60 protein-coding genes (1 of these 60 cut by a window edge) are annotated in these 57,671 nt (G+C 40.0%); 16 read left to right on the top strand and 44 right to left on the bottom strand.

The window, feature by feature from the left end:
• Window positions 1-386: 386 nt before the first annotated feature.
• Window positions 387-1,031 (bottom strand): hypothetical protein, encoded by a 645-nt coding sequence (locus MKZ26_RS16470; RefSeq protein WP_340766831.1) that lies wholly within the window; start codon window positions 1,029-1,031, stop codon window positions 387-389.
• Window positions 1,032-1,076: 45 nt separating this feature from the next.
• On the bottom strand, window positions 1,077-1,481 hold the full coding sequence (locus tag MKZ26_RS16465) for a hypothetical protein (RefSeq protein ID WP_340766830.1): 405 nt from the start codon (window positions 1,479-1,481) through the stop codon (window positions 1,077-1,079).
• A gap of 791 nt (window positions 1,482-2,272) precedes the next feature.
• Here MKZ26_RS16465 and MKZ26_RS16460 point away from each other — a divergent pair.
• Window positions 2,273-2,749 (top strand): hypothetical protein, encoded by a 477-nt coding sequence (locus tag MKZ26_RS16460; RefSeq protein ID WP_340766829.1) that lies wholly within the window; start codon window positions 2,273-2,275, stop codon window positions 2,747-2,749.
• 165 nt (window positions 2,750-2,914) lie between these two features.
• Here the strand turns inward: MKZ26_RS16460 and MKZ26_RS16455 are convergent.
• Window positions 2,915-4,242 (bottom strand): IS3 family transposase gene (locus MKZ26_RS16455; RefSeq protein WP_445683419.1). Its coding sequence is split into 2 segments (ribosomal slippage): window positions 2,915-3,870 and window positions 3,870-4,242, totalling 1,329 coding nucleotides; the frame shifts between segments, so codons are not numbered across the junction.
• A 571-nt stretch (window positions 4,243-4,813) separates the two neighbouring features.
• On the opposite strand from MKZ26_RS16455, the gene MKZ26_RS16450 reads away from it, so the two are divergent.
• From MKZ26_RS16450 to MKZ26_RS16445, 3 genes are read left to right on the top strand one after another with little or no spacing between them, the layout of a single operon-like run.
• Window positions 4,814-5,200: a hypothetical protein gene (locus tag MKZ26_RS16450; protein WP_340766828.1), complete on the top strand. Its 387-nt coding sequence runs from the start codon at window positions 4,814-4,816 to the stop codon at window positions 5,198-5,200.
• Window positions 5,106-5,405, top strand: a complete 300-nt coding sequence (locus MKZ26_RS22380; RefSeq protein WP_445683430.1) for a matrixin family metalloprotease — start codon at window positions 5,106-5,108, stop codon at window positions 5,403-5,405. The genes MKZ26_RS16450 and MKZ26_RS22380 overlap by 95 nt, the downstream gene beginning before the upstream one ends.
• Before the next feature lie 21 nt (window positions 5,406-5,426).
• Entirely contained in the window at window positions 5,427-6,401 is a 975-nt protein-coding gene (locus tag MKZ26_RS16445; RefSeq protein WP_340766827.1) for a hypothetical protein, read from the top strand.
• Window positions 6,402-7,031: 630 nt separating this feature from the next.
• On the opposite strand, the gene MKZ26_RS16440 is transcribed toward MKZ26_RS16445, so the two are convergent.
• The 9 genes from MKZ26_RS16440 to MKZ26_RS16400 form a co-directional block, all read right to left on the bottom strand.
• Window positions 7,032-7,421 carry a hypothetical protein gene (locus tag MKZ26_RS16440; protein WP_340766825.1) on the bottom strand — a complete coding sequence of 130 codons (390 nt, stop codon included), beginning with the start codon at window positions 7,419-7,421 and terminating at the stop codon, window positions 7,032-7,034.
• Window positions 7,418-7,585 (bottom strand): hypothetical protein, encoded by a 168-nt coding sequence (locus MKZ26_RS16435; protein WP_340766824.1) that lies wholly within the window; start codon window positions 7,583-7,585, stop codon window positions 7,418-7,420. The genes MKZ26_RS16440 and MKZ26_RS16435 overlap by 4 nt, the downstream gene beginning before the upstream one ends.
• Window positions 7,586-8,353: 768 nt before the next feature.
• Window positions 8,354-8,710, bottom strand: a complete 357-nt coding sequence (locus tag MKZ26_RS16430) for a YxeA family protein (protein ID WP_340766823.1) — start codon at window positions 8,708-8,710, stop codon at window positions 8,354-8,356.
• An 11-nt stretch (window positions 8,711-8,721) separates the two neighbouring features.
• A complete protein-coding gene (locus MKZ26_RS16425) occupies window positions 8,722-9,765 on the bottom strand; it encodes a DUF418 domain-containing protein (protein WP_340766822.1) in 1,044 nt (347 codons plus the stop codon).
• A 48-nt stretch (window positions 9,766-9,813) separates the two neighbouring features.
• Window positions 9,814-10,953, bottom strand: coding sequence for a VanZ family protein (locus MKZ26_RS16420; protein ID WP_340766821.1), 1,140 nt, complete (start codon window positions 10,951-10,953; stop codon window positions 9,814-9,816).
• Window positions 10,954-11,089: 136 nt separating this feature from the next.
• Entirely contained in the window at window positions 11,090-13,069 is a 1,980-nt protein-coding gene (locus MKZ26_RS16415) for an ABC transporter permease (protein WP_340766820.1), read from the bottom strand.
• Window positions 13,047-13,835 carry an ABC transporter ATP-binding protein gene (locus tag MKZ26_RS16410; RefSeq protein WP_340766819.1) on the bottom strand — a complete coding sequence of 263 codons (789 nt, stop codon included), beginning with the start codon at window positions 13,833-13,835 and terminating at the stop codon, window positions 13,047-13,049. Before MKZ26_RS16410 ends, MKZ26_RS16415 begins: the two co-directional genes overlap by 23 nt.
• Before the next feature lie 102 nt (window positions 13,836-13,937).
• On the bottom strand, window positions 13,938-14,960 hold the full coding sequence (locus tag MKZ26_RS16405; protein WP_340766818.1) for a sensor histidine kinase: 1,023 nt from the start codon (window positions 14,958-14,960) through the stop codon (window positions 13,938-13,940).
• Window positions 14,961-14,975: 15 nt separating this feature from the next.
• Window positions 14,976-15,659: a response regulator transcription factor gene (locus tag MKZ26_RS16400; RefSeq protein ID WP_340766817.1), complete on the bottom strand. Its 684-nt coding sequence runs from the start codon at window positions 15,657-15,659 to the stop codon at window positions 14,976-14,978.
• A gap of 246 nt (window positions 15,660-15,905) precedes the next feature.
• Between MKZ26_RS16400 and MKZ26_RS16395 the strand changes: the two genes are divergently transcribed.
• From MKZ26_RS16395 to MKZ26_RS16360, 8 genes are all read left to right on the top strand, one after another.
• A complete protein-coding gene (locus MKZ26_RS16395; RefSeq protein WP_340766816.1) occupies window positions 15,906-17,036 on the top strand; it encodes a betaine/proline/choline family ABC transporter ATP-binding protein in 1,131 nt (376 codons plus the stop codon).
• Window positions 17,033-17,686, top strand: coding sequence for an ABC transporter permease (locus MKZ26_RS16390; protein ID WP_340766815.1), 654 nt, complete (start codon window positions 17,033-17,035; stop codon window positions 17,684-17,686). Before MKZ26_RS16395 ends, MKZ26_RS16390 begins: the two co-directional genes overlap by 4 nt.
• 2 nt (window positions 17,687-17,688) lie before the next feature.
• On the top strand, window positions 17,689-18,579 hold the full coding sequence (locus tag MKZ26_RS16385) for a glycine betaine ABC transporter substrate-binding protein (RefSeq protein ID WP_187046112.1): 891 nt from the start codon (window positions 17,689-17,691) through the stop codon (window positions 18,577-18,579).
• Between the two features lie 172 nt (window positions 18,580-18,751).
• A complete protein-coding gene (locus MKZ26_RS16380) occupies window positions 18,752-19,657 on the top strand; it encodes a hypothetical protein (protein WP_340766814.1) in 906 nt (301 codons plus the stop codon).
• 24 nt (window positions 19,658-19,681) lie between these two features.
• Complete coding sequence (locus MKZ26_RS16375; protein WP_340766813.1) at window positions 19,682-20,311, top strand: DUF4129 domain-containing protein; 630 nt, start codon at window positions 19,682-19,684, stop codon at window positions 20,309-20,311.
• Between the two features lie 36 nt (window positions 20,312-20,347).
• Window positions 20,348-21,481, top strand: a complete 1,134-nt coding sequence (locus MKZ26_RS16370) for a DUF4350 domain-containing protein (protein ID WP_340766812.1) — start codon at window positions 20,348-20,350, stop codon at window positions 21,479-21,481.
• Complete coding sequence (locus MKZ26_RS16365) at window positions 21,478-22,407, top strand: AAA family ATPase (protein ID WP_340766811.1); 930 nt, start codon at window positions 21,478-21,480, stop codon at window positions 22,405-22,407. The genes MKZ26_RS16370 and MKZ26_RS16365 overlap by 4 nt, the downstream gene beginning before the upstream one ends.
• The gene (locus tag MKZ26_RS16360; RefSeq protein WP_340766810.1) at window positions 22,358-23,719 is read left to right on the top strand and encodes a DUF58 domain-containing protein; all 1,362 of its coding nucleotides are present in this window, start codon (window positions 22,358-22,360) and stop codon (window positions 23,717-23,719) included. The genes MKZ26_RS16365 and MKZ26_RS16360 overlap by 50 nt, the downstream gene beginning before the upstream one ends.
• Here the strand turns inward: MKZ26_RS16360 and MKZ26_RS16355 are convergent.
• Window positions 23,697-24,677 (bottom strand): stage II sporulation protein M, encoded by a 981-nt coding sequence (locus tag MKZ26_RS16355; protein WP_340766809.1) that lies wholly within the window; start codon window positions 24,675-24,677, stop codon window positions 23,697-23,699. The genes MKZ26_RS16360 and MKZ26_RS16355 overlap by 23 nt on opposite strands.
• A 246-nt stretch (window positions 24,678-24,923) precedes the next feature.
• On the opposite strand from MKZ26_RS16355, the gene MKZ26_RS16350 reads away from it, so the two are divergent.
• Together MKZ26_RS16350 and MKZ26_RS16345 are read left to right on the top strand one after the other, a co-directional pair.
• Window positions 24,924-25,727 carry an RDD family protein gene (locus MKZ26_RS16350; protein WP_067213522.1) on the top strand — a complete coding sequence of 268 codons (804 nt, stop codon included), beginning with the start codon at window positions 24,924-24,926 and terminating at the stop codon, window positions 25,725-25,727.
• On the top strand, window positions 25,709-25,888 hold the full coding sequence (locus MKZ26_RS16345; RefSeq protein WP_340766808.1) for a hypothetical protein: 180 nt from the start codon (window positions 25,709-25,711) through the stop codon (window positions 25,886-25,888). The genes MKZ26_RS16350 and MKZ26_RS16345 overlap by 19 nt, the downstream gene beginning before the upstream one ends.
• On the opposite strand, the gene MKZ26_RS16340 is transcribed toward MKZ26_RS16345, so the two are convergent.
• The 16 genes from MKZ26_RS16340 to MKZ26_RS16265 all read right to left on the bottom strand — a co-directional run bounded on the left by MKZ26_RS16340 (window position 25,885) and on the right by MKZ26_RS16265 (window position 40,705).
• Entirely contained in the window at window positions 25,885-26,868 is a 984-nt protein-coding gene (locus MKZ26_RS16340; protein WP_340766807.1) for a nuclease-related domain-containing protein, read from the bottom strand. The genes MKZ26_RS16345 and MKZ26_RS16340 overlap by 4 nt on opposite strands.
• A 311-nt stretch (window positions 26,869-27,179) precedes the next feature.
• Window positions 27,180-28,121: a malate dehydrogenase gene (gene mdh, locus MKZ26_RS16335; RefSeq protein ID WP_340766806.1), complete on the bottom strand. Its 942-nt coding sequence runs from the start codon at window positions 28,119-28,121 to the stop codon at window positions 27,180-27,182.
• 23 nt (window positions 28,122-28,144) lie between these two features.
• Window positions 28,145-28,507 carry a BMC domain-containing protein gene (locus MKZ26_RS16330; RefSeq protein WP_067213526.1) on the bottom strand — a complete coding sequence of 121 codons (363 nt, stop codon included), beginning with the start codon at window positions 28,505-28,507 and terminating at the stop codon, window positions 28,145-28,147.
• A complete protein-coding gene (locus MKZ26_RS16325; protein WP_067213527.1) occupies window positions 28,482-28,784 on the bottom strand; it encodes a EutN/CcmL family microcompartment protein in 303 nt (100 codons plus the stop codon). The genes MKZ26_RS16330 and MKZ26_RS16325 overlap by 26 nt, the downstream gene beginning before the upstream one ends.
• Window positions 28,785-28,799: 15 nt before the next feature.
• Window positions 28,800-29,672 carry a phosphate propanoyltransferase gene (gene pduL, locus MKZ26_RS16320; protein WP_340766805.1) on the bottom strand — a complete coding sequence of 291 codons (873 nt, stop codon included), beginning with the start codon at window positions 29,670-29,672 and terminating at the stop codon, window positions 28,800-28,802.
• 35 nt (window positions 29,673-29,707) lie between these two features.
• Window positions 29,708-29,995, bottom strand: coding sequence for a BMC domain-containing protein (locus MKZ26_RS16315; RefSeq protein ID WP_067213529.1), 288 nt, complete (start codon window positions 29,993-29,995; stop codon window positions 29,708-29,710).
• Window positions 29,996-30,122: 127 nt separating this feature from the next.
• Window positions 30,123-31,589 carry an aldehyde dehydrogenase family protein gene (locus tag MKZ26_RS16310; protein ID WP_445683463.1) on the bottom strand — a complete coding sequence of 489 codons (1,467 nt, stop codon included), beginning with the start codon at window positions 31,587-31,589 and terminating at the stop codon, window positions 30,123-30,125.
• Between the two features lie 58 nt (window positions 31,590-31,647).
• Window positions 31,648-32,295, bottom strand: coding sequence for an ethanolamine utilization microcompartment protein EutL (gene eutL / locus MKZ26_RS16305; RefSeq protein WP_340766803.1), 648 nt, complete (start codon window positions 32,293-32,295; stop codon window positions 31,648-31,650).
• Window positions 32,296-32,311: 16 nt separating this feature from the next.
• Entirely contained in the window at window positions 32,312-33,292 is a 981-nt protein-coding gene (gene eutC / locus MKZ26_RS16300) for an ethanolamine ammonia-lyase subunit EutC (protein WP_340766802.1), read from the bottom strand.
• A gap of 12 nt (window positions 33,293-33,304) precedes the next feature.
• Window positions 33,305-34,669 carry an ethanolamine ammonia-lyase subunit EutB gene (locus tag MKZ26_RS16295; protein ID WP_067213533.1) on the bottom strand — a complete coding sequence of 455 codons (1,365 nt, stop codon included), beginning with the start codon at window positions 34,667-34,669 and terminating at the stop codon, window positions 33,305-33,307.
• A 16-nt stretch (window positions 34,670-34,685) separates the two neighbouring features.
• A complete protein-coding gene (locus MKZ26_RS16290; protein ID WP_340766801.1) occupies window positions 34,686-36,134 on the bottom strand; it encodes an ethanolamine ammonia-lyase reactivating factor EutA in 1,449 nt (482 codons plus the stop codon).
• A 145-nt stretch (window positions 36,135-36,279) separates the two neighbouring features.
• Entirely contained in the window at window positions 36,280-36,801 is a 522-nt protein-coding gene (locus tag MKZ26_RS16285; RefSeq protein WP_340766800.1) for a EutP/PduV family microcompartment system protein, read from the bottom strand.
• 16 nt (window positions 36,802-36,817) lie between these two features.
• Window positions 36,818-37,159: an ethanolamine utilization microcompartment protein EutS gene (gene eutS, locus MKZ26_RS16280; protein WP_067213536.1), complete on the bottom strand. Its 342-nt coding sequence runs from the start codon at window positions 37,157-37,159 to the stop codon at window positions 36,818-36,820.
• Between the two features lie 148 nt (window positions 37,160-37,307).
• The gene (gene eutH, locus MKZ26_RS16275) at window positions 37,308-38,558 is read right to left on the bottom strand and encodes an ethanolamine utilization protein EutH (RefSeq protein WP_067213537.1); all 1,251 of its coding nucleotides are present in this window, start codon (window positions 38,556-38,558) and stop codon (window positions 37,308-37,310) included.
• Between the two features lie 145 nt (window positions 38,559-38,703).
• Window positions 38,704-39,273 (bottom strand): ANTAR domain-containing response regulator, encoded by a 570-nt coding sequence (locus tag MKZ26_RS16270; protein ID WP_067213538.1) that lies wholly within the window; start codon window positions 39,271-39,273, stop codon window positions 38,704-38,706.
• Complete coding sequence (locus MKZ26_RS16265) at window positions 39,248-40,705, bottom strand: sensor histidine kinase (protein WP_340766798.1); 1,458 nt, start codon at window positions 40,703-40,705, stop codon at window positions 39,248-39,250. Before MKZ26_RS16265 ends, MKZ26_RS16270 begins: the two co-directional genes overlap by 26 nt.
• 152 nt (window positions 40,706-40,857) lie before the next feature.
• On the opposite strand from MKZ26_RS16265, the gene MKZ26_RS16260 reads away from it, so the two are divergent.
• A complete protein-coding gene (locus MKZ26_RS16260) occupies window positions 40,858-41,592 on the top strand; it encodes an MBL fold metallo-hydrolase (RefSeq protein WP_340766797.1) in 735 nt (244 codons plus the stop codon).
• Window positions 41,593-41,641: 49 nt separating this feature from the next.
• Here the strand turns inward: MKZ26_RS16260 and MKZ26_RS16255 are convergent, their stop codons facing one another.
• The 8 genes from MKZ26_RS16255 to MKZ26_RS16220 form a co-directional block, all read right to left on the bottom strand.
• On the bottom strand, window positions 41,642-42,199 hold the full coding sequence (locus tag MKZ26_RS16255; protein WP_340766796.1) for a PepSY domain-containing protein: 558 nt from the start codon (window positions 42,197-42,199) through the stop codon (window positions 41,642-41,644).
• Between the two features lie 87 nt (window positions 42,200-42,286).
• Entirely contained in the window at window positions 42,287-42,982 is a 696-nt protein-coding gene (locus MKZ26_RS16250; protein WP_340766795.1) for a PepSY domain-containing protein, read from the bottom strand.
• Between the two features lie 38 nt (window positions 42,983-43,020).
• Window positions 43,021-44,382, bottom strand: a complete 1,362-nt coding sequence (locus MKZ26_RS16245; RefSeq protein ID WP_340766794.1) for a sensor histidine kinase — start codon at window positions 44,380-44,382, stop codon at window positions 43,021-43,023.
• A complete protein-coding gene (locus tag MKZ26_RS16240; RefSeq protein ID WP_340766793.1) occupies window positions 44,372-45,082 on the bottom strand; it encodes a response regulator transcription factor in 711 nt (236 codons plus the stop codon). The genes MKZ26_RS16245 and MKZ26_RS16240 overlap by 11 nt, the downstream gene beginning before the upstream one ends.
• A gap of 94 nt (window positions 45,083-45,176) precedes the next feature.
• Entirely contained in the window at window positions 45,177-46,814 is a 1,638-nt protein-coding gene (locus tag MKZ26_RS16235; RefSeq protein WP_340766792.1) for a M20/M25/M40 family metallo-hydrolase, read from the bottom strand.
• Between the two features lie 12 nt (window positions 46,815-46,826).
• A complete protein-coding gene (locus tag MKZ26_RS16230) occupies window positions 46,827-48,245 on the bottom strand; it encodes an amino acid permease (protein ID WP_067213545.1) in 1,419 nt (472 codons plus the stop codon).
• A 43-nt stretch (window positions 48,246-48,288) separates the two neighbouring features.
• Window positions 48,289-49,050 carry a dimethylarginine dimethylaminohydrolase family protein gene (locus MKZ26_RS16225; protein ID WP_340766791.1) on the bottom strand — a complete coding sequence of 254 codons (762 nt, stop codon included), beginning with the start codon at window positions 49,048-49,050 and terminating at the stop codon, window positions 48,289-48,291.
• A gap of 20 nt (window positions 49,051-49,070) precedes the next feature.
• On the bottom strand, window positions 49,071-49,925 hold the full coding sequence (locus MKZ26_RS16220; RefSeq protein WP_340767672.1) for a dimethylarginine dimethylaminohydrolase family protein: 855 nt from the start codon (window positions 49,923-49,925) through the stop codon (window positions 49,071-49,073).
• A gap of 188 nt (window positions 49,926-50,113) precedes the next feature.
• Between MKZ26_RS16220 and MKZ26_RS16215 the strand changes: the two genes are divergently transcribed.
• On the top strand, window positions 50,114-50,854 hold the full coding sequence (locus tag MKZ26_RS16215) for an IclR family transcriptional regulator (RefSeq protein WP_340766790.1): 741 nt from the start codon (window positions 50,114-50,116) through the stop codon (window positions 50,852-50,854).
• A gap of 96 nt (window positions 50,855-50,950) precedes the next feature.
• Here MKZ26_RS16215 and MKZ26_RS16210 read toward each other — a convergent pair whose 3' ends face one another.
• From MKZ26_RS16210 to MKZ26_RS16180, 7 genes are all read right to left on the bottom strand, one after another.
• Window positions 50,951-51,778 (bottom strand): undecaprenyl-diphosphate phosphatase, encoded by an 828-nt coding sequence (locus tag MKZ26_RS16210; RefSeq protein ID WP_067213548.1) that lies wholly within the window; start codon window positions 51,776-51,778, stop codon window positions 50,951-50,953.
• A 7-nt stretch (window positions 51,779-51,785) separates the two neighbouring features.
• Window positions 51,786-52,397: a DedA family protein gene (locus tag MKZ26_RS16205; RefSeq protein WP_067213549.1), complete on the bottom strand. Its 612-nt coding sequence runs from the start codon at window positions 52,395-52,397 to the stop codon at window positions 51,786-51,788.
• A gap of 964 nt (window positions 52,398-53,361) precedes the next feature.
• Window positions 53,362-53,562, bottom strand: a complete 201-nt coding sequence (locus MKZ26_RS16200; RefSeq protein ID WP_340766789.1) for a hypothetical protein — start codon at window positions 53,560-53,562, stop codon at window positions 53,362-53,364.
• A gap of 106 nt (window positions 53,563-53,668) precedes the next feature.
• On the bottom strand, window positions 53,669-55,291 hold the full coding sequence (locus MKZ26_RS16195; protein WP_340766788.1) for a long-chain fatty acid--CoA ligase: 1,623 nt from the start codon (window positions 55,289-55,291) through the stop codon (window positions 53,669-53,671).
• 243 nt (window positions 55,292-55,534) lie between these two features.
• Window positions 55,535-56,683, bottom strand: coding sequence for an acyl-CoA dehydrogenase family protein (locus MKZ26_RS16190; RefSeq protein ID WP_340766787.1), 1,149 nt, complete (start codon window positions 56,681-56,683; stop codon window positions 55,535-55,537).
• A gap of 81 nt (window positions 56,684-56,764) precedes the next feature.
• Window positions 56,765-57,529 carry a 3-hydroxyacyl-CoA dehydrogenase gene (locus tag MKZ26_RS16185; protein ID WP_445683462.1) on the bottom strand — a complete coding sequence of 255 codons (765 nt, stop codon included), beginning with the start codon at window positions 57,527-57,529 and terminating at the stop codon, window positions 56,765-56,767.
• Window positions 57,530-57,604: 75 nt separating this feature from the next.
• Window positions 57,605-57,671, bottom strand: partial view of a thiolase family protein gene (locus tag MKZ26_RS16180; protein WP_340741051.1) — the 3' portion only. It continues 1,082 nt past the right edge of the window; the window shows 67 of its 1,149 coding nt (coding positions 1,083-1,149); the start codon falls outside the window, past its right edge; the stop codon is at window positions 57,605-57,607.

Raw genomic sequence — 57,671 nt, 5'->3', positions numbered from 1 at the left:
CCCTTAGATGCGAAAATGCCCTAAAACACATGTGCAGGATAAATCCTCTCGGTTTCGGACATTTAAATCTTTTTCCCACCTAAGTAAAATAAGGTGTAATTCCTACTTCTCTTTTTAGTATGTCGGCTTGTATTCATTTCGTTTCCTTTAGCGTTATTTTGCAAAAGTGGTTTATGAGAATGAAAAACAAGTTTTAATATTGGTTGATGTAAATTCGATACTTTATGAAAATTTGTTCAAGTTTTCATAGAAAAGATAAATCAGTTGAGGTCACACTGTGCTTAAAGGAGCAGTAAATATATTATTTAATAAAAGGAGAGTAGCGGATGCTACTCTCCTAAATATTTTTACATATAGAGTAATTTGATACCAATCTATATATAGATTCAAAGTGCTTTTAGTAAATAAGCCCAAGCTACATATTCATCTCCAGGAATAGGAGTAACTACTAGAGCTATTACTATAACTGAAATAGCTAACGATTTTATAAAAGGAATACTGTTAGCCCATTTTGGAGCGCTGGGATTATAAGCTATTATTCGTTCTTGAACTTTTTTATTTGCCATAACCCCTACTTTTACGGCTTCAGGCAAATCATCATACTTATGGACTTGATTTTTAAGTTTATCGCACTCTTCTAGATTGTCTAATCTCATGCAATAGTAATGAACTTGCTTTTTATAAATGTGTACATGATAGGGTTCTTTTGTAGAGCTATTAGCTGGATCAATTCTGAAACAATAAGTATTCCCTAAATCGAATGTACAGTTCTTGGGATTAACGTTAGATGCAAAGGGCGTAATTTCTTCTGTTGTACTAGGCAATACAGGATTACTTTCTTTTTCAATCAATTCTAAATATAAATCATATTGTTCTTTTGTAATCTTTTTTCCCTCAATCATAGCTTTTATTTCTTCTGGTATATTATCTAATACATCTTGAGGGATATCTATTATTGTACTCTTAGATTCTATTTCAGCAGCTTTAGTGTTCTTAGGTGGGAAATTGGATAAAAGAACAATAAGGACCATTAAACTAATTAATACTTTTTTCGAAAAAATCACTCTTTCTTAAATTTAATTTTGATTTAAGTGCCACAATTGCATTAAAGGTATTTTTTCATATTCTAAATTAAATTTTTCTTTTAAAAAACGTTCGAAAATCTCGTCTATAACCCCTGTATAAAAGTTCACTACAACATGACAATGGCCTAATGCTACATGGTCTGTTAGTTTTTTTGCAAACTGATCCAAACATTCAATATGTTCATCTTTTACTGGGTCATTAGAATAAATACTGACAGTTATTAAATTTTTTCTTAAATCTTCTTCTACAGTATTAGTTGGTAAGTTCAAATCTGTTGATTTAGGCAAACGATTCTCATCTAAAATAAACATCCGATAAATCTCTTCTTCGCATTGGATATCCCAAACTTCTAAATTTGTAAGTCTTAATTTTCTTTCGAAATATTCAATAATCAAAACCTCCTTTTTCTTCCTGATGATGCACACTTTCCTAACAGTGTATCATTTTACCATCAAATGTCACTAAAAAACAGTAGAAAATATTTATGGAATATTTGATTAATTCATGAGTGATCCGTGGGGAATTCGATTGGAAAAGTGTTGAACAGGTAAATAAAGTCTATTGTGAATCAGATTATTGAAAGTGTTTATATTTATTTTTTTCAATTTGAATTTATAGTGTGTTTTAAAGCATTTCACAATCGTTTCTAGCGCTGTTTTACTTTCTTTATACCAAATTCACAAGAAACTTTCTGTTCACCTTAATTTGATGCTTTAAATCGATTAAAAGCGTATTTTTCTAGTACGAACTTTATTTTTCATGGATTATTTAGGCGAGTGGTAAATTAATCTTGTTTTTTTATAGTTAATAAGCATTTTTACCTTTGAATCTTATTAAATCGTTTAGACCAGTAAAGCCAGGTCTTTTCGCACGTTTTTTTAAAAAGCGATAAAAAAAGAAGAGGGATTTACTCCTTCTTCTTTTGACAATGAGTTTTAACTTTTGTAAAAAAAGAATCAATTAATCCAAATATTGGACCTTTTAAAAATGTCGTGATAAAGTTGAAACCAGATCTAATGGGGAGGGTAGATGTAGAAAAGTTATTGGTTGCTAGGTAATGATACTTTCTGTGCAGAAGCGCTTTTTGATCTTCCGAGGCTTAATGATCGGATAATTTCGGCTAGGTATGTAATCATTTTAGAACAGTAATTTCTACCAAATCTACTAACGAATAGGGGTTTTCTCATTGAAGAAAAATATCTTTGTTTTTTTGGCTTTACTTTTAGCTTTTGCCCAGTTCCTTCCAACGGTGGCAAATGCGAATGCAGCTCCTGAGAAAATCGACGAAGAATACTCTCCATTGGAAGACGAAGCAGCTTTACAAATTGCAAAAGAATATGGTATTACCGAAGAACAAATGCTTTTAATCGATCAGGAAATAGATAAGCTCATAAAAGATGGTAAATTGATAAATGAAGATGAATATACTATTTATGCAGAAATTCCTTACCTAAAGGAAGTAAGTACAATAGTATCTGCTGTTGTAGCTTTAGGGCTTGGTTTTTATGCTGCTGGGAAATATGCAGCTCGTCAAGTTGAAGTAAAACTAGGCGTTTCTCCATCAGAGTATAAAAAGTGGAGATGGGGTTATTATGGTGCCGTTAGTATAATTGGAGGCCCTATAATGGCACAAGGATTTGATGATTACTTCTATGGGATATGAAAAACTTTTTCTAATTGCATTTGGGTTATTAATTTTTAGTACTATCATGGCTTGGTCCCTTGCTTCCGATAAAAAAAAGAATAAAAAATGAAAAAAAAGCGACCGTCCACATTTTATGAACTGAGCCCCATTTAATGGACAGTTTAAAAAAAGTGACGTTTTAGTCTATGCTGCTATGAGATGACTTCGGTATTGAGCCGGAGTCATCTTTTTTAAATCCCATTGCTTACGCGTACAGTTGTAGTGTTCCATGTATTCATCTACCATTTTTTTTAACTCTAAGAGATTGGATGCTTCCTTGTAGTCTACATCGTCTTTAAAATGACCGAAAAATGATTCGATAGGTGCGTTATCCAAACAATTTCCCCTTCGGGACATTGACTGTGTGAGCTGCATCGCTTTAACACGTGTCTGGTATTCGGGGTGCGTATAATGAAAACCTTGATCAGAGTGAATCATCGCTTCTGGATGTACATTTCCTGCTAGTGCTTCGCTAAGCTTCCTCAAAGTTCGATAGACAATACCCATACTTAAGCTAACCGAAAGTTCGTAAGCGATAATTTCACGGCTAGCTACATCCTTCACACAAGAAAGATAAGCAGTCTGTCCAGTTTTCATTTGAAGATAAGTAATGTCGGTAACAAAAACTTTGCCAGGTTCATCTTGAGTGAATTGCCGATTTAAGAGGTTTGGCACCGTATGGTGTTCTTGGGTAGCCTTAGCTATATTCTTATAAGGGTTTTTTCTACGTATTTTAGCAAAGAGATTAAATTTGCGCATTAAACGAAGAATCTTTTTGTGATTCATGGGGATCTCAAGTAATTCCACTAACGCCATGTAAAGCCCACGATATCCGATTTTCCCTTTGAACGCATCATAAACACATTTAAGTAAAAGGTAGTCTTGATAATCATTTTCCTCACGTATAGCATGGACCTCAGTTTTTTCGAGCCATGCATAGTAGCCACTTCTATGTACTTTTGCGACTTTACATAGGTGATCTGTGAACCTATGTAATTGAAATTTACGAATCACTTCATTAATCACCTGATATTTTTCGGCTGATGTTAGTATTATTTTTTCACCTACCTCTCTAGTTCCTCGAGCTTTTTTAACAATTCGACCTCGGCTTCAAGATATTTAATACGTGCTTCAGCTTTTTCAAGTTTTTTCTCAGGAGATAATCCTTCAGTTGATGGACGACCAGGACTTCCTTTTCCGCGACGCTCCTCAAAGAATCCTTCTTCTCCATGAAGCTGATAGGATTTTCTCCAACGACTAAGTGACTCTTTCGCTTTCTTCGTACCAATCATTTCTAAGTCAAATCCATTTTCAATAAAAACTTGAGAAGGACCTTTACCGCTCTGATTCTCTTTGACAGCTAATACTTTAAATTCAGGTTTATATTGGATAGAGCGATCTGAAACTGAGTTCACATTAGGATTCGCTTCTAATAATCTACGCTGGTGTTCATTAAAAAGTATTTTACTCATTGAAAACACTCCTGTCAGGATATTTATCTTCAGTATACCTAAGCTTTTAGACAGAAAAAACCCCAAATGGTGTCACTTTTTTAAAGTGTCTACCATTTGGGGTTCAGTTCATTATTGTGGATAGGTCGCTTTTACTTTGTTCTTGAGATTGAGTCATAAAATTCTTATTTTATGCTCTAAAAACACCTTTGAAATTAATAGAACGATGAAATTAGGCCTCTGATTGTGAATCCAATTTCTTTTGCATCCTCTTCAATACTTTCTACAACATGGGGTATTTTGAAATCCTTTGTTTGAATCATTACTAATCCCATCCATTCATCTGATATTTTACAAGATTTTACCACAAATCCAATGATATAAATAATCTATTAAATAAAATTGTATGCCCTATACATCATTAGTTGACATAACGCCCGAATTCGGAAAAAAGTTAGAAAGAGCATAAGGGGTTTTTGGATTATTTTACTTTTAAATAAACTTAAATTTCATAATATATAGCATTTTAAACTATTATATCCTATAATAAAATTGTCTATACTTATAAAAGTATAAAGTAGGAGGTTAGTAGATGAAAAAGAATAAATTGTTTTTTGTTTTTGTTGTAGTTATGCTATTTTCTTTCATGGCTCCGTTGGTTTCAGATGCTTACAACCATTGGACTAATAAGGCTAAATTGATTGGAGGTGTAAACTATAGAACTTTTTATATAGCAAGAGAAACTTTAGATGGTGTTAATTACGGTTCATTAGTGCGCGATGCAGTAACAGATTGGAATGACCGAGTAAATGGATATGTAGATGTTCACTTTACTGAGATTAACTCTAACCATGGTGCGCAAACACGTTTTTGGGCGGGCGGTTATGGAAATACTGGTTGGAATGGAGTTGCACTTTTTTTCACTTATAGTGATGGGCAAATTTCAGCTGAGGGCTATGGCCCCACAAAAAAACTATGAATATTCCCAATTAAAACTTAATCACACTGTTTTGTTTGATGATAGTGTTAATGACATTAGAGCCACTACTAAACATGAATTTGGACACGCGCTTGGTCTCGCTCATTCCGACGATTTAAATTCAATTATGTATAAGAATCGTGATAGAACTACAAGATTTGTTCAAGTTGATGACATTACAGGAGTTAAAACCCTTTATCAATAAAAGTGAGGCGTGAAGTAGTCCATGAAAATTAAATACTTATTCTTCATATTTATTGTATGTTTCTTAGTCGGTTGTAATAAATCAAATCAAGTTTTATCGATTAATACTTCATCAGAATTAAATGAAGAATACCATTCTATTGATGAGTTAAAGAATGAATCAAATTTAATAGTTGAAGGAAGAGTGCACAGTCAAGAAGTTATTGTTTATGAAGGTCTTCCATTCACTGTTTCAGAATTTCATATAATTAATAACTATAAAGGGGATATAAGTAAGGGGGATGTAATTAGTGTTATTGAAACTGGAGGTATATATAAACCTGAGCTAGAACAAGGTGTTTTTGGAGATAAGGTTGAAATGAAATTAAATGGCGTAAAAGTAATGGACAGTAAGGACGATTATATATTGTTTTTAAAAACCTTTAGTGGACCACAATTAGCTAATCAGGGTTATATTCCATTAGGTGCTTATCAAGGTAAGTTTAAAATCGTTGAAAGCACTATTAAAACTTTAAATAACCAAGAACCCAACATTCAAGTTGTTGAACAGCAAGCAGATGAAGAATATAAAATGAAAAATATACCAGTTAACAAAGAAGAGTTAATTACCACAATCAGATCTGCAGGCGAGAAAGCAAATCATGATATTCATTCAAATGTAACTAATCTCAAGGAGCAATTTGAAAACCAAAATAACATATCAGAGGTGGAAATTGATCCAGAAGATAAGGTTTTTCATCCTGATTTACTAGGTGTTACGCCCACCGTTCTGAAGATACAAGACGTTGAGTTAGTCACTTTTGAATTGTATAGTGAAGAAGATATTGCAGCTGCGGTAAAGGCATTTGAAGAGAGAACGGCTACAATGGAAATTACAAATTTTTATGAACTGTACAATGTAAACAATTTGCTGATTTTCATTGTTTCGGATGACATCAATCAACTAAAGAAATTTGAAAATAAATATAACTCTAAAATGGAAAAAGTCTATCGTTGAATGGGAATATGTAGAGTTCCTAGAACACTTAAAAGAAATTGATCCTGCTGCACATAAAGAGTTTCTAAAGTTGAAAGAATTAAATGACAAGGAAATAGGAATGGAGAATCATTGAGGGGAATTTTATCTTATTCTTCTCTTTTTTTACGTCTTCTTTTTTGTGGTATTGTGTTATAAATATCTGTATCAGTGAATATTTAATAGCAATTTTAAATAAAAAACACACATTTAATTCGCTGTGTGTCATTGGGTATCTACTAAACTAGCAGTGCCAAGACTTTGAAGGATACCCTAAACAAGTTCCTAAACAAAGTTATAAAACAAGGAGCATGTTGATGGTGGATAAAATCTAACAGAAATGATTTCTCCTTCTCAATCAAAAAATAATAGAACGCTGAACGACCTTGTATAGTCCATACACAACTGGTTGACATAACATCAGTTCACGGAAGTAGTTAACTTCTTTACGCAATAAGAATTCTCGGAAGTTGATCATACGCCATAACCCCTTATAAACCCTCATTTCATCTCCAACGGTCCTTCGTTTTCTGTATGCATCAAATATACATTGTTGAGTTAACGGGCTTTCTGGTGAACGTCAGGCCTGTCTACATGAATAATTATGCAGATTTACCTCAACGATGAGCAGATAAAAAAACCTCCCTGGAAAGTCATGGGGGGGCATTCGAATTTATCCATAAAATCAACCAAAGCTAAATGTAAAATGTCCGATTTATTGAGACGTTCTGCTTCGCAAAACACATCAAAGCGCTCCCCGATGCTTTGATCAATCACAATGGTCTTTCGCGTTTTCTCTTCTTGTGGAAGCTGTTTAATTCGATCGTGAAGCGTTAGCTCCATTTCGATTGTTGGGGCTGATTCTTGCCATGACTTTAACATCTCTTTGATGGCCCGTATTTCGTCTTCAGTGAATTGCTCAAGAATAGCATGTGAATCTTTTGTAACGATCTTGGGAACCGGTTGTGAATGTGATTTCTTGGCCGATGATTTGGATTTCACAAAGTCGAAAATGCTTTTATCAAGTGGTTCATCGCTGTCGCCAACGAAGGTCCACCCCTTGGAGTTGCACTACTGTATTTATAGCCTGCTGCATTCAATGCGCTCGCAAGAGGTTCCTTTCTAATGCCATCGATTTGCTTAGCTACATCCGTATGTACGTCCATATAAAATCATTCGCTGGACCAACCATTAGCGCATCCATAAACATAGCGATACCCCACTTTCTCATTAAGTTTTTTAGTTGTTTATCATTCTCTACCCCAAAACAGAAATAATCCACCTTATTTTGTTCGCTAACCATTAGCCTTTCGCGACAAGAACCTAAACAAACGTGAGTAAAAAATAAACATTTCGCTTTTAAAAAACGAATAATCAAAATTCAAAAACCTCTGTCTGATACTTCTTTTATCGACAGGCGAATTTTATATTTCTCACATTCCTTCTATTTTTTATATCCCTAAAAAGTAAAATTGCATCTTAAAGATGGAGGGATTATCATAATAAAAAGAATGCTTGTATTATTTAAGCCTGGTTGGGAAGCTTTGGACTTTCACCTCACAAATTTCATCATTCCGTAAAGAGTAACCCAATTTCCAATCGCTAGTAAAAACACCGGATTCCTAATTGGAATCCGGTGTTTTTATAGTCTGATGCTTTCCTATTCTGCTAATCAAGGAATTTCAGATAACTAATCCGTTTACACTTGATTATCGCCATTTTGTCCGACTAACTTTCCAGTGAAATGTTTACTACTTTTTCCGTATATAGTTGATATAGTAATACCGAAGATAACGATATCGATGCCGTTTTCGAACTAGAAACCCAATACTCATACTTTCACCTTTAACGCGATTATCAAAGTTGCTATAGCAATTATCTGTATAACATTCATGATTTAATAAATATTAATCACCTTAGAATTCATCTTTCATTCAATTCAACATGTCCTTTGCCTTTGCGGGAATCTCTTCCTTTTTCACTTCTTGATAGGAAGTTACTCCCTTTCCTTTCTTTATAAACAACTCCAAATATGCATCTTTACGCAATTCATGATCACCTGTAAACGTAAACTCTTTTTCATTTCCTTTTTTATCAAATGCCGACAGTGTGTATTCGTATCGAACATATAGCTCTCCGCTAGGTGATTTGTACTCGAGTTTAGTACCACTTTCCGTGATTTGAACATAATAACTTTCAGCTCCTAATCGATTGAAACCCACAGTTCTCAAGGCCGTTAGGAGACCAATGATAACAACTATGACTGCAATTGTTGCGATTACTTTCTTCATGATTTTGCTCCTTATCTATTTGTAGTTGGATTTTTTCGCCCATAGGTCATAAAACGCCATAACTTCTCCAATGGCCCCATCTTGAAAAATTTAAACCATAGGACACTGAAAAGTATTTGGATAATGAAAATAATACTGGCAATCAAGACGGTTTGACTTGGCGATACAAATTTAATTCCCATTAGTGACATGATTGTCAATGCAATGAAACTTTGAGCAACATAGTTAGTCAAAGCCATTTGACCAACGCGGGCAACAGGTTGAAGTAAATGCACAATAGTCTTATTTTCAAGCACTAAGAACATCGTTGACAGATAAAACAGCACGGCAGGAATTGTGCCAAGAGAAATAATTAGATTCACATTTTCTGCATCTTGTTGCATTGACATCCAAATCCATACAGAAAAACAAATAACGATTGGCAGTGTCACAATCTGAATCCATCTGACTTGCTTTTGCAATCGGCCAATTTGTCGTGGCCAGTCCGCTTTTGCAACTAAGAAACCAGCTAAAAACATAATGTAAACCAGTACTGCATCATCATTTCCAATTGAAGTCATGGAACTGGCCATTGTCGGAATGACTAACGCCATAATCAGCGCAATCAGGTAAACGCAAGTGAAGCCTGCCAGCCATTTTTTGATGGTCGAGATTTGTACCCTGTAAAATGGGAGGAGAAGAAATCCGATAACAGCATAGGCTGCTAAAATAGATCCCCAAAATATGATTGCGTGAATGATACCGAGTACCAATAAGCTAAGCAAACGGCGAACAAAACGCCATCTTGGCTTATCTCCACGCTGCTGGGCACGTGATGTAAAAATGTAGAAACCGATACCGAACAGGAAGGAGAATATGGAGAAGAATTTCTTTTCCACCAGGATATGAATGAGCATATCTACATAATGATTCATACCACTATTTACGGGGAGAATATCACCTTCCATAACAACTTGATAAGCAGGTATGTTAATAAGCATAATACCAAACAATGCGATTCCACGGATAATATCCAATGAAATAATTCGTTCTTTTTTTGCGATTGTTGGGTTCATCCAACACTCCTCTTTCTTACAGGTAGAATAAGAACCTTATTTATTCATTTATTTTTTCGTATTTCTTCTTATAGAATTTATTTTGCTATACTCATTAAAATAAAGTGGCTTGTCTTTTTTTATCCAACGAATTAGTATATGTCCGATTACAGTCATCCATAAAAGCACTGATAAAAAAACAAGTCCGATTGAGAAAAGGAGTAACAGTAATTCTGCTTGACTTGCAAACTGATTTGCTACACCTGCAAGTCCACTGAAGAAATAAGGCAAGTAAATCGCAAGGTATCGTCTGCTTAAACTTGTAAACCATTTGGTCGTGTCGGGCTGTAATTTCATCCGAACAATTCTTGAACCTAGTGTATAGCCCTTCCAAATCATCGGTACAATTACAATTCCCACAAATAGGACAACCGTAAAGAGCGCAAATTCGGTAAACGCACCTGTCCATTTCATCACATTCACAACAACACCCGTGATGAACCTAACTAGAATAATATCCAAAATAAGTCCAAAAAGTTGTGCACCTATGGTCGATTGTTCTTCATTCATATGCGTTTCATCCTCTTCATTTAACTTATCTCTTGAAGGAATAAACGCTAAAAACAGGGGTGCAAAAAGAAAGCCAAGAAAGGTGCCAAGTGTATTCGCCATTAGATCATCGACATCAAACAGCCGGTATGGACATGTAAAAATCCCAAAAACACCCGTTAACTGCGTAATTTCAAAAAACAAAGACACGCCGAATCCAATGAAAATCACATAAAACCATTTGTCCTTCGTTTTGAATAAATAACGTAAAAACACGCCAGCTGGAAATAATAGGAGTACATTAAATACGACTTGATACACCGAGAGAGCCCCAACCAATGATTTATATGAAGAGGGCCTTGACCAAACTACACCTGTATCATGTGCTATATCCTGGATGAATTGAAACGGTCGTAATTGCATATACGACATTATCGGATCTGCAAATTGACAATTATTCCGTACTATAGGTAAGGGTAAAATCACAAGAAAAAAGGCACTTAAACTGTAAAACAGGAAACTAATTATCAATAACGTACGCCAAAAACTAATGTACCCATATTTTCGGTATTGGTAGATTGCCCATGGCAAAGTCAAAAATGATGCGAGCATAAAACAGACAATAAATGCGATGAAAATTGGCATTATATGAGTTTGCAATTAATCCCCCCCTTCCTAACCATTACCTCTAACGTATTCTTGAAATGAATCCCTATTATCGAAAATGGCACCCAATTCACTTTTACATGAAAGAGTGCCACTTCGAAATTAGATCTATTCGTAAAGTTAAAATCAATTATAGTGCGGCTTTCACCGTTTTCCGATAATAGCCGACTGTCAAGAATGCGAATACGAGATAAATCAATGCATAAAGGCCCATAGCAATCGTTGTAGGTACTGTAATATCGGACATGAATAGGAACGACGCCGCTTTTATCGCAAAGATAGAATGCAATAGACCAATCAGTAGCGGCAAGCCAAAGACAAATACTTGTTTGCGGATAATTCCGCGCATAATATCTTTAACTGTAAAGCCAAGTTGACGAAGTGTTACATAACTTTTTTTCTCTTGTTCAGCTTCCGTCATTTGTTTGAAATACAAAATACTACCTGTTGAAATTAAGAACACCAATCCTAAAAATCCGGCGATAAAGATGAGAAGTCCATTACTTTGCATGGATTTTACATACGTCAAGTAATAATCGGTGCCGTATGACGATACGTTGTCTTGATTTGGGTTGCGGATAGAAGATGCAATGGCAAGTTGGTCTTTGTCTACTACATTAAAAACGCGGACATTCCTTACTATACTCTCTGGGGTCATCTCAACTATTTTTTCTGGTTTCATCGTTCTTTTATACTTTTCAAAATCGGCATCACTCACTACAAGTTGAGATCCCCAAACTGCGTTCACAACGTCCCCTTCACCATATTTCACAGCGGTAAATATACTTTTTGTTTCACCGCTTGTAATATACATCTCGAATGGTATCTTTATATCTTTTGCCATAGCCACCATGGAAGCATTATGAAAAATGACAGATCCATCTTTCGGCGTTTCAGCCTCGAAACCTGCTTGTTGTAATTGCTTAGCATTTACAAAATAGGCATTAAAAGTTTCTTCCCTCATATCAAGAAAAGAAGGGAAAACATCTTTTTCATGAGTTCCTTCCACTCCGAGTAATTCGATTGTCCCAGTTGTATAATCAATTCCATTTTCTTTTAACTCAACCTCAAAGTCCACTGCCGATATTTCGTTGTCTGAAAGCGGTGTTTCCGCCCCCTCTTCAAACGCAAAATCGAATGGCATCATGTAGCGCGTTTCTTTTTCCGTTGAATAATAAAGCGAATAGGAACCTGCAAGCATCGCTAATGTCACTGCAGATAAAACTGTAATAATGGTGAGCGAGTTCGCATTCCCTTTTAGACGGTGCATGAGTGAGGCAAGTGACAAACTATTGGAAAGTCCTAAATGTCCTTGCTTTCTCTTTCGTACTTGATAGAACAACCAACTGATTGTCACGCGGAATAGAAGATAGGTTCCTAATATCGTTGAGAATAAAACGCCAAGCATATTAAAGAATAACAATTCATTCAACATATGTGCCGATAACCAATAACCAAAGACAATCAATCCGATACCAAGCAAAGCAAGTATTGCCGATAGCCCACTTTTCGGCTTCTTCGGCTGTTCCCCTTGTTTGTCTGCATTGAATAGGCTAAGCAATGTATTACGATACACTTTAAACACCATTTGAATCGATGTAAGCGCAATGATAACAACGAATACAAGTGCTGTCTGTAAAACGGCCCCCATCGAAAACGATAGCTCTACAATGTCATTAAAGCCGACCAATTTCATAAGTATCAATAAAAACACTCTGGATAAAAGCATCCCGACACCGATTCCGATAACGAGCGCTCCGGCTCCAAGAAGTGTGTTTTCAATAATAAGGAGCCGTGCAACTGCCCCTTTCCTTAATCCAATCAATTGATACAGTCCAATTTCACTACTTCTTCTCCGAAGGAAAATCGAATTGGCGTAGATAACGAATATGCCAGCAATGAATAGAACCAAAATGCCCGCCACCTTGAATGCGGAATCCATCTTCATGGAGCTATTTGCCTGCTCAATAACTGCAGAATCATATTGCAACGTCGCGAATACAAAGTAAAGGACAACACTGAAAATCAGTGCAAAGAAATACAAATAATAATGCTTGATATTTTTCCGCATACTGCGGATGACAAGATCAAATAGTGTCAACGCTGTCACCCCCGAGAACGCCTTGAACTTTCAGGATTTCCTGGAAGAAGACTTGTCTCGTTTTATCGCCACGGTACAATTCTGAGTAAATGGTGCCGTCTTTCAAAAAGACAACGCGGCTGCAATAGCTCGAAGCAAGCGGGTCATGCGTCACCATCATGATTGTGACGTCCCGCTTTTTATTGACATCCTCTAATGTGCCTAATAGGGAAGATGCTGACTTAGAATCGAGGGCCCCTGTTGGTTCGTCTGCAAATACCATAGAGGGTCTATTAATAAGAGCACGTGCAGCAGATGTCCGCTGTTTTTGACCACCTGAAATTTCGTGCGGGTATTTGTGTGCGAGGTCTTTAATGCCAAGAATGTCTGCGATTGCCGTGAACTCAGCTTCCGCTTCTTTTTTATTCATCTTACCAAGTGATACAGGCAGCAAGATGTTTTCTTTCACAGTCAATGTATCCAATAAATTATAGTCTTGAAAAATGAATCCTAATTTTTCACGACGAAAGGCGGAAAGTTCCCGATCTTTCATCTTCGAAATATCGGAATCACCGATGAGGATAGACCCCTCTGTCGTACGGTCAATCGTCGCAAGGACGTTGAGCAATGTTGTCTTTCCTGCTCCCGAAGAGCCCATAATCCCGACAAATTCACCTTCATGGACACGAAGTTCGATGCCTTTTAGTACTTGTTGGACATTGCTGCGTGATCCATAGGACTTTCGAATATTCTGCGCATGCAGAACTGTTTTTTTTGTTGTATGTGTTTTATTCATATAAAATGGCCTCCCTGTTTGCTATGTCCCTATCTTATCCCGCCTAGTGCATTGGGTCGTTTGATTTGCATGACAAACAGGTCGTCCAACGTTACATAAACGTCACGTTAGTACGGAGTCGAATTCATTCTCAGTCATGAATGTCAGTCGCATTGTCGTTCCTTGCCCCGCTTCGGATTGCGCAGTAAGTGTGATGCCAATCTTGACAGCAACGGTTTGTGCGAGGTAAAGTCCTAGACCTGTTGCTGCATTATGTAGTCTTCCTGTACCGCCAGTGAATCCCTTATCGAATAACCGAGGCAAGTCATGCGATGGAATACCAGGTCCTTCGTCTCTTATGGTTAGAACCACATTGCCACTTTCTACAACGTTTGTTGTGATCCAAATTGTTCCGCCTGACGGACTATACTTCACTGCATTCGTCAACACTTGACGGATTATGAACCGACACCATTTACTATCCGTTACAACTTCAATCGCTTCATCTTCAAATTCGATTGCCATATTTTTTTGCCTGCACCACGATGCAAGCTCGCGCACTTCCGCAGCTACAAGCTGGTGGATGCCGCTTTTTCCGACAACATAATCCGATTCCAAAGAAGGCAAACGGGAAATGTATAACTGCTGGTCGATGAGCAAATGAACACGTAGCCACTCCGTTTCGATTTTCTGCAATGCCGGTTCACTTCGATTGGCTTCAATCACCAATTTCATAGCAGTCAGTGGTGCTTTCACCTCATGTACCCAAGCTGCCGTATAATCACTTTCAATCACGTTAGTTGCTTTTAAATCGTACAATCTTTTCGTATAATCATCCGCAACTTGCCGCAACATCTTATTCGTTATTGTGTCACGTATTGATAACGGCTCCGGCAGCGCTTCTTGCCAATCTTCTTCAATTATTCCATTGGGCGGGATTAATGCTTTCATAAACTTCATTTCCTTGAAATAGCGCCATATGAAAAAAGTGAAGAACACACTCAGCAGTAAAACGTTAAAATACAAAACAGATGAAAATGCCGCATCGATTCCAGCGTCCAGCCAAATAACTATATCCGCAAACCCGAGTGCCGCTATAAAAAAGAGAATCCAACTTTTCATATCCATCAGATAACTTATAAACAAAAAAATAGCCCCTTCCTACAGCGTAGTCGCCATATAGCCCAGTCCTTTTTTCGTGACGATTGCTTCACCGAGGCCCAGTTCCGTGAGCTTTTGACGGAGGCGCGTAACATTCACCGTCAATGTATTATCGTTAACAAAACGTTCATCATCCCATAACTTACGGATTAACTCATCCCGTGAAACAATCTCGTCATTTGATTGAACAAGCACCGCTAATATGAAAAATTCATTTTTCGTCAATTCGACCTCATTGCCGCCTAAACGGATGACACCGCGCTTCATGTCAATCATCGCTCCATTCCATTCGAGTACATCCGGCGCTTCTTCACCGTATGCGTATGTCCGTCTTAAGAGTGCCTGAATTTTTGCAAGCAATACATCTGAATGGAATGGTTTCTGAACATAATCATCCGCTCCCATATTCATCGCCATAACCATATCCATCGGGTGATCTCGCGATGATAGAAAGATAATAGGTACCTTCGAAATTGCACGAATTTCGCGGCACCAATGAAAGCCATCATAGGAAGGCAACTGAATATCCATAATAACAAGATGCGGTTTTTCATTAATAAAATCGGCCATGACATCATGAAAGTCATTCGGTCCAGTTACATTAAAAGACCATTGCCCCAGTCGCTCTTTCAGTGAATCAAAAATTGCTTTATCGTCCTCTACGACGAAAATTGTCATATCCATTGCCGATGCACTTCCCTTCTATTATCCATTCTAAAGGAACATACAACAGACAGGCAATTTGGACACTTCCGGGATATCATGCAAAAAAAACTCAAAACCTGCTCCGAATATGATATACTAAAGGAGTGAGACATCACTCCGATCGTTATCTGGAGTGCAAAGTGTCTGCTTTTTTTTAACTCCGAATGATTTTTTCATCTACTATTCGGAAATAAATTCGTTGTGAAAAACTACAGGGAGGTACACATGCTCAAATTTGAAAATGTAAGCAAAGTGTTCGATGGTGGATTTCAAGCAGTAAAATCTGTCAGTTTCGATATTCCAACAGGAGAGTTTCTTGTCCTCATTGGACCAAGTGGTTCCGGAAAGTCGACAACAATGAAAATGATTAACAGAATGGAGCCCCACACAAGCGGTAAAATCACAATCAACGGTAAGGATACCAACTCCTACAACGCCTCTGAACTACGCCGGAACATCGGGTATGTCATTCAGCAAATCGGGCTTTTCCCCCACTATACAATTGAAAAAAACATTGCAATAGTACCCCAGCTAAAAGGTTGGAACGACAAAGAAATTAAGGCGCGCGTTAACGAACTTCTTGAATTAGTTGGTCTTGATCCTGAAATTTATGCAACTCGTTATCCAAAGGAACTTTCAGGCGGACAACAGCAACGTATCGGTATCGCAAGAGCGCTTGCAGCGGATCCTGATGTTATTCTGATGGATGAACCCTTTAGTGCACTCGATCCACTGACACGTGAACAACTTCAAAATGAATTTCTCTCCTTGCACAAGAAGTTGAAAAAAACGATTGTTTTTGTTACACATGATATGGATGAAGCGCTAAAAATGGGCGATCGCATCGCCATTATGAAAGATGGTAAGCTGCTACAGTTGGACACCCCAGAGAAATTACTTCACGAACCAGCCCACGGCTTTGTAGAGGAGTTCATAGGGAAACATCGGATTATCCAAAACCCTGAACTCATGCCCGTTATCGACATCATGTCAGAATCGGTTTACACCGCTCTCCCTCAATGGTCACCTGAGAAAGCACTTTCATTCATCCGTCAGCGAAAAATTACGAACCTTATCGTTGTCGATGATGACAATATATTAGTTGGAATTGTATCCGCACATGATCTTATTAAAAAATTAGACGACATTAAAATAATTGAAGAGATCATGGTTTCGCGAGAGCCGTTTTTATATGATACTGCGACGGCTAAAGACGCTATTATCATGATGAATGAAGCACCTTACGGCATTCTCCCAGTCATCGATAAAACACAAAAATTAGTAGGCGTTGTTACACGAGGTTCGCTGTTGTCCGCCATGTCCAGCCAGTGGACAGAAACGGGGGATATCCAATGAATAAATTAACTATTTGGCAACAACTTGTTGAACAATCCCAAATGCGCTGGAAAGAAGTACTTGAAGCGACATCAGTCCATATTCAACTTGTCTTCTTCTCGATGCTTATCGCCATTGTCCTCGGTATTACACTTGGTATTATTATTACACGCGTTCCAAAGCTCACCACGATTGTACTGGGTGGAGCAGGCGTCATGCAGACAATTCCAAGTCTTGCATTGCTCGGTTTCATGATCCCGATTTTCGGAATCGGCGTAAAAACAGCAATCGCTGCCCTATTCCTCTATTCCTTATTGCCGATTATCCGAAACACGTACACTGGTATTAAAGATGTCGACAAAGCAACAACCGAGGCTGCAAAAGGGATGGGTATGACAAGCATGCAAGTCTTGTTAAAAGTGGAACTACCACTTGCGATCCCCGTTATCATGGCTGGTATCCGTACAGCAGCAGTCATTAACGTCGGTACAGCAACACTTGCCGCTTTCATCGGAGCAGGTGGACTCGGTGATTTCATCTTCCTAGGTATTACTCGTGGAATTGATGGTTTGATTTTACTTGGGGCAATCCCGGCAGCAATCCTTGCGATTATCCTAGAAACACTCTTTAGTGGGATTGAACGCTGGACAACGCCGAAAGGATTGAAGTAACTATGAAAAAGAAATTCCTAGTTCTATTCTCGACAGTGCTCATTGTGAGTATGCTGTCGGGCTGTATTTTCATCGAAAAAGAGTCACTAACACTCGGTTCACGGAACAATACAGAAAGTATCATTTTGTCACATGTCATGGGGCAATTAATTGAAGATAAAACAGATATTGAAGTCATTTATAAAGAAAACCTTGGCGGCTCCAACGTTGTTTGGAACGCAATGTTAAACGGCCTTATCGACGTTATTCCTGATTATACAGGGACAATCGTCGTCAACTATTACCATGAAGATCCCGGCACAGCCGAAGAAACATTGGAAGCAACGAAACGACTCGTGGATGGCGACGGTATGATTGCGTTCAATACGTTTGGTTTCAACAATACGTATACACTCGCCCTTGATGAATCAAGAGCCGAAGAACTCGGTGTTGTGACATTCAGTGACTTCGCTAAAGTTTCAGAGGACTTCATACTAGGTGCAGTCTTCGAATTCATCGACCGCCCGGATGGTTTACCAGGCTTTCAAGAAGAATACGGACTGAAATTCAAAGACGTCAAAGGTATGGACCATGGTATCATGTACCGTTCCATTGGCGCGAAAGAAGTGGATGTTATCAACTCATATACGACAGACGGTCAGCTACAAGATTATGACTTACGTGTACTAGAGGATGATAAATCCTATTTCCCACCATACCATGCACTTCCAATCGTACGGAAAGAGACGTTAGTGGAGTACCCCGAAATTGAAGAGGTGCTCATTATGCTTGAAGGAATGATTGATGAAGAAGCAATGCAGAAAATGAATGCGAAAGTCGACAATGACGGTATGATGGTCGAACAAGTTGCGGAAAATTTCCTTATTGAGTCAGGATTAATAAAAGAAAAATAAGCCGTGAGTTCGAACACACGGTTGAAAATAAGTACCTTCATGGTGCTTATTTTTTTTGCCTAAAAGCTTAGATGACATGGACTTTTCCGAATACTTCTTCTGGTTCGCAAAACACTCACTATCAAAATAGTGTTAGAATAGTAAATATGAGAATTTTAAGGAGATGAATAAAATGAATGAAAGACTTAACAGACCAAAAGGATTTGGAGAAATCCTTGACCTAACATTTAGTTTAAGCAAAAGCAGGTTTCGGGATTTTTTCATTATTTCCCTTATTTTTATGGGTCCAATTTACTTGATTCAAGCATTGATTAGTCTGGCTTCAGGGGTAAGTTTTTTCAGAGAACTTGGTGCTGGTGAAGCTTGGCATGAAAAAATAATTTCAAGCTTCGAGGGAGCGGAATCCACGGGTCTAGGAGCCAATCTCGCAGCTTCTCTTGTAGGAATTACTAGTTTCTTCTTATTTCCAGTCGCTACGGCAGCCATTTTAATAGTCGTTAATCGGATAAGAAAAAATGAAACATACACCATTGGTTCAGTCATTAAACAAGCTTTTTCACGTTACGGTCCTATTATTGGTAGTACCATCTTATTTTCTTTAATAACAATTGGCTTGATCCTTATTCCAGTGTTTATTTTAGTGTTTTCACTAATAAGCTCCCTTGCCACTTCTTCAACTGTTGGAATAGTTTTAGGGATTATCCTATTCATAGCACTTGCTATCGGTGTTGGCTACCTGTTAACTCGTTGGAGCTTTTATCTTGGATCTGCTGTACTGGGTGAAGGTTCTCCAGGTTTCACAAGAAGTTGGAGACTAACTCGTAAACGCGGGTGGCCATTAATAGGACTCTATATTATTTTTTCTTTAATTATTGGCGTCATTAGTTTCACAATTGAATTAACTTTCGGCATATTTCTAGGAAGTAGTGTGCTACTTTCGATGATAATATCCCTGGCGAGTATATTTACGACAATGATTTTCTCTGTTGGCTATGCAGTCATGTACCTAGATTTAAAAGTCAGGCATGATGCAGACGATTTAAAAGAAATGATTGATGATTATAACGTGGTTCAATAATGAAACAATTAAAGGTGATAATCTATGGATAATGTAGATGACGCAAGAGATGAACTCGAAAAGATTTTAAACGAAACTGAGTATACGAATTATAGTGATCAGCCCAGTACTATATTTTCGATTTGGTTGGAAAAAGCTAAAAACTGGATTGCAGATCAATTAGACCATTTGTTTCCTGCATTAAAAACAACGAGTATGTTAGCTGGACCGATTTTGACGATTATAATTGTCATTACGATTCTATTAATGGTAACCGTACTATTTTTTGTTATACGTAATCGTAGTCGAAAAAGGAAGTTCCGTGAGACACCTCCCCTGCAGTCAACGCAGGAAATTAATTGGTCGTATCAAATGCATGTAACTGAAGCAATGAAACAGGAGGACTTGGAAAAGTTCTCTTCCGCTACTCGTCATCTATTTATAGCATTGCTCCTGTATTTCCATGAAAAAGAATGGTTAGAAGCAAGGATTTGGAAAACTAACTGGGAGTATTATGAAGAATTAAAGAAAGTAAATCAACAATCAGCCGATCAATTTCAACATCTCGCCTATTTTTTCGATGAAGCCACATATGGAGAGCGAGAAGTACAAAAAGAGGACTACGTTCAATTTCAGAAGGAAGTAATGAAATACCTAAGTGAAGCGGATGAATAAGCAAAGCGTTCAGGAGAAAGGAGGAAGGAAGATAGATTGCAGAACCCAATAGCGAATAAAAAAATATGGGTATGGCTAGTAATTCTTTTGACTGTGCTACTGTTTTCACGGTATATCTTAATCCAAGGACAACTAAAAGAGTATCCAATGTATGCTTCTGATTCTCCTTCTCCTACAGGTGTGAAGGCATTTTATACATACGCACTGAATCATCAGGATGTTGTCAAAAGATGGTCCGATTCTCCAAGCCAATTGCCAAACAAGCCAGCAAATCAACTACTCATTATGATCGAACCATACTTTACACCGAACAGTGCAGAACTGGACAGCTACAACCGCTTTATGGAAGCAGGAAATACAATCCTGTTATTCAAAGAAAATCCGAAAGGGATGTTTGGACTAGAAACAGAAGTCGTGGAAACTGACGCAGTAAATGTGTTTGACCCAGCAGGTGCTAGTTATCGTACTAAAACTGACGTGACTAGCCAAGTGAGGCTTCTAGAAAATGCTCAAGATGAAATCTTACTATCTGATGATGCAGGCACAATTGCATTAAAGCGAGTAGTTGGTGAGGGTCAATTGATTGTAACGAATTCACCGAAATGGATTATGAACGGAGAAATAGTAACGGATGATCATCTTGCACTCATTTTAGCACTTCTAAAAGACGTGGATAGCAAAGTCATTTTATTTGACGAATACATACATGATGTGAAAAATGCCACAACCATTTTGAACATTTATCCACGCTGGTTTTTGTTATTAATGATTCAAGGTGCCCTTTTGACAATTCTTTGGCTGTGGCACCATGGAAAGCGATTCGGACCTATTTTCATTTCAAGACAAGAAACAGTTCGCTTCAGTGATGAAGGGATAAAAGCTTTAGCTGCCTGGTATATTAGAGGGCATCGTTATCATGATTCGTTAGTTATTCAAGCTAATTATGTCATGACTTTGCTACAAGAACATTGGAGAATTCCTTATCATCAGGAATGGAAGGATCTCACCGCACAATTCGAACGAAAGTGGCCACATTTGGAAAAAGGAGAGATTCACTCCCTATTAAGTGGTTTGGCAGATATGTTAGAAAAGAGCACAGTGAGCAAGCAGGAATACTTGTTATGGTCTAAAAGACTAGAGAAGATCAGGAAAGAGGTTGAAGAAGGATGAGAGCACAAGTTTTAACCTTATTAGAAAAATATGAAGAACGTATTATAGGTCAAAGCACTAACCTCAAGCTTCTATTATCTGCAATTTTATCAGGAGGACATGTTCTACTCGAAGGAGTTCCGGGAACTGGAAAAACACAAATGGTTAGATCGCTCGCAGAACTTCTTGGCGGAAGTTTTCGCCGAATCCAGTTTACACCAGACTTACTTCCAAGTGATATTACCGGAAGTATGATCTACAATATGAAAGAAGGCACGTTTGAAACGCTAAAAGGACCTGTATTTACCAACATCCTTTTGGCAGATGAAATTAACCGAACGCCAGCAAAAACGCAAGCAGCACTTTTAGAAGCGATGGAAGAACAACAAGTTACCATTCAAGGAAACACGTATCCATTACCAGATGTGTTTTTTGTTGTGGCGACACAAAACCCGATTGAATTCGAAGGAACGTATCCCTTGCCTGAAGCTCAACAAGATCGTTTCCTATTTAAGTTAAAAATTGATTTCCCTTCATTTGCAGAAGAAAAAAATGTACTTAAACAAGTGATTGAAAAAACTTTTGATACAGGCCTGGTTACTCCCGTACTAGATATGGAGGCTTTCTTGACAATTAGAGAAGAAATTCAGCGTGTGACGATTGAGGATGGCGTGCTAGATTACATTATGCAGATTGTCAGAAAGACCCGGGAAACAGATTCAATCCGCTTTGGTGCGAGTACAAGAGCAGCGATTTCGATTGGTAAGGCATGCCAAGCATGGGCCTACTTAGCGGGTCGAGACTATGTGACGCCAGATGATATTAAAATAGTAGCGAAACCTTCATTAAGGCATCGGATTCAATTAGCGCCACATGTAGAAATGGAGGGAGCGGCCGTTGACCAAATCATTGAAGAACTTGTGGGCTCGGTTCCTGTTCCAAGGTAGAGGAATTTTACCGACGAAACGATTACTCAGTGCTTACCTAATCTTTTCGTTGCTTGTCATTTTACTTGGAAGCCTACTCGATATTACTTGGTCCTTGATCATTACCTTGAACGTCGGTGTTATTTTAGTAAGTTTACTGGATTTAATTTATTCACCTAAGAAAAGTCAACTGAGCTTTCGACGGACAATCACTAAAGAACTAGAGCGTAATCTCAGCTATACAGTAGAGATTGAAGTAAGTAATACTTCCGAATTTGATCTTCGCTTTTTCCTAGTGGATGATATTCCCCAGTCATTTGAGCGACCTTTTCCGCTCCGTGGGGAGGCTCCGAGGGTATCCGCAAGTATAGTTACATACGAAACAAATGCACCCGTTAGAGGTAAGTACGACATTGAGCGGCTGTACTTTCGTTATACAAGTCGTTTTGGGTTATGGGCAAAGCAACAGACGATTGAATTAGTCGATTCTGTAAAAGTGATTCCCGATTTAACAGAGACGAAACACTATTTAGGGAACGCTCAGCGTTTTTTATTATATGATGGCTCGAAAATTCGCAAGCAACAACGCGGTGTAGGAGATTTCGCACAGATTAGAAACTATGTTGTAGGTGATGATCCACGGATGATCAACTGGCGGCAAACTGCAAAGCTTCAAGAAGTGATGACTAATGAATATGAACCTGAGCATGGAAAGTATGTAACCATTTTAATTGATTGCGGGCGAATGATGGGCTCGGAACTAGCGATAGGCAATCGCCTTGAGAAAGCGCTGGAAGCCGCATTAACAGTGACCGCGGCGGCTTTACAAAAAGGTGATTATGTCTCTATAGTAGCATTTTCAAAAGAAGTGACAGTATTTATACCGCCCGCGAAAGGCATGACACATTTACAAACAATCCTTCAGGCAGTCTACAACCTTAAAGTCGATACAGCAGAGTCAAATTATGCGGCTGTGCTCACTTATTTGGAAACGATGCAAAAGAAACGAAGCTTGCTACTCTTATTTAGTGATGTACGCACATTTCTTCATGAGGAAAGCGCGCTAGTATATTTACAGCGTCTTAGACAAAGACATGTGTTTTTGATGATCGGAATTGAAGATGTGGCGATTTTGAAGAAAGCCAATGAGGTACCCGTAGACGTTCGAAGCGCGATGGAAAAAAGCATTGCCCAGCAGCAAGTTTTGATCAAGAAAAAAGAAAAATTAAAATGGGAAAAGCAAGGCCTACAAATGATTGAGGCCCGCGAGGACAAACTTGCAGTAGCTGCAGTTTCCCATTATATCGATATTATGAATCGTAATCTTTTATAAGCTGTCTTTTTGCTAGTAATACCCTGCCAATCACTATATACAGAACTAAGCCAAACACGGTTATGCATGCAACACTATACTTCGCTACCAAGGGAATCGCTGCTGGGGTGATGAAACCTTCGATCAATCCAGCAATTACAAATAAAGGAATTGTCCCTATCAAAAGTTGGACAGAACGTTGTGCCTGTATCTTTAACTGATAGCCTCTGGAAAATTGTCCTGGAACAAAGAGCTTATAGCCCATTAACAGACCGGCACCACCTGCGATAAAAATAGCTGTAAGCTCAATCATTCCATGGGGAACGATGTATGCCCAAAACTCATATGATTTCCCATAATGAAAGAACAAGCCAGCGAGGGCCCCCACTACAATACCATTATAAATGAGTACATAGACTGTTAATAAACCAAATGTGACCCCGCCGGCAAATGCCAGGATCGCCACATTAATATTATTTGTCATGATACTGGCGGACATCACCGAAGAATTAACCTGACCATCTGCACTACCTAGTTGTTCAGGATTCACACCTTGAGCTATTTCTGCTGGTAAGATCCCATGCATCGTTTGCGGATCATTGACAACCGCGAAAAAGCTTCCTACCCCACCTAATGTAAACAACAGCATTGCAGCAACGATAAACTTCCATTGTTCTAAAAATAGGCGAATAAATGTTGTGCTCAAAAAATGCCCGATTTGTTTCATACTCGATATTTGGTCTTTATATAAGAGATTATGCGATTTCGAAACAAGTCCATTTAAGTAAAGTGTTACTTCGTCCTCGGGAAAATACGTTTGTGAATAGGATAGATTCTGAGTTGCCTTTTGATAGAACCGATAAAATTTATCAATCGTGGCACCCGTCATACCGGATTTCCTTTTATGCATGATTGATACTAGATCTTCAAGCTGATTCCAATCATCACGATGCAACTTTACAAATTGCTTTATATTCATCTAGTCACCTTCTTGTTTTTTATTGATTGAAAGAGTTTCCAAAATACCTCTGTCTAGTTATGTTGAACTAATGATTCTATATAATCTCCAGCGTATGCGCCTCATAGGGGTAGCCGAGCGTTGTTGAGGGGATTCTTTATATCAACATATATAGTTAGTAACAAATGTATATAAATACAAGTATAGCAGATGAACTTGAACAACTTGTAATAAAATGAAAACTCCACCAGAAATGAGGAAATCATTGTGAAACAAGAGCAAGTAGGAATTAAAACGCCGGAATTCGTATCTCTTCAATTTCAGCTTGCGGGTCTTGGTAGTAGAGCCACAGGGTTTATAATCGACCAACTTATTCTACTCGTCGTGAATGCGTTAATCATTATTTCTCTTATTATCCTTTTTACTGGCGAGATGGACCTATTGGCTTATGCAGGTACAGACTCCCTTCTATTAGGACTTACAATCGTTGGCCTCTTTATTATTAACTCAGGGTATTTTATCGCTCTCGAATACTTTTCAGGCGGGAGAACAATTGGAAAGCGAATCGTCGGGATTCGAGCCATTCAGGAAAATGGCCATAGTCTGACACTCTTATCTAGTTTTATTCGTAACTTTCTTCGGATTGTTGATAATTTACCGGCAGGTTACTTTCTGGGCATCATAATGATTTACTTCCATCCAACACATAAAAGAATTGGTGACCTTGTGGCTGGTACAATCGTCGTTCATGAGAGAAAAGCGAAACGAAAGAAGAAGCTTTCACCGATTGAAAAAGAAATCATAGAAAAAGGCCTAACGAAAGACGATTTCACCATTGATGAGTGGGCTTTACAATCACTCAGCCAGAAAGATTGGAACCTCATTAACACCTATAGTAATCGTCTTATGCAGTTGCCAACAAACGAAAGATCTGAACTTACCCTACAAATGGCCGGATTATTATTTCCTAAATTAGGATTAGAAATAGCAGGAAAAAGCCACCTTGATTTAGAAAACACTTTGCTTGTCCTATACTTGATCTTGAAAGAGGAATGGGCGTACGAATTGTGACCACTTTAACGGTTGATATTAGGGTTATCACCGACATGGGTGGATTTATCACCGACTCCAACGAGATTATCACCGCCATGGGACACTTTATCACCGACTCGAACCAGTTTATCACCGTCATGGCCAAAATAACTCAAAATGAAAAAGCGCACTTGAATTAGGTGCGCTTTTCACATTTCAATCTGAGATTCATCGAGTAACTTCGATTTCGATTCGCCCCTTCCGTTTGTAAATCCATGCTGTTTAAAATCCGATTTGCTGTTTGTTGGCGATCAATGTGTAAAAATTCACGGCAGTCTTTGTTTTTCATTGCCCCTCCGAATAAAAGAAACCAATCACGGATTGCTTTTTTATGGGCATCTGGACTTGTCCCATCACATGCTGTACAATGCCAACCTTTCATATATTTTTCCATTCCAAAAAGACCGCATGATGGGCATGCAACGCCTGTTATAATTTTGTTCTGAATATCAGGGTAGGTGAAGCTGATTGGGGGTGGAATAAATTCGCGATGGCTGGCAACAAGTTCATGCCCTAGCCTTTTGAAGCTTGCATCGTCCAACAGTGGGGTATCTGTGGAAAGACTGCGAATGTAAGTGGGAACTGCCTTTGGGAATAGGAATGGAATTTCCGTGTCAAATAGTTCAATACGTTGTGTTGAATAAGCCAAAACGATTGCACCGTAAATCGGTAAATAGACATCGCGTGCTTGAAACCAGTCCCGCAGTAGCTCACAATTACTCTGCACTTGGGTAATAGGGCTGTTGAAACCCTTCACTTCCCCGTTGTCCAGTGTACGGATTAATTGTGGTGGATTATTAATTACTTTAAGTTTTCCAGCAATGTTCTTTACTTCAAAAATTATTGCATACGACGGTGTGATGAATAATGTATCCATTTGAAAATGAGTACTCGATGTAAGAGATAAATCATACAGGACTTGGTGTTTCATCGGAAAAGAATAGCTTTCAAATATCCTGTCTAGTTGCTGTTCTCCGCCGAACCCAGCTTTTACTGATGCGTATCTAGCCTTCAATAGAGGAAGAATCGTTCCTTGTTCTGGCGCTATACGCTCGATAGCCGCGTTTAACCCCTCAAGTAGCAATGGTTCCTTTCTTCGTTTACTGATGAATTTCCTCAACCTCCTTGCTAGTTTTTGACGTCTGCTTAAGGAAATCGTACCATATTCTAATCACAGAAACCATCATTAAAAAGAGTATTCAATTTATTATCTTTTTTTGACCAGCACATGGCATGCTATGCTCGCCTTTCCATTAGTTGTAGCTTCCCATCGCCTAGTTGAATTGCTGGTTTTATCACCGCCATGAACTTGGTTATCACCGCCTTGAAGCACTTTATCACCGACTCGAATGGATTTATCACCGCCTATCCCGATATCTTAATTTTCCAAGGCATCAAAAAAAGCATTCCGAATAACCGGAATGCCCTTGATTATTTATTACATATCTCAAGTACGGAACGAACTGATTCAACCGACTTGTCTAGCGCGGCCTTCTCTTCAATCGTTAACGGAAGCTCAATAATGCTCTCTATACCGTTCCCGCCAATCACAGCCGGGACACCTAAATATAAATCAGTATAGCCGTACTCTCCTTCTAGATAAGCAATTGACGGTAAAATCCTTTTCTTATCACGAATAATCGATTCGGCCATTTCGACAAGTGAAGCAGCTGGCGCATAGTATGCACTTCCGTTTCCAAGTAAGGAAACAATTTCACCGCCGCCTTTTCTCGTTCGCTCTACGATTTGATCCATGCGATCTTGAGGAATGATTTTCTCAAGGGGTATCCCACCTGCGTAGGAATACCTAACAAGAGGAACCATATCATCCCCGTGCCCCCCTAAAACAAACCCGGAAATATCCTCCACTGAAATATTCAACTCTTCAGCGACAAACGTATTAAAGCGGGCTGTATCAAGCACACCCGATTGACCAATGACTCTATTTTTAGGGAATCCCGTCGTTTTATAACAGACATATGTCATCGCATCTACAGGATTACTTAAAATTAAAACAGTGCTTTCGGGTGCGTATTTTTTCACTTGCTCCGATACAGCACGCATAATTTTTGCATTCGTATTGACAAGATCATCTCTACTCATACCAGGTTTTCTTGCAATACCTGCAGTAATGATGACCATATCCGCGTCTTGAATATGCTCGTAATTGGAAGTCCCCATTACTTTTGCATTGAAACCTTGAACAGGACCTGTTTGTAGTATATCAAGCGCTTTCCCTTTTACAGGGTTTTCTTGTTCAGGGATATCGAGCAATACAATATCACCCAACTCTTTTTGCGCTAGCATTAAAGCTACTGTGGCACCGGTATAACCCGCACCAATTACGGCGATTTTATTTCTCCGAAAAGCCAAATATGCTCACCCTTCCATAACCATTAACTATCAGTCTTTTTTGTTACCTGCTCTTTAGTAGTAGGTGCAGGTGTAAGTTTCACTTGTTTTTTCTGTTGTTCAAACTCATTATAGTCAAGGGGTTTAACCATTTTATAAACAGATTCGTCTGGACGCGGAATAACATGAGCTCCTAAAAGTTCACCTACACGCTTCGCAGCTTCACGGCCGGCGTCGACAGCTGCTTGCACAGCGCCAACATCACCTTGAACAATAACCGTCACGATTCCGCCGTCAATAAATTCTTGTTTTATCAATCTAACATTAGCCGCTTTAATCATTGCATCTGCCGCTTCCATGGAACCGACTAATCCTTTTGTTTCAATCATTCCGATTGCTTGACTCATCGATTTCACCTCTCTTCACTTCTGTTGAATCGATTATTCCAATCACAACCGCATCAATTGGAATGGGGTTATCTTTATCTATAAAACGCGATGAACCGCCACTTGTTACAATGACTTGATCACCAATTCCGGCGCCAAGTCGATCTGCGGCTACAAAATGTGTTCTCACCGGGTTACCATACGCATCTTCAGGTTGGATGATCAGTAATTTCACACCTTGTAATCCTTCTTCTTTGCGTGTTGCCCAAACGTTTCCAATCACTTTTCCTAAACGCATGACTATCACCTTTTTCTATTTTCTAACGGAAATAGATTTACCTAAATCTCTTGCTGTATCACGCGCAAGTGCTGTGACGATTGTTCCTTTTTCAACGATAATCTCAGTTGCCGTAATTTCTCTGACATCATCATTTGACAGCAACTTCTTTTTAAAATCATGCTGTTTTTCAACAATAATCTCTGACGTTTTATTGTCGACTAGTACGCTTGAACGAGCTTCACCAGAACGAATGACATGCCCAACCGTACCCTGCGTGATTAAACCTGCGTTTGCTTCATCTGTATCGATATGCATTTCTAAACGATACCGCTCAGAAACTCTAATCTTCACGTTACGATAAGCAATCGGTCGTATTCCAGCTACTTCTACCGTTACATACTCGCCATTTTGTACGCCCAATTGCATTGCGTCCTCGGGCTGCATATGAATATGAGCTTGGGCAATGATTAACCCTTCATCGAGATATAGACTTGCTTTTGTCCCGATTAACGTAAATGCTCCTGAACCTGCAATATTACCTGATTCACGAAGTGGCGGCTTAACGCCAAGCTTCATAGCATCTGTCCAACTGACTTCTGCTTGCGTCAACGAGCGCGCAGGACCAAGTACACGAACACGTTCAATGCTCCCTCTTGGACCTGCAATGACTACTGTCTCATTCGCTGCAAATTGATTTGGTTGGGATAAATCAGCTTTCTTCGTTAATTCATACCCTTTACCAAATAGTATCTCAACATGTTCTTGCGACAAATGGACGTGACGAGCAGAAACAGCGATTGGTATTGTATTTGGAGGAAGTACAGGTGCTTGTTTTGGTTCAATTTCTGCTTTTGTTAATTGGCCAAGTACTTCCCCCACAATTTTTTCAATCAATTGCTGATCCATGTCGTTACCGCCTTCCTGTTAAAAACATGCGAGTATTAGTTATCTGATTTAGGTAATAGCATTTCAAGCTCATCATGCGGTCTTGGAATTACATGAACAGATAGCAATTCGCCTACACGTTGTGCCGCTGCAGCTCCTGCATCTGTCGCCGCTTTAACTGCACCTACATCTCCACGTACTAAAACAGTTACAATTCCGCCACCTACGTGTACTTTACCAACTAGATGTACGCTTGCTGCTTTCACCATTGCGTCTGCTGCTTCGATTGCACCGATTAATCCTTTAGTTTCTACCATTCCTAATGCTGTACCTTCTCTATTCATGTCTGTTTCCTCCTAGTAATTTTTAGTTTGGTGTGTTGAAATGAAGCATTTCATTGAATCTGCTGCAGCGCTTGGGGATGCCTCTTTTAAGGCGCCTTCGCTAGTTTGCAGAGGTATTGAAGTATTCTTATTTAGATAATTGTTTCACGATTTCGTTGACTAAGTCTTTTACCATTTCAGGATTGACATTGTCACTTGAACTCATAGATTTCAATACTTGTGAGACTACTTGTTCTGTTACGTCTTCACTTGAATCAGCTGTATTTTTCGGAAGCTGTACTTCTTTAATGCCATAAGCCATTCGTTTAATGTTTAACAAATGCTTAGCTGTTACATTGTCGGATGTAATATTTCCCCCGAATGTCCCACAACCTAATGTCATCGAAGGCATTAAACCTGTTGTGCCCCCAACCGCTCCAACGGATGACATCGTGTTTACTAAAATACGTGAGACAGGCATATCCATCGCAAATTCACGTGCGATAGCGTCTGTTTCTGTATGAATGGACAGCGAATGCCCACGGCCGCCTAGGTTTAATAATGATAAACAAAGTTCTTTTGCATGATTCAGATCAGATGCTACATACATTGCGAAAACAGGGGATAACTTTTCAAGTGAGAAAGGAATTTCTTTTCCTACTTTTGTTTCCATCCCAACGATGACACGTGTCCCTTCGGGTAGTGTAATGCCTGCCAATTTCGCAATGACTTGTGGGCTTTTCCCAACAATTTTAGGATTCACTTTTCCCGGAACAGGTGAAACTACTTTTTCCATGATGCGCTTTTCTTCATCTGATAAAATATACGCACCGTTTTTCTTTAATTCGCGGTTAACTAGCTCTAAAATGTTGCGGTCTACCACTATTGCTTGCTCTGTTGCACAGATTGTTCCATAGTCGAACGATTTACTGTCGATGATATCTTTAACAGCTTTTTCGATTTTGGCAGAACGTTCAATATAAACGGGAACGTTGCCGGGACCGACTCCATATGCAGGTTTCCCTGAACTGTATGCCGCTTTTACCAATGCACTGCCACCCGTTGCAAGAATTAAGTTCACATCGGGATGCTTCATCAATTGTTGTGTCGCATCCATCGAAGCCATCGTTAAGCACTGGATCAACCCTTTTGGTGCTCCCGCCGCCACAGCCGCTTCGTCACAAACCTTTAACGCTTCGTTTGTACATTGAATTGCATAGGGATGGGGGCTTACGACAATTGAGTTTCTCGTTTTCAAAGCAATTAATGTTTTAAAAAACGCGGTTGACGTTGGATTTGTTGTTGGAATGATTGCTGCCACCACTCCAAAAGGAGCAGCTATCTCAACAACCTTTTTAACTTTATCCTCACCGACTACACCGACTGTTTTTAAATCTTTAATACTTTCGTAAACATCTCTTGAACCAACTTCATTTTTAATGGTTTTATGAGCGGCTACTCCCATTCCTGTTTCTTCTACTGCCATCTTACCTAGTCTTGCAGACTGTTCGTACGCCGCATCAGCAACCGCCTTAACGATACGATCCACTTGCTCTTGTGTAAAACTCATATAAGCTAATTGTGCTTCCTTAGCGATTTGCACTGCTGTACGCATTTCCTGGAGAGCTAATAAATCAGCATCTATTGCTATTACCACTGCACTCTCTCCTTTCCTAATATTCTAAAGGCCTCTTCGCCATATTCAAAATGGCTTCTCTAAACGCATCCGCCGCTGCTTGGCAAGAAGATTGACTGCCGGTTAGTAACCCTCCACCAAAGTTCGTTTCAGAAGGCGGAGCGAAAAATTCACACATACTAACGTCTGCCGACTTTAACGCCGCATCCAGTCCTACAATTGCTTCGATTGGCGGAGCGATTAAGTAAGCAAGCGATTGGCCGGGTGAAATCCCAGCAACCTCTGCCAAATAACTTCCACAGCTTGAAATTGTATGCGCATATAACGCATGATTTTCATCATCGTTGATGGCTTCAAAGTAAGCCGTATTTTCGATTGTGGTACGAATCGAATCAAGGCCGCTTTTCACTTCATCCGGAGATGAACCTGCTATGATGCCGATGAATTCTCCTGAAAGAGGACCCGATGCATGTGCCGATCCTGCGTAAAAACTTTTTGCATAGACCACTTCGACGTCCGAATCTTTCGTTGCCTGATCGGCAGCCGTATAACCCACGTCATCAATCGTTGTTGTAAATAACCCCAAACTCCGTTGGTAAGGCTTTAAATTAAACTTCGTAGCTAGCCCAGCATCTACATTAGGAATAACTTGCATAGACAACACTTCTGCATGAATTTTCTTCATGACATCTACACACCTCCTATCCTTCCTTCTTAACAAGTGAAACGCCACTTGCTTCATACTTCAATATCTTTTGGATAACAGTTCCAAGATAGGCTCCTGCTTCCACCGGTGGAATTCCACCTTTGTGAATATTTGAAACGACCATGCGTTCCGCTTCAATCGTTCCAATGCGGGGTTTGTAACAAATATAGGCGCTTAATGATTCTGCCGAGACAAGTCCTGGACGCTCCCCAATTAAAATGATGACGACATCAGGCTGCAGGATTTCACCTATTTCATCCATTAAAGCAACTCTGCCTTTATCAACATAAATAGTGGTACCCATCTCAATATTTAAATTGTTTAACGACTGCTCCAATGATAAGTAGACATCTTCTAAATTCACTTCAAGTGCTTTGGCACTTAGTCCGTTAGAAGCAACAATTTGTACCCTTGGAGCGCGCTGGCATTTTTCCGTAACCATTTTTTTAGAGTCATCCGATAATCTTCTTCCTAAATCAGGTCGTCGGATATACTCTTCTTTGTCCAACACTTTTGAATGCAATTGGAGGAAGCCCAATCGTTCCAATATTTCTTGCGGAACTTCACCGTAAACAGCGTCTACAGCTGCTGCATGGTCAAATCTGAATTGGAGCCAGGTAGCTGTTTTCGGTCTAGTACCTGCTCTTCCCACTACAATCCGTGCAGGTGTTTTCTTACGAAGATCAGCTAAGTACGCTTCCTTATTTGATTCCTCTATTACAGGCTTACTTTTGCTTACTTGCAGATTTACGCTTTTCGGCTTTTTATCCTCTAGCGCCGTATCGAAGAATTTCACATTTCCATCAGGAGTTGCACGCACTGTTTCCTCTGTAAAATGATTTCCTACTAAAGTCTCTTGAAACAACATAACAGGCATCTGTTTGTTGTCATTATCACGATCATCTGTTTTCAAGTTACTTGTTTGGAGTTTTTCAACGACCATCTTCGTAATCTTTTCAATGAGTTGTTCATTCACAGATGTCATCTCCTAACGTGTAAATATAGTAGGGTCGCCTGCTCGAGCACTTAAACGACCATTTTCATAAATCCCCATTTTTTCAAGCCATTTTAAGTATTCCGGCGCCGGTGTTTTACCAAACGTTTGTAAAAGCGTTGCTACATCGTGGAAGCTCATCGATTGGTAATTCAGCATTACATCGTCTCCCATAGGAGTAGCGATGATGAAGTTGACACCTGCTGCAGATAATAAGACACCTAAATCTTCAATGTCATTTTGGTCTGCTTTAATATGATTTGTATAACAGATGTCCACACCCATCGGAATGCCGTGCATTTTACCCATGAAGTGATCTTCGAGACCAGCACGTATGACTTGTTTGTTGTTATACAAGTACTCAGGTCCGATAAAACCGACCACCGTATTTACGATGAACGGATCGAAATGTCTTGCGAATCCGTAATTTCTAGATTCTAGCGTTAATTGATCAATTCCATGATGCGCTTCTGCCGACAGCTCTGACCCTTGACCCGTTTCAAAATACATAACTTGTGGGCCTGAACCCGTTCCCTGTTTCATAGCGAGATCTTTTGCTTCTGCAATCAGTTCTGCAGTAATACCAAATGAGCGATTTGCTACTTCAGTTCCTGCAATACTTTGGAAAATCATATCTGCGGGAGCACCTTGTTCAATTGCTTTCATCTGCGTATTTACATGAGCTAACACACAGTTTTGAGTAGGTATTTCCCATTCTTGCATGAAATCTTTTGTCGCATGCAATAGCCGTTTAACACTTTCAACGGAGTCGTCAACAGGGTTAATCCCAATTACTGCATCGCCAATTCCATATGACAATCCATCTTTCAGAGATGCAATCATTCCATCCACGTTGTCTGTCGGATGATTTGGCTGTAACCGAGATGAAATCGTTCCTTTTTGACCAATCGTAATATTACATGTTGTTAATATTTCAACTTTATTGGCCGCATGTACTAAATCAAGATTAGACATTAACTTCGCAACAGCAGCAATCATTTCGGAAGTTAAGCCCCTGCTAATACGTTTCAGTTCACGGTCGCCCACTTTATTACTTAAAATGTATTCCCGTAATTCTGCGACACTCCAATTTTTTAATTCTGCATAAATCCGTTCATTTATATCGCCTTCAATAATTCTGGAAACTTCGTCCGTTTCGATTGGTATTAAAGGATTGTTACGAATATCACTTAATAAAATTTCACTGAGGACCGTTTTTGCAGCAATTCGTTCTTGTACAGTTTCCGCTGCAACACCCGCCAGCCGATCTCCCGACTTTTCTTCATTTGCTTTTGCCATTACTTCTTTCAGATCGGCGAAATTATAACTAATGCCGCCTAAAGTTGTTTTTAATATCAAAAGTAGACACCCTCCTTCACGATGAGTGAAATGTTAATGTTTTGACGACGACAGGGACAACTCCGGATTCAAGTGCTCTTCCGATGTCCATATAATCACCATGTTCGACAGTAATTTGATCGATACATATAACGCTTTGCCTGACTTGCATAGCAATCAAAGTTTGACCTAACACTTTTGCATGATCAGTTTGTAAAATTAGAACAATCGGTTGATCGGGATCAGGTCGTTGTTCCATCACCTGAATAATCGCGGCCGCTAACTTTTGAATAGCTCTAAAGCCCATATAAGGCAGTTCGGAAATGTATAATGCAAAGTTCTGTCCTTCTCTGGCCGCATCATATATATCGATTGCATTTTTAACGGCTATTTCAAAGTTTTCTAATCCTGTTTGGAGATTCTCACCAAACGCATAATTGTAAACTGGTATATTTTTAAGCGGTAATTCATCCGATGCCACCTGGATTGTTGCACCGCTAATTTCTGTTGTTTGCGTGCCCGCTCCAAGTACTGTTGCCCGTACTGTTTCAACAGGCTCCAACCATGAATAGCTTTGCAATGCTTCATTCCTTTGAAGAGCTTTTGCCAACTGTACACCTATATCATCGTAATTCGATTTCTGCCCCTTATCAGGTTCATGATTGTACATGCACTCAGAAATACCACCCGAAAAAACAAGCGTGTCAATCTTTTCGTGCCAGTTGGGATGATGTCCTAGCAAAAACACTTCATCCTTTTCTAGGACATCATTTTTCAGTATTCTTCCCAACGACTCCGCCATGAAATCGGTTACAAATTTTATATTCCTTGATTCTGGATTATCGCCCACATGTAATAACATATTTTGCTCCGTTAAAAGCTTTTGTACAGGCGGAGAAATAGAATTTACTTTCCCCTCATGAAATTCTATGAGTCGCCCTCCAATATGCAATGTACATGTGCCAAGAAGTACCTTATCTTTGTAAACAGCAATGTTCGCCGTTCCTCCGCCTATATCGATATTGGCAATTACTTTTCCGCTACGACTAGAATAGTCATATGCTCCGGAACCTTTAGCAGCTATAATTCCTTCTAAATCCGGTCCTGCTGTAGCTACTAAGAAATCACCAACTTCACCTGACAAATAGTGAAGCATCTCGCTCGCATTTTGCTTTGTCGCCGTTTCACCGGTAATAATGACTGCACCGGTTGCAATTTGCGAAGCAACGATACCGGCCTTTGCATATTCTGAACGAACAATTTTTTCAATCTCCACAACATTTATCGTCGAAGGATTGGTTAAAGGTGTTCTGAAAATAGGACTCTTGTATAGAACTTCTTTATCTACAATTTCAATTTTGGGAACATGAGTGGTACCTGCTACATTCATCAATGAAAATCGGCTAATAATTAGCTTTGTTGTGCTCGTGCCAATGTCAATCCCCGCACTAATCATCGTCTCCGGTTCGCGATTGGAACCACCCATACTCACACCTCATTTAAGTGATATAAAAGCGCAAGGCGCCTGACTCTAGACAAAAAATAAAAGCGCCTCTACAGACCCGAAGAAAACTCTCCGAGTAGTAAAGGCGCCTTTGCCGTGTTCATTAACTTTTAATAGTATTAATATATCAAACATTACGTGAAGTGTAAAGGTAGTCGTTGAATAAAAGCTTATCGTCCTTAGCGGCGATTACGAAGTTTTTCATTGAATTCATATCATTTAACTTCACTAATTCTTTCAGGTACTCAATGCCAATTCCTTCAACTGATGAAGTAATGACAATGGGCCCACTCGAAACAACAGACTTTATCATGTCAATTGACCGCGCTATGTCTGCATTGGGATGATCACTTTTGGTAATCACACCAATCGGCAATTTCGTAATCCCCATACTAAATCCAGGCGGAAAAATCATTTTCCCGTTTGTCGCATCCTGCAAGTAAAACACATGGGTTACTTCTAAAGCAGTAGCCATAATGCTTTTATAAAACATTGGATTCTCTGTATATTCACCAGGTGTATCTACAATCCAATCGTAATAGGTCAATGTCTGTGTTTTAAATGCCTCGACTGTTTTTCCTAATAACGCATTCGTTAACGTAGATTTTCCAGCGCCAATTGAACCAATAAGCATCGCCCTGTTTTTCATCTTCTCAAACACGTCCTTACGACTTTGTAATGAGTGCTGGCGTATATCCTAATCTTTCAGATAAAAATCGATTAATTTCACTCATAGCCATATCGACTTCTGAAACACTACCTACAATAACAAGACTTCCCGTAAATCGATCTAAGAAACCAATCGATACATTCGCTGCTTTTGTTGCCAAATCACCCGCGATTATTACTGTTTCACTTGGTGTGCATGTCATAATTCCTAACGCACCTGCTTGTTGAATACCAAGTTTTTGAAACATATCAGGATTCGGATTAGCGATTAAATGACTTAATGTGATTTGCTTACCGGGTACAAATTCTTGGATAAACCTTTTTTTCTCTTCACTCACTTTATTTGCCCCTTTCTGCTAGATATATATCAAAAATATTTATACATGTAAAACTTAGCGTAGGCATCCCCTAAGCGCCGGAGCGAATTGGAAGGGAATCTTTATTTCAACTTATATAGTTAAAAGGTTAGTACAATCAGGCTTAATCTTACTTCTCGGCTTTTTCATCTTCTAAGTACTCGCCTGGAAGAATGGTTCCATCTGCACGGTCTTTCTCTTCAAGTTTCAGAGCTGTTGGAACAGATAACCAGTACGCTATCCCAATTGCACAAATACCGGCTGTTAATTTACCAATAATTACTGGCAAAATAATATTTGGTTGGAAGTTTGCCGTAAAGGACAAGTGATCTCCTAGCAAGAATGCTGCACAGACTGCAAATGCGATGTTAATGACCTTATCTTTCGGTCTCATGTATCTAACTAGCGAGAACATCGCTAAAATATTAGCCATTGTCGCTAGGATACCAGCACTCCCTGTGGAAGATAGTCCAATCCTACGTCCACCTGCTTCCAATGGTTTCGCTGCATATTTACGTAGTAAGTAAACCATTGGGAATGCCCCTGCTAACATGATACCAATATAACCAGCCGTTTCAAGTGCGCGGAATTGATCTGCTTCATCCGCCATAATTGGATCGAAGCCCCATGCGCCAAAAATAGTTGTGAATAAACCCGTGAATATTTCAACGATCGAGAAGACTAACACTAGTTTGATAGCCGCATCCATTACACGTCCAAAAATCATAAACCCTGCAATCATGCCACGTGGGAAGAACTTCAACCCTGCCGCGATTAAAAGTACGAATATGAGTAACGGTAATAGGTTAATTAGTATTTGTCCATAACTGATGACAAATTCATACGTAGAATCGGATGTTGTGCTTATGACATCACGAATTTCAGTATTAAACAATACGACCAATACAGAAGCAATAAATGCACCGATCGGAATTGTTAGAACACCAGACATTACGCCAAGTGCCATGTATTTATGATCTCTTTTATCAAGCATTGCAAGTCCCATAGGTATCGAGAATACAATTGTTGCCCCCGCCATGTATCCTACAATTAATGCCATTACCCAGCCTTCATAGGAAGTTTTCAATGCATTTGCTAACTGATACCCGCCCATATCCGATGCTAAGATTGTCGTCGCGGCAATTGCCGGATCCGCCCCAATAGCATCAAAAATAGGTCCGATAAACTTACTGATAAACCATGTTAAATAAGGTATGGATGCCATGATACCAGCTGCCGGTACAAAGATATGACCAACCGCATGAAGACCAGACATAAATTCCTTACCAAGCCCATCTTCCGGGTTTTTAATTGCCGCAAACGCCCCCAAAACTGCACAAAACATAATAATATATACAATTACTGTGCCTATCATCGCCATTAGTATTCCCCCTATTATGTAGTAATTTAATAAAAACGTTATCATTTTGTTCTTTATTTAGTAGTCAATTAGCAATCACCTCCCCAAATAAATACAAAAAGGCCCTTAAAGAACAATCTCTTTAAGCGCCTTTGCTTGTTGTTATTCACTTTTGTTGTGCAATAATTTCCTTAGCCAATGACTCCATTGTCATTTGTCTGGTCATACTGGAATCTCTCATTCGTTTAAATGCTTCTTCTTCCGTTATTTGTTCCATTTGCATTAGAATTCCCTTCGCCCGTTCAATCAGTTTTCTTTTTTCAACTTCTTGTTTCGCGTTTTTAATATCCTCTTTCAGTCTTTTTGCTTTACCCGACTGATGGAGTGCGATTTCAACTGCTGGTATTAAATTTGATTCTGCAATAGGTTTGACCAAATAACCTACAATATTATCCTGTTGTGCTTTCTTGATAAATTCTTTTTGACTATAAGCCGTAATGATTAGAATCGGTAAGTCTAACTGATTAGCAATAATTTGACTGGCTTGTAGTCCGTTAATCTTGGGCATTTTAATATCCATCAAAATCAGGTCTGGTTTATGTAAAAATGCGAGTTCAATCGCTCGATCACCGTCCCCTGCCTCACCGACAACATCGTAGCCATGGTCTTCTAACATCATCTTGATATCCATACGAATTAAGGATTCATCTTCAGCTATCAATATTTTCTTTCTCATAATAAATAATAACCTCCGGACTTACTGGAAACATAATTGCTGCGTGTGTTCCTATGTCTTCCGGCATATAACTAAATTCGCCATTCAAGTCATTCACAACTAAATTACGTACAATTTCTAAACCAAGTGATGACTTCGTTTGTTTAATCCCAACACCGTTGTCGGAAATATGAAGCTCCAAAGAGTCTGCCTTCGAATAAAAGTTAACAATAATCTCACCGCGAGTGTCTCCAGGAAATGCGTGTTTCAAGGAGTTTTGAACGAGCTCATTAACAATTAGTGCAATTGAAACCGCTTTCCTTGATGATGTTAATATTCTATTGCCATTTGACCTAATAATCAAGCCCACTTTTTTATTGGGGCCATTTATTGTCATTGTTGAACAAACCTTTTTTGTAAGCTCAATGATATCCACATCATCATCTTCTGCATCTTCATTAGCCAAAATCAATTCGTAAACGGAGGAAATACTAAATACTCTGTTTAGCGTATCTTCAAAGTAGGATTTACTTTCTTCGGAAATCCCCTTCCTCATTTGTAGCCTAAGTAAGCTTGCCACGGTTTGAAGATTATTCTTCACTCTATGGTGAATTTCTTGAATAACAACGGATTTCATCATAAGTTCTTTTTCTTTCGTACGGAGCTCAGTTAAGTCTTGGATAACGAGTAAGGTCCCTCTCATTTCATCCTTTTTTCGCAATCGAATTTTTTTGACAACGAGATTCTTACGGTCTAATGTTAATTCAGATACAAAAACGTCATCTTGTTGATCATATACAGGTTTAAGAAAAGGCAATAACTCTACTAAGTTTACATTTTGTATTTCTTCCGTATGACTCATCTCTGTTATGAATTTCACACCTACTGGATTTGCATAAGTCAACTTATTTTCATGGTCAGTCAACAGGAAAATTTCCATTAATAAGTCCGAAACTATCGGCATTTCACTATTCTTATCCCCCAAGACATAGCCGATTGACTCCTGTCCAAATGGAAGATCTTCAAGATTATTAATGTAAGGCATGGCATGATAGACTTCTTTCTCTTGTATAAGTACAGCTATTACTTGATGCATATTATTTTTAATAGGAACTACACTTTGCTCCACAGATCTTCCTTCTTGTGTTACCGCCTGACGAATTAGTGACTTCTTCCCTTTTCGATAACTGTAAAACACACCCGGCTCAAAGGAATCAAACACTATCTTTCCAATAACCGAATTTTCATAAACAGCATTAATAGACTTTGGAAAAGCCTCGGCTACAACAATTGCCTGTTCATTGTCTTTCATCTTACAATCAATGAACATATAAGCATCCGATAAATCCGCATACATTTGTAATGTAGAAGCAACACTTTTTAATTGTTGAATATCATCAGCTGACAGGTCCGTATATATAGTACACAATTGCTCGAGTGTAGATTCTGTCACTGTTAGTTAATACCCACCTTTATTTGAATTCTTTGAATACATTATAGTGTTTATATCCTACAGGGTCAATATTATTCTACACTTACTACTTTCAATTGAGTCCACTTCAAGGTACACTTTTTTCACTTACAATGGAATTGGAGGAATTCATAATGAAAATAACACCAATCGGTATCTGGGGTGGATACCCGAAAGCAAATAGTGCCACATCGTCTTTTTTGATCGAACACGATGACTTTCATTGTCTCATTGATTGCGGTAGTGGCGTACTTTCCTCATTGCAAAATTATTTACCTTTAGAAAAACTGAACGCCGTCGTCATCAGTCATTATCATGCAGACCATATTGCAGATGTCGGGAGTCTCCAATTCAGCAGGATCATTAATTTTTATCTAGGTCATCAAGCTCCCCCATTACCGATTTATGGGCACACTATGGATCAAGAGAATTTCGCAAAACTCTCGTACAAAGATCAAACAGTAGGCATTGGTATTTCAGAAGATGATGTCATTCAAATAGGTCCATTTAAAGTGAGCTTTTGCCGGACGGTACATCCCGTCTATTGCTTGGCAATGAAATTCAAGGTCGGTGGCCAGTCCATTGTACTCACCGCAGATACAGAATGGCGAGATGAACTGATTGATTTCGCACGCGGCGCTGATCTTTTAATTAGCGAGGCCAATTTATATGAAGAACACGTCGGGAAAGCACCAGGTCATATGGGCGGAAGCGAAGCTGGAAGAATGGCGAAATTGGCGGGAGTAAAACAACTTGTGTTAACCCACTTACCGTTGCACGGAAATATTGAAGAAATTCTTGATGCGGCTGTTGTTGTATATGATGGACCTACTGAACTTGCTGAAGTTGGGAAAGTATACGAAGTCTAAATTACTTTTCTCCATAAAAATAGGGCTGTTCAGGAACAGCCCCTTTACTTCAATCATTATCTTTTTCACTATCTTTTTCAAATTTCAGAACTTCACCTGAAATTGCATCAATATCGAAGTCGTAGTCATATTTCCCATCTCGAATTTCGATTTCATAGACTACTAGGCCATCATCTTCGTCTAATTTCACTTCTGCCACAGTACCTTTTGCTTGTTTCATCGCAATATTGACAGCAGCTTTTTCTGTTATGAATTTACCATTTGGAGCAATCACTTTATCGTCTGAATCGTCGTTATCAAAGTCGTCATCATTATCATTTTCTTTATCTGTGCGCAATACTTTTCCTGTTTTCGCATCGATATCGAGATCATATTCAAAGCCGTTTGTTTTAACTTCAACCTCATAAATATCACCCACTAGTTCACGGTCCAATTCAATTCCAGTCACTGTTCCACCTACTGATTTTACAGCAATTGCTTCCGCTTCTTCCATCGTCAATAAACCTTTTGGCGTCGCCGCGAAACTATGTCCCGCGTTCCCAGCCACTGCAACTCCACCTATTACAAGCACGCCAGTCAATGCTGGAATCATCATCCATTTCTTCATCTTGTATCTCCTCCTTTTGTTGTTACCTTCATATTACTCGGCGAACATGAGAGGACATTGTGAGGAGTATTAGAATTTGATGAGAGATTAGTCATCCCATGTGACAGACATTATTTTCCCTGAAATTGCATGAATCTGGAAGGTACCTTCCCGGTCATCAGCTGCTTCGATTTCGATTAGGTAGTAACCCCCATCGCTTGTTTTTTCATACGAAAAGTCATCTACATCACCTTTTAGTTGAGTTTGCGCAATTGCAATCGCCTGTTCCTTGGTAATAAGCGCATTTTCCCCTGTCGTTTCCTTCACAGTTTCAGTGATTATTTTCCCCGTCATGGCGTCGACTGTCACCTTTGTAAACTTCGGGTCTTTCGACAGCTTCACCTCGTAAATCGGGGCTTCTCCGCCTGTAATCAATGAAATCCGTTCCGTTTCACCGCTATATTTCCCCGCTATAATTTCTTTCACCTTAGACTCAGAAAGCACGTCCGGAATCTCTTCCTTCATTTCACCAGTCTGGGTAAGCGATAAAACACTTCCTGTCGTTGCGTCAACTTCAGCCGAATAAAACGCTTCACCTCGGCTCATTTCAGCTTGATAAACACCGTTCGTTATTGAAATTCGGTCAACAGTTCCACCGTACATGCTCTCCAACTGAGTTCGGATCGTATCAGCCGCCATCGGTTCCTGCTTATTGATCAAACTTCCTATATAAAATCCGCCCACTGTTAGAAGTACTATGGTTAACAGGGACGGAATAAACCATGATTTTTTCAAAAAATGCATACTCCTCGCCTCCTTTCATTCATCATACGATTCCAACATTAAAAATCGGTGAGAATCTGTTTTTTGGGCATGATGATCCGGAAGGTGGTTCCTACGCCAACGCTACTTTCTATATTCAATTCTGCCCCTAGACCGTCTGCAAGTTCCTTAGCAATTGCCAGCCCAAGGCCCGTTCCACCTGTTTTACGGTTTCTGTCTTCATGGACTCGATAGAATCGGTCAAAAATGTGCGGCAAGGCTTCTTTAGGGATTCCGTTTCCATAGTCAGTAACAGCAATGGAAATAGCAGTTTCATTTTCCGAAATAGTCGTTTTAATTTCTCGTTCGCTATATTTTCGTGCATTATCAAGGAGGATGAATAATAATTGCCTAAGTTTTTCAGCATCCGTTACCACAACCACAGAACCGTTCCCTTCTAGAATGAAATCTCTTGCATGTGCTTGACGCATTGGTTGTAAGGTCTTTTCAACCAACGAATTAATATCCGTTTCCTCAAACTTAAACGCAACATGTTCTTGATTTCTTGCAAGGTGGAGCATTTGCTCAATCATATCCTTCATCCGAATGGATTCCCCAAGAATTGCCCCGACTGCCTCTTTTGCCACCGAAAGGTCATCAAATCCGCGGCGTGAGAGAAGCCGCGCGTAGCTTTCTATAACAGTGAGCGGCGTTTTTAATTCATGCGAGGCATTGGAAACGAACTGTTCTTGTTTTTTAAAATTGCTCTCGAGTTGCCCCATCATATCGTTGAACTCATGGCCCATCTGCGCCATTTCGTCTTTCCCTTCGGCTGGGACCTCAATCTTCTCGTATGTTCCCGTTTGCCGGCTTTGTGACATCGTTTTAATGAGATTATCAATTGGTTGGATCACGATGCGACCAAGCGCAACGCTTGAAATCGTTATGGGAATCATCGCGATAAGGGTCACTCCGAAGAGGATAAGCTTGAGCAAGCTCAAATTATGTTTTACATCACTTAGCAGTTGAATCGTCTGCAGTTCAACCACTTTTCCGTCTGTCCAAATAACTGGCTCGCGCATCGTAAGTATCGGTGTATTGTCAAATTCACCGATTGAATAGCGTTCGCCTGGTTTTATTTCAGGGTGGTAGTTCCCAATCCCTTCCGTCGATTGGACTTCAACTTTCACCTTGCCAGTTGGATCGACAATACGAACTACACCTTGCGGCGGAATGTAGGCGCGGAGCACCGTCGCTGGATCGGTTTGTCCGGTCATTCGGCTAAGTGAAGCAATAAGATCTTGCGATTGCGTAGTTAGCTGGTGGTATTCCGTGTCAAACGCAATTTTTTTGTACACAAAATAGATGCCCGTGTTCGTCAACGTTAAGATAACGAGCATCAGCAACGTAGAAAAAAGGTGGATCTTTGTTTTAAGCTTCATTAACCTGTTGCTCCTTTAAAACATAACCAACACCCCGTATCGTTTGGATAAGCGTGCTTTTTTCCCCTTGTTCGATTTTCTTCCGGACATATCGAATGTACACATCCACGACATTTGTATCACCGTAATAATCGAACCCCCAAACGGCGTCTAGCATCTGTTCACGTGACAACACTTGGTTTGGGTGTTTCAGCAGATGAAGTAAAAGATCGTACTCCCGTGGTGTTAGCTCAATGGAGCGGCCATTTCTTGTTACGTCACGTGTTTGCTCATGAAGAGACAAACCCGCAAATTCAAAGAGATGTTCGTCTTTAGTTTCTACAGACGCCACAGGTTTAGAGAATCTAAGTGCCGAACGAATCCTTGCGAGTAATTCATCGATTTCAAAAGGTTTCGTCACATAATCATTCGCCCCGAGGTCAAGCCCCGCCACCTTATCTTCCACATCACTTTTCGCCGTCAATAATATGACGGGCGTGTCTGCTTCTGTTGCTCGAATCCGTCGTAATACGTCTAATCCATTCAATCCAGGTAACATAAGATCTAATAGAACAAGATCCCATTGTTGTTCACGATATTTGATAAGCCCGTCTGGTCCTGTATGTGCAATGCCCGTTTCATAGCCCTCAAACTCAAGCTCAAGCTGAAGGACACGTGCGATATTTTCTTCGTCTTCGATGATTAAGATTTGCTCTTTCATTCGATTCACCTGCCACTTTTTCTTTCATCTTAACAGATGCAGACAATAAATAGAGACCTTCACTATTTCCGAAGGTCTCCACATTTCAGTTATATTAGCCTGTACATGTTTCCAAACTTTCATTCGTGACATACATGCTCTTCACAAGCGTTTCCAGCATAACAGGCATTTCCACAAAAGCACTGTCGACGTGTAAACGCTCCGTCCGTTGATGTGCATCTTTCCCAAACGGACCTACATTGAACACGGGCGCTTTCAACTGGGCCATCTCAGTGAATGGAATGCTATACGTTTCGCCCCATACCGGCGTATTGCTTTCGAATGCAGCCCAGCCATTTGTGTCGTCATCGTAGTTAACATAACTTAGGTCACAGATACCGTTGAAGTAATGAATCTGTTCGACTGTATTATTTAATGTTTCCGCTGTTTTCTTCATCAATTCAATCGACTGAATGACAAGCGGGTTATCCGACGAGTTAATGGCTGGATAGTAAGGTGGTGCATAAAGAAGGACAGTTGCCGGCGCAAGTTCTTGGCATTGGATCATCAAGTTATCGACGATACGAAGCGATTTTTCACGATCATCCCACTCTTCGTTATGGAGTACTTCTTGCTTCAAGCGATCCACTTCTTTTTCCCCTAATTTTAGCAAAGCATGTTCAAGGAGCTGTTCATAACGCAAAACGTTCACTTCTCCTACGCCTTTCACTTGCTCTCGTTCACAAATAATCTTGTAGCTATCGTTGCACGCTGCCATTGCCTCAAGTGCCACTTGTTCGAACAAATCCATCACTTCCGATGCCGTACGCTTCATCAGGAAAACATTATATAATGCTACTGCGCGGTAAGGCGTTTGCGTCGAGTATTGAAGCTTCAAATCTTTTTGTTGCAATGAAACCGGCAACGGCGTACTTTCTCCAAGATCCGTCTCACGGAATAATTCGTTCCATTCCATCCGTTGTGTCAGATATGAAGCAATATAGTTCGCAGTCATACCTTTCATTGGCTCCCCAACATGCGTTTCTTTGCCATAGAACAATGCAGCGGGCATGATTTTCCCGATGGTACCCGAGTAGACATATTCAGCAATATCCGTTGGGTTTTGGGAAAACGATGGCTCGCTATTTAAAAATAGTTTATACGTTAACCCTTGCTCCTCACGAATACGGACAAGCTCCTTCACTACAGCACGCATGCCCGCTGAGTTAACTTCCTCATCAGGAACTGTAGCTAATAATAGATTGATTGGCCATTTCTCAACACTGGCTTTTTCAATGAGTTGCATATGAAGCGCAAGCCCCATTTTCATATCCATTGTGCCTCGACCAAACAAGTAATTTCCGGTCTCCAGGTCGATGCGTGCATCCTCTGGAAGATCAGCATTATGCTGGGGTTCAGACAACATTTTCGTCAGCATCTCCGGATAAAATGCAAACGGCTCCAACACACCATATTCTTCAGTCCATACGGTATCGAAGTGACTTATAAGAACAATCGTTTCTGTTGCTTCGGGATGCTTGTACAAAGCAGTGACAGCTTGACGACCAAGCCCTGCATCGTGAAGTGCCAACTGATTCGGGTTATTTATGAAATACGCTAGTTCATTTAACTTTGCCTCTAATTTGGGAGCAAATGTATTCTCCCCTTCAGTTAACGTACGGCTGTCCCAGCTAACGAGTTCACATAACAGTGACCGAAGTGTAGAGGGTGTGCCCCATAGTAATTGGTTCATAGTAATTCTCCTTTAATTTACAGGTTTCACTTCAGTTTCAACACTAACCTTATTCTTTTTTTCCAACCTGAATTTATAAAACAGCATACATGCAACTAAAAATCCGACGCCGTAGTATAACCCAATCCGCTGTGTTGGATCGAATGCCAAAAAGACGAGAATAAGAAGACAAAAGGCGATACAAAACAATGGGACATAAGGATAGAAAGGGACTTTATATTTTAGGTCTTCCAATTTCCCGCCCTCTTTCAAATAGTGACGACGGAACATCAATTGAGATGTCGCAATCCCCATCCACGAAATTGTGACAGCTATTCCTGCAATCGACATGAGTAATACGAACACTGCCTCTGCTTCCATCACACTTGTCAATAATGATAAAAGGGAGAACGACATTGTGAAGATAAGTGCATTGAGCGGTACTCTGTTTTTCGATAATCGCCCGAACATCTTAGGTGCCATCCCTTCGTTTGACATTGCCCATAGAAGTCGCGTTGACGCATATAAACACGAATTTCCCACTGACAAAATCGCCGTCAAGATAACAAAGTTCATAATACCCGCCGCGTACGGAACGCCGGCAATTTCCATCAATGTCACAAACGGACTGGCAAGTAAACCAAGTTCGGATGCAGGAAAAATAGCCGATAAAACAATAATCGAAGCGATATAGAAAATGACAATTCTAAAAATTATCGTTCGGATTGCTTTTGGTATGTTCTTTTCAGGATTTTCTGTTTCCCCTGCCGCAATTCCAACCAACTCCGAACCTTGATAGGAGAAGATAACGTTCATCATCGTCACAAACACGATCGCGATGCCCGCTGGGAATAACCCTGTAGGAGCTAAATTTGTTAAGAAGGGTGTTGAACGACCTTCCATAGGAATGAAGCCAAAAATCGCCGCAAACCCAATGATAAGGAACAAAATAACTGCAAGGACTTTAATACCTGCAAACCAGAATTCAGCTTCTGCAAATCCTCTCGTCGACAGCGCATTCAAAGAGAATAAGAGGACCATAAATATCAAACACCAAATCCAAATCGGAACATTTGGGAACCAATGTTGCATAAGTATTCCAGCAGCAGTGAATTCCACTCCCGCAGTGGCAGCCGAACCTACAAAATACATCCAGCCAAGTGAAAAACCAGCCGAAGGACTAATATAACGTGTTGCATATGTTTGGAAAGACCCTGTCACAGGCATATGGACAGCCAGCTCGCCAAGACAAACCATAACCATATATAAAATCAAACCACCGAATAAGTATCCAAGCAGCGCTCCCCCCGCGCCGGCTTGATTAATTGTATAGCCTGCATTCAGAAACAGACCTGTTCCAATTACTCCTCCGAGAGAGAGCATAAACAAGTGACGGCTTTTCATAGAACGTTTTAATAGATTATCTTGCGGTTGTTCCCCTTTGTTTGACATGATATTCACTCCCCTGTTTTCCCCATTTACTTTTCGATTACGGTTAGAAGCGTAATGACAAACAGCTTAATCCGCCGTCATGCTTCTGAACTTCAGACATTTCCAGTTCGATTGTTTCATAGCCCGCTTCATTAAATTTACGTTTTGTTTCTTCATATCCTGACGGAATAATGACATAATCATTCACACGGATACAGTTGGCTGAATACTCGTCTTCCTTACCTATAACAATTTTTTCATATGAATCAAATGCTGGATGATCCACAAATTCTCCCGCAACGACCATCCGGTTATCTCCTAGGTAAGCAATTCCTGTTTTCAAATGGAAAAACTCTTTTAACGGAATAATCGTAGCTTCATAACCTTGTTGTTCTAATATCCCCTTCAATTGAAGTGCTCCTTCTTCATTCGTCCGTTCAGAAATCCCAATATAGAAATTGTTCTCCGCTTGAAGAATATCGCCGCCATCTAGTGTTCCTGGCGATTTTATATAGTGAAGTTTCTCGTAAAATCCTTTTAGAGTAGCTTCGATTTCCTTGATTTCTCCATTACGTGATTCCGCTCCTGGATTTGTAATAACCGCGAAATCAGATGTCAACACGGCTGCATCTTCTACAAATGTCGAGTCCGGGAATTCTTCACTTGCTGGAAGATGTGTAACAGTCACGCCACACTTTTCCAACGCTTCAATATACTCTTTATGCTGATCTAGTAACTTTTCAAATACGGGCTTTCCTAAATCAGAAGTCGTCAATCCATTCAAATAGCTTTCCCCAGGTGTTTTTACAATTACGTTTGAATACATATCCATTCCACTCCTCATTTTTAGTTTCTTACTACGGGAGAAGTCAAACACGTTGGCCCCCCCGTCCCTTTTACACTTATTTCTTCACCTTTATATTCATAAACTGTAGCTCCAGCATCGAGCAATTGTTTTTTCGTGGAAGCGTTTCCAGAAACAATTACACAAACCCGTGGTGCCAGTGCCAACACGTTGCAACCAAGTGTGTCATATTCATCTTTCGGAACTTCAATTAGCTGGATTTTTCGTTCAATCAACAACTGCCGGAAAAAAACAGGCATTAGTGGTGAATGCACGACTGCCAAATCACGATCGACCATACTGATGAACGACATAAGATGCAGACATTCCGCTTCTCCTTGATCATGTGGTAGTTGAACGACGATGAATTCGTCGACGAAAGACGCTGTCATTTCTTTCAATTGCCGGATTGCTTCATCATTCGTACGGTATCCACGGCCTACAACAAGTGTCTTGTCGTCCAACCAAACAATATCACCGCCATCTGACACTGCGTCTCCTGTCAACTCACCAACAATAGCAATTTCTCTTTCTGCAAGAAACTTTTTATATACTACCGCTTCCGGTTGTCTCAGTTTTTTACCTGATTTCAAAATGATTGCTCCTGCTGGCGTAAACTTCACCGGATCATGTGCATACAAAGAATCCATACCAACTTCAGGCGATGCAGGTAAATAATCAATCTGTGGAACATATTTTTCAAGAATTCCTATAAAGTTAGAATACTCGCGAACCGCCTCTTTAAAATTCGGTTCCTCAAGGTAATTGAATGTTTTCCATTGATCCGTGAGATGATCTTGATTTTGAAAAGCTTCATTTGGATGCTTTACAATCACCCGTTCTAATGGACTGTACATTGATGAACAATAAGTCAATTTACGTCACCCTTTTCCGCATAGTGGAAAACGTTTCCGAAGAACGGAAAGTTTATATATAAAATATATTCTCTTCATGATACAATGTCAATGTATTTCAAATACTTTTAATTTGTTTTTTCAGATTAATGAATTTTACTTAGTTATTTACATGACAGGTGGTGCTTTAAATGCAATCAATTGACCGCGCTATGATCGTAGCCAAAACTCTTGCTACACACACTTCAGAAAACGGAGTGTCTATTTCAGACCTTTCCAAGCAATGCGAATTACCACTCAGTACAATGCATAGATTGCTGAAAGCGATGATTAAACAAGGTATGGTGGAGCAGGATGAGCGTACGAAATGCTATCGGCTCGGAACGATTTGGTTAGAATACGGTTTGCAAGTGTATGACTCGATGGATTATGTCACTAAAATAAGGCCAGAGCTAGAACGTTTGAGCCATGAAGTAGATGAAAGTGTCTATCTAAGCCGCCCCGCAGGATTAGAAGCAATTATTTTAGAGAGAATAGATAGTGAAAATAATACAATCCGGATTTATGACCAACTCGGTTTGCGTATTCCAATGAATATCGGTGCGGCTAATAAAGCGATGCTTGCCAATATGCCTTCTTTTAAGTCCACGGACATTTTGAAGAAACTGTTGCCTCTCGAACAATTGGCTCCAGTTGAAGTAACGCTAAAACAGATAAAAAAACTAGGATATGCTACGAGTCACGGTGAAAGGACGGAAGGTACTTCTTCTGTCGCGGTGGCCATTGTTGATGGATTAGGAGAAGTTGTCGGGGCAATCAGTATAGGCTTCGTCAGTTTCAATCTGACTGAAAATCGGATGGATTTCCTTATTGAAAAAGTTATGGAAACAGGTAGACGGATTTCGGAAAAACTAGGTTCGAACAGTAATTAATCACCAATTTATAAGTAGATCAGATATTTTCAGACTGCATTGCAAAGACAAAAAAACGACTCCCGCGCACCAATGTGCAGGAGTCGTTTCAGATTCTTATAAAAACACAATAACCGCTAGCACAGCTGCTAATATAAGTCGGTAAATTGCGAACGGTACAAGCTTGACGCGTGAGATGAGCTTCAAGAAGAAGCGAATCGAGATAAGCGCAAAGATGAATGCACTGATGAATCCGACGATATAAAACGACAGATTATCCATTGATAAGTACTCCCAGTTTTTCAAAACCGATACAAGGCTTGCACCCATCATAATTGGAACAGCCATTATGAACGTGAAATCTGCTGCCGTTCTATGGTTCATGCCGAACAGTACTCCACCCGAAATCGTAGCACCTGAGCGCGAAAATCCTGGCCATAATGACAGACATTGGACAAGACCAACCGAGAATGCCTGTTTGTATGTGATTTGGTCCAACGTTTGTACTTTCGGTTTTTTTGGACCAAATTTATCAGCCACTATCATAAGAATTGCCCCTGCCACCAAGGCAAAAATAACCGTTTCCACTCCGAATAAATAATCATCAATCAGATCTTTAAACGCAAATCCAAGAATGACAGCCGGAAGCATACCGATAATGACATGCCCTAAATTGAAACGTGAATTCATCTTTTTACCATCAATCTTATAAAGTCCGACTAGGCTAAAAAGACGTTTCCAAAATACGACGACAACCGCTAAAATCGATCCTAGCTGGATAACAATCTTAAATGTAATCGCGGGATATTTACCTAAAAACTCTTCTGTCTTCAGCCACATATCATCGACAATGATCAAGTGACCCGTCGATGATACAGGTGCAAACTCCGTCATACCTTCAACAAATCCAAGTATTAACGCTTTAATCAAATCAAATAATTCCATAAGTTAGTTACACTCTCTTTCTACGGAAGCGAATATACCAAATGCAAATCGCAATTCCGCCAATTGCTAGCAGTGCGTACGCAACGTTCGAATAGATGTCCATATAATGAACAATCGATTGCCAATTGTCGCCGACTGCTGCGCCGATCATAACAAGTGCCGTATTCCAGATCAGACTACCGATTGTTGTAAGTAAAATGAATAGCGGGAAGTTCATATTCGACATACCTGCTGGAATCGAGATTAGGCTCCGTATTAGTGGAACTAGGCGACAGAGCAGCACTGTCCACGGACCATATTTGTCGAACCATGCATCGGCCTTGCGGATATCTTTTCGAGTAAGACGTAAAACGCCACCCCACCGATCAACAATTTTCTCAAGGCGTGCCACATCGAGAAATAACCCGATACTATACAAAATCATCGCCCCAATAATTGATCCAGCCGTTGCCGCAATGATTACACCCATTCGAGTCATATCCGAATAAGTCGTCATGAATCCACCGAATGTCAAAATAACTTCAGATGGTATTGGTGGAAACACATTCTCAATCATGATTAATAAAAACACACCAAAATAGCCAAACTGGTCCATAAATTCAGTAATCCAATTTTCCACGCTTCGCCCCCACCAACTATTACTTTACTAAATACCGAATGCAAGTGCAAACTGACTTCGTGAAATGAATAGACGTTCCTTTATAAGAAGAAGTTGCCTTTCTTATCAATTATTTTATGCGAAAGAGTCCATCGCTATGATTCTACGTCGGTATTACCCGCTTGAATCATCCTAGAGGATCATTCATTTTTTGTTGATAACTTCATAAAGTGCCGAGTTATCAACAGTCATCAGTTGATAACTCTGAAAAATGTTTATAGTTTCAGAATTTTCTATCGGAAATCATCTTTTTAGGTTATTAATCAAATTCTAGAGATAGATATCCACAATTTCCTCCCCAGTTAACAATCCCTCCACAATGATCAATGGAGTTATACACTACCCACCAAGCTATATATAGTCCATAGTCTGGTAAGTTATATTTATACCGAATATCAGGAATACGATTCACTAAAGTACTAACTATCGGGTTGATTATTCAAGTACTAAACCACACTAGGTTAATTAACCAAATTCATCCAGTATGACTACATACTTTTATGACAAAATTCTAGACGCCTTATGTACAGCCGCATTTGGATCGCTTTGGATTAAATGATCTCTATACGATTAACGAGATGTCTTGATGTGTAGGGATGCAACTTCGTCGCATCCCTACACATTTTTTTCGGTAATTGTATGGTGCTTATTCATCCGTCGCGCTCCAAATACCTACATACACGAAGTGTTGAAGCGTTTTGGGACGAAATAATAGAGGCGCATCGACCTGGATAAAAGCCACCAAAGATGCAATTTTGGCGGCTGAGGCCTTGTTTAAGGTTTTTTCTTTTTTACCAGTAAAGAGGTGTCACTTTCTATAAGGTGTTACATGATTAGATGCATACTCTTTGCTAAAAGTGAGCAAGGAACGCATTATAATCTGTGCTAGAGTGCCCGAAATTGTATCTTCGGGCACTTACACTCTCTATAGAATGTCATCTATTCTTTTCTTCCTAACAACTGCATTTTTCACTTGAACATTGTAGTTACGCGACGGACAGATAGTCGCAACAGGCTGACCAAGGAGGAATGAATTGCAATTCCTCTCCAAGGGAAGTGGCGGGAAAGGTGTTGTAATCATATCGTCCAAAGCGAGTCGGAAATGTACAAGTGCAAATCTAGACATGTATACTGTTCTCATTGCGGAGCTTATTAAGGCCTGATACTGATCTATATACGTTGAAATGAAAAAAAGACCAAACCAGTGTGGTTACGGCCCCTTTTTGTGTGTTTTACACTTGCTGATAATGTTCCGTCAATTGATTACGTAATGAGGCTTTCAGGAATTTACCGACGGATGTTTTCGGGATTTCATCCAAGAAGACAACATCGTCCGGCACCCATAATTTAGCGAACTGGCCTGCCAAATAGGTTAGCAACCGCTGTTTCATCTCTTCGTCAGCAACCTTCCCTTCTTTCAAGACAACACACGCCAGTGGACGTTCAATCCATTGCTCATGCGGTATTGCTATCACTGCCGCTTCAAAAACATCTTCATGCGTCATCAGCGCATTCTCCAAGTCAACAGACGAAATCCATTCGCCTCCACTCTTGATCAAATCTTTTGTGCGGTCCATCAATTTAAGATAGCCGAACTCTGTCATAACTGCGATATCGCCTGTGAATAGCCAGCCATCACGGAAAGCTTCTGCTGTACGCTCATCATTGTAATATTCACTTGCAATCCAAGGTCCCCGAATAGCTAATTCGCCCATTGTTTTACCATCCCAAGGCGCATCTCCGGCTTCATTAACAATACGGACTTCAAGACCCGGCATCGGCATACCTTGAAGTGCACGGACATCGATTTTCTCATCCATTGTTAAATCGGTCATCCCTGACGAATAGACAGATAGACTGACTAGTGGCGATGTTTCAGTCATGCCATAGCCAACGATGAACGGAACACCTAGTTTTTCTTCGAATGCACGGATCAATCCTTTTGGTGAAGCTGAACCACCGCTTACAACGGCTCTAAGTGATGACAAGTCTCTCGGGCTCTCCTCCTGCTCCTTCAGCACTGCTAGCCAAATTGTCGGGACTCCCGCTGTTACAGTCACCTTCTCCTGCTCGATCAAGTCCAGCAACAGCTTCGGATTTAAGCCTGGCCCCGGCAGGACTTGTGTTGTACCAAAAAAGACTGCGGCGAATGGCATTCCCCATGCATTGACGTGGAACATTGGCACGACTGGCAGAATTACATCTCTCTCCGATAAACCCATAGCATCAGCTAGTCCTAGCGCATAACTGTGCAGAACAAGTCCGCGATGGGTATAGACGACTCCTTTCGGATTGCCCGTCGTAGCGGATGTATAGCACATGCCAGCTGGCGTATTCTCATCGAGATCCTCTGGGAATACAAAGTCTTCAGATGCTTCAGCTAGAAGTGCTTCATACGAATGGACATTTTCGAGAGATGTTTCAGGTATTTCAGTGCTGTCTCCCATGATGATATAATGTTTCACCGTTTTCAGATAAGGCGCAAGTTTTTCAAGATGCGGAAACAGATTATCATCGACAAGCAGGATTTCATCCCCAGCATGGTTGATAACGTATGCAATATGTTCCGGAGATAATCGTATATTGATCATATGAAGGATGGCACCTGTTCCCGGCACACCGAAATACGCTTCTAAATGTCGATGGTGATTCCAAGCAAACGAGCCAACTTTCGTTCCATGCTCCATCCCGAGTTTCGTCAGGGCATCCGCCAGTTTGCGTGTTCTTTTTGCGAACTCACTATATGGAATCCGGTGAATCGAGTTTTCTCCTGTTCGTGAAATAATTAATTTGTTAGGGAAATATTGCTCTGCTCGTTTAATAAAGGAAGATAATAATAGTGGTGTTTGCATCATACTAATCTCGCCCCTTTTCATGTAGAATATTTTTTACGTAAACAGTGCATTATAATAGTAGGTATACATCTCATATGGTCCCGAAAGATAATATGCCCTACGAAACCAAGTTATTCCTACTTATATAGTTTGCAGTATTGAATACGGTGTACAAACTGAGCGTATGTGCCTTAAATGGGTAGCCGAGCGCCAAGACAGATTCAATGGCGTTCTTTATATCAACTTACTAAGCAACCCTAATTTCTACAAGCCCATATTCTTCGCGATGATGACTTTCATAATTTCATTCGTCCCTGCGTAAATCGATGCCACAGGGATATCCCTGTAACGTCTCGCAATTTTATATTCTTCCATATAACCGTACCCACCGTGCAACTGCATACATTCTGCCGAAATTTCTCGCGCCGTATCGGTCAGCCAATATTTCGCCATCGATACTTTTGTGACGACATCTTTTCCCGCTAGATGATCTTCGATAAGTGATTCTAGAAATACTTTTCCAATCTCCACTTTCGTTGCAATTTCAGCAAGTTTAAACTGCGTGTTTTGAAACGAACCAATCGGCTTATCAAATGCTTTCCGCGATTTTACATACTCAAGTGTCATTTCTAGCATATCCTCTGATGCCGTTTGTGCGGCAATCGCAACAACAAGCCGTTCCTGCTGTAGTTTCTCCATTAGATAGCTAAATCCTTTTCCTTCTTCGCCAATTAAGTTCGTTACAGGTACACGGCAATCTTCAAAGAACAATTCCGCCGTGTCTTGCGAATGCAACCCTACTTTATCGAGTTTTCGACCTTTTGTGAAACCTGGCGTACCTTCTTCTATAATAAGCAAACTGACGCCACGATGTTTTGGTTCGGCATATGGGTCAGTTTTTACAGCAACGAGTATAAGATTCCCATTAATACCGTTTGTGATAAACGTCTTTTGACCATTCACGACGTAATGGTCCCCATCTTTAATTGCCGTCGTCCAGATATTAGCCAAGTCCGATCCTGTTCCTGGCTCTGTCATTGCAATAGCGGTAATATTGTTAGCGCTTACACAACCAGGTAGCCAACGCGCTTTCTGCTCCATTGTGCCGAACGATTCAATATATGGAACAACGATGTCATTGTGCAAGCCTACCCCTGTGAGACCCGCGCCTACACGCTCAAGTTCTTCCCCGATGATTACACTAAAGCTGAAATCCAGACCAAGCCCTCCGTATTTTTCATCCACTTGCGGACAGAGGAACCCCATCTCCCCAAGTTTTTTCCAAAATGCGATTGGTATAAGCCGATCTTTTTCCCATGTATCGTAGTGTGGAACTGCTTCTTTCTGAAGAAACTTCCGAAGTGAATCTCGAAACATGACGTGCTCATCCATTTCAAATCTGTATCTCGCCAACGGTCTAGCCCCTCCTTTTGTAACATGTGCTTTGGAACGTGTTCGAGTTGCCATGTTTATCGGCGAACCATTGTTTCCAACTCACTTTGGTTGCATCCGAATCGCACCATCCAACCGAATTACTTCACCGTTGAGCAGTGTATTAGTAAATATACTTTCAACAAGCTTTGCATATTCATCTGGTCGCCCAAGTCGTTTCGGGAACGGTACCATTGAAGCAAGTGAATTACGTGCGGCTTCCGGTAGCCCCTCGAATAACGGTGTTTCTACAAGACCCGGTGCAATTGTCATCACTCGGATACCGAATGCCGCGAGTTCACGTGCAATCGGTAATGTCATTCCAACAACGCCGCCCTTTGAAGCACTGTATGCAACCTGTCCAATTTGTCCCTCGAAAGCAGCAACGGAAGCAGTATTTACAATAACCCCACGTTCCCCTTCTTCGTTTGGCTCATTTCCTTGCATTGCGGCCGCCGCCACACGAATTACATTAAATGTGCCTATCAGGTTTACTCGAATGACTTGTTCAAACTGGTCAAGCACCATCGGACCGCTACGCGACAATACTTTCCCCGGCGTCGCAATACCTGCGCAATTAACAACGGCTGTTACTTCTCCAAACTTCTCCTTTACGGAAGCAACGTTTACTTCCACTTCTTCCGCATCCGCAACATCCGTTTTGAGGAATAAAACACTTTCCTCTCCAAGCTCTCTTGCAAGTGCTTGTCCACGCTCTTCATTCCTGTCGAAGATAGCTGCCTTTCCTCCGGCGTTTACTATCCTCCTTACAGTGGCCTCCCCAAGACCGGATGCTCCACCTGTCACGATTGCTGTTACTTTTTCCATTTCCACACCTAAATCCCCCTAATCGAATACACCTAAATTTCATTTAGCAGGGGTTTGACCCCTCACTGGATGAAATTAAATACGTTCAATAATTGTCGCGTTCGCCATACCCATTCCTTCGCAAATTGCGAGTAGCCCATAA

This window comes from Sporosarcina sp. FSL K6-6792 (assembly GCF_038004885.1).
GTDB classification, from domain to species: Bacteria; Bacillota; Bacilli; order Bacillales_A; family Planococcaceae; genus Sporosarcina; species Sporosarcina psychrophila.
The sequence above is the reverse complement of the archived record's forward strand: the minus strand, read 5'-3'. Positions and strand labels throughout refer to the sequence as shown.

Coding starts and splice junctions, on each gene's coding strand:
- MKZ26_RS16270 (WP_067213538.1), bottom strand. CDS start 39,273: ATGAGAAAGAAAATATTGATAGCTGAAGATGAATCCTTAATTCGTATG.
- MKZ26_RS16380 (WP_340766814.1), top strand. CDS start 18,752: ATGAATGAAAGACTTAACAGACCAAAAGGATTTGGAGAAATCCTTGAC.
- MKZ26_RS16445 (WP_340766827.1), top strand. CDS start 5,427: ATGAAAATTAAATACTTATTCTTCATATTTATTGTATGTTTCTTAGTC.
- eutL (WP_340766803.1), bottom strand. CDS start 32,295: ATGAAGAAAATTCATGCAGAAGTGTTGTCTATGCAAGTTATTCCTAAT.
- MKZ26_RS16400 (WP_340766817.1), bottom strand. CDS start 15,659: ATGGATATGACAATTTTCGTCGTAGAGGACGATAAAGCAATTTTTGAT.
- MKZ26_RS16450 (WP_340766828.1), top strand. CDS start 4,814: ATGAAAAAGAATAAATTGTTTTTTGTTTTTGTTGTAGTTATGCTATTT.
- MKZ26_RS16385 (WP_187046112.1), top strand. CDS start 17,689: ATGAAAAAGAAATTCCTAGTTCTATTCTCGACAGTGCTCATTGTGAGT.
- MKZ26_RS16290 (WP_340766801.1), bottom strand. CDS start 36,134: ATGGGTGGTTCCAATCGCGAACCGGAGACGATGATTAGTGCGGGGATT.
- MKZ26_RS16260 (WP_340766797.1), top strand. CDS start 40,858: ATGAAAATAACACCAATCGGTATCTGGGGTGGATACCCGAAAGCAAAT.
- MKZ26_RS16355 (WP_340766809.1), bottom strand. CDS start 24,677: ATGAATATAAAGCAATTTGTAAAGTTGCATCGTGATGATTGGAATCAG.
- MKZ26_RS16395 (WP_340766816.1), top strand. CDS start 15,906: ATGCTCAAATTTGAAAATGTAAGCAAAGTGTTCGATGGTGGATTTCAA.
- MKZ26_RS16225 (WP_340766791.1), bottom strand. CDS start 49,050: ATGTATTCAAACGTAATTGTAAAAACACCTGGGGAAAGCTATTTGAAT.
- MKZ26_RS16425 (WP_340766822.1), bottom strand. CDS start 9,765: ATGAACCCAACAATCGCAAAAAAAGAACGAATTATTTCATTGGATATT.
- MKZ26_RS16470 (WP_340766831.1), bottom strand. CDS start 1,031: ATGGTCCTTATTGTTCTTTTATCCAATTTCCCACCTAAGAACACTAAA.
- MKZ26_RS16315 (WP_067213529.1), bottom strand. CDS start 29,995: ATGAATAGAGAAGGTACAGCATTAGGAATGGTAGAAACTAAAGGATTA.
- MKZ26_RS16375 (WP_340766813.1), top strand. CDS start 19,682: ATGGATAATGTAGATGACGCAAGAGATGAACTCGAAAAGATTTTAAAC.
- MKZ26_RS16430 (WP_340766823.1), bottom strand. CDS start 8,710: ATGAAGAAAGTAATCGCAACAATTGCAGTCATAGTTGTTATCATTGGT.
- MKZ26_RS16215 (WP_340766790.1), top strand. CDS start 50,114: ATGCAATCAATTGACCGCGCTATGATCGTAGCCAAAACTCTTGCTACA.
- MKZ26_RS16200 (WP_340766789.1), bottom strand. CDS start 53,562: ATGTCTAGATTTGCACTTGTACATTTCCGACTCGCTTTGGACGATATG.
- MKZ26_RS22380 (WP_445683430.1), top strand. CDS start 5,106: ATGGAAATACTGGTTGGAATGGAGTTGCACTTTTTTTCACTTATAGTG.
- MKZ26_RS16435 (WP_340766824.1), bottom strand. CDS start 7,585: ATGGACGTACATACGGATGTAGCTAAGCAAATCGATGGCATTAGAAAG.
- MKZ26_RS16310 (WP_445683463.1), bottom strand. CDS start 31,589: ATGCGTACAGCAGTGCAAATCGCTAAGGAAGCACAATTAGCTTATATG.
- MKZ26_RS16245 (WP_340766794.1), bottom strand. CDS start 44,382: ATGAAGCTTAAAACAAAGATCCACCTTTTTTCTACGTTGCTGATGCTC.
- MKZ26_RS16325 (WP_067213527.1), bottom strand. CDS start 28,784: ATGCGTTTAGGAAAAGTGATTGGAAACGTTTGGGCAACACGCAAAGAA.
- MKZ26_RS16410 (WP_340766819.1), bottom strand. CDS start 13,835: ATGAATAAAACACATACAACAAAAAAAACAGTTCTGCATGCGCAGAAT.
- MKZ26_RS16365 (WP_340766811.1), top strand. CDS start 21,478: ATGAGAGCACAAGTTTTAACCTTATTAGAAAAATATGAAGAACGTATT.
- MKZ26_RS16210 (WP_067213548.1), bottom strand. CDS start 51,778: ATGGAATTATTTGATTTGATTAAAGCGTTAATACTTGGATTTGTTGAA.
- MKZ26_RS16185 (WP_445683462.1), bottom strand. CDS start 57,529: ATGGAAAAAGTAACAGCAATCGTGACAGGTGGAGCATCCGGTCTTGGG.
- MKZ26_RS16390 (WP_340766815.1), top strand. CDS start 17,033: ATGAATAAATTAACTATTTGGCAACAACTTGTTGAACAATCCCAAATG.
- MKZ26_RS16230 (WP_067213545.1), bottom strand. CDS start 48,245: ATGTCAAACAAAGGGGAACAACCGCAAGATAATCTATTAAAACGTTCT.
- MKZ26_RS16285 (WP_340766800.1), bottom strand. CDS start 36,801: ATGAAAAACAGGGCGATGCTTATTGGTTCAATTGGCGCTGGAAAATCT.
- MKZ26_RS16330 (WP_067213526.1), bottom strand. CDS start 28,507: ATGAGTCAAGCAATCGGAATGATTGAAACAAAAGGATTAGTCGGTTCC.
- MKZ26_RS16345 (WP_340766808.1), top strand. CDS start 25,709: ATGGGCGTACGAATTGTGACCACTTTAACGGTTGATATTAGGGTTATC.
- MKZ26_RS16195 (WP_340766788.1), bottom strand. CDS start 55,291: ATGATGCAAACACCACTATTATTATCTTCCTTTATTAAACGAGCAGAG.
- MKZ26_RS16220 (WP_340767672.1), bottom strand. CDS start 49,925: ATGTACAGTCCATTAGAACGGGTGATTGTAAAGCATCCAAATGAAGCT.
- MKZ26_RS16240 (WP_340766793.1), bottom strand. CDS start 45,082: ATGAAAGAGCAAATCTTAATCATCGAAGACGAAGAAAATATCGCACGT.
- pduL (WP_340766805.1), bottom strand. CDS start 29,672: ATGGATCAGCAATTGATTGAAAAAATTGTGGGGGAAGTACTTGGCCAA.
- MKZ26_RS16255 (WP_340766796.1), bottom strand. CDS start 42,199: ATGAAGAAATGGATGATGATTCCAGCATTGACTGGCGTGCTTGTAATA.
- MKZ26_RS16235 (WP_340766792.1), bottom strand. CDS start 46,814: ATGAACCAATTACTATGGGGCACACCCTCTACACTTCGGTCACTGTTA.
- eutH (WP_067213537.1), bottom strand. CDS start 38,558: ATGGCGATGATAGGCACAGTAATTGTATATATTATTATGTTTTGTGCA.
- MKZ26_RS16250 (WP_340766795.1), bottom strand. CDS start 42,982: ATGCATTTTTTGAAAAAATCATGGTTTATTCCGTCCCTGTTAACCATA.